Annotated in this window: 59 protein-coding genes and 8 tRNA genes (2 of these 67 running past the window's edge); 27 read left to right on the forward strand and 40 right to left on the reverse strand. The window is 50.2% G+C overall.

What is annotated here, in order from left to right:
* A protein-coding gene (locus CWI83_RS03300) for an alpha/beta hydrolase family protein (RefSeq protein ID WP_126825662.1) crosses the window boundary here: on the forward strand, window positions 1–830 show its 3' portion. It extends 43 nt beyond the left edge of the window; the window shows 830 of its 873 coding nt (coding positions 44–873); its start codon lies beyond the left edge, outside the window; it ends in the stop codon at window positions 828–830.
* Here the strand turns inward: CWI83_RS03300 and CWI83_RS03305 are convergent.
* Window positions 827–3,340: an ABC transporter permease gene (locus tag CWI83_RS03305; protein ID WP_126825665.1), complete on the reverse strand. Its 2,514-nt coding sequence runs from the start codon at window positions 3,338–3,340 to the stop codon at window positions 827–829. The two genes, CWI83_RS03300 and CWI83_RS03305, sit on opposite strands and share 4 nt — an antisense overlap.
* Entirely contained in the window at window positions 3,330–4,010 is a 681-nt protein-coding gene (locus CWI83_RS03310) for an ABC transporter ATP-binding protein (RefSeq protein WP_126825668.1), read from the reverse strand. The genes CWI83_RS03305 and CWI83_RS03310 overlap by 11 nt, the downstream gene beginning before the upstream one ends.
* 2 nt (window positions 4,011–4,012) lie before the next feature.
* Here CWI83_RS03310 and CWI83_RS03315 point away from each other — a divergent pair, with 2 nt between their 5' ends.
* The gene (locus tag CWI83_RS03315) at window positions 4,013–4,657 is read left to right on the forward strand and encodes an arylesterase (RefSeq protein WP_126825670.1); all 645 of its coding nucleotides are present in this window, start codon (window positions 4,013–4,015) and stop codon (window positions 4,655–4,657) included.
* A gap of 17 nt (window positions 4,658–4,674) precedes the next feature.
* Here the strand turns inward: CWI83_RS03315 and CWI83_RS03320 are convergent.
* From CWI83_RS03320 to gltX, 5 genes are all read right to left on the reverse strand, one after another.
* Window positions 4,675–4,750: transfer RNA gene (locus CWI83_RS03320), tRNA-Glu, on the reverse strand.
* Window positions 4,751–4,780: 30 nt separating this feature from the next.
* A tRNA-Glu gene (locus CWI83_RS03325) sits at window positions 4,781–4,856 on the reverse strand.
* A 32-nt stretch (window positions 4,857–4,888) separates the two neighbouring features.
* Window positions 4,889–4,964 (reverse strand) — tRNA-Glu (locus CWI83_RS03330).
* 57 nt (window positions 4,965–5,021) lie between these two features.
* Window positions 5,022–5,097, reverse strand: a tRNA-Ala gene (locus tag CWI83_RS03335).
* 154 nt (window positions 5,098–5,251) lie between these two features.
* Window positions 5,252–6,667: a glutamate--tRNA ligase gene (gltX, locus tag CWI83_RS03340; protein WP_126825673.1), complete on the reverse strand. Its 1,416-nt coding sequence runs from the start codon at window positions 6,665–6,667 to the stop codon at window positions 5,252–5,254.
* A gap of 208 nt (window positions 6,668–6,875) precedes the next feature.
* Between gltX and CWI83_RS03345 the strand changes: the two genes are divergently transcribed.
* Both CWI83_RS03345 and CWI83_RS03350 read left to right on the forward strand, forming a co-directional pair.
* A tRNA-Val gene (locus CWI83_RS03345) sits at window positions 6,876–6,951 on the forward strand.
* Window positions 6,952–6,976: 25 nt separating this feature from the next.
* A tRNA-Val gene (locus tag CWI83_RS03350) sits at window positions 6,977–7,052 on the forward strand.
* Window positions 7,053–7,065: 13 nt separating this feature from the next.
* Here the strand turns inward: CWI83_RS03350 and CWI83_RS03355 are convergent.
* From CWI83_RS03355 to CWI83_RS03365, 3 genes are read right to left on the reverse strand one after another with little or no spacing between them, the layout of a single operon-like run.
* A complete protein-coding gene (locus CWI83_RS03355; protein WP_126825676.1) occupies window positions 7,066–7,563 on the reverse strand; it encodes a DUF2919 family protein in 498 nt (165 codons plus the stop codon).
* Window positions 7,564–7,567: 4 nt separating this feature from the next.
* Window positions 7,568–9,589 (reverse strand): excinuclease ABC subunit UvrB, encoded by a 2,022-nt coding sequence (gene uvrB, locus CWI83_RS03360; RefSeq protein WP_126825679.1) that lies wholly within the window; start codon window positions 9,587–9,589, stop codon window positions 7,568–7,570.
* Window positions 9,590–9,600: 11 nt separating this feature from the next.
* Entirely contained in the window at window positions 9,601–10,953 is a 1,353-nt protein-coding gene (locus CWI83_RS03365; RefSeq protein ID WP_126825682.1) for an MATE family efflux transporter, read from the reverse strand.
* 180 nt (window positions 10,954–11,133) lie between these two features.
* On the opposite strand from CWI83_RS03365, the gene CWI83_RS03370 reads away from it, so the two are divergent.
* The 13 genes from CWI83_RS03370 (at window position 11,134) to CWI83_RS03430 (ending at window position 20,513) form a co-directional block, all read left to right on the forward strand.
* Complete coding sequence (locus CWI83_RS03370) at window positions 11,134–12,318, forward strand: pyridoxal phosphate-dependent aminotransferase (protein ID WP_126825685.1); 1,185 nt, start codon at window positions 11,134–11,136, stop codon at window positions 12,316–12,318.
* A gap of 523 nt (window positions 12,319–12,841) precedes the next feature.
* A tRNA-Asn gene (locus tag CWI83_RS03375) sits at window positions 12,842–12,918 on the forward strand.
* Between the two features lie 28 nt (window positions 12,919–12,946).
* Window positions 12,947–13,023 (forward strand) — tRNA-Asn (locus tag CWI83_RS03380).
* Window positions 13,024–13,133: 110 nt separating this feature from the next.
* The gene (gene rsxA, locus CWI83_RS03385) at window positions 13,134–13,718 is read left to right on the forward strand and encodes an electron transport complex subunit RsxA (protein ID WP_126825687.1); all 585 of its coding nucleotides are present in this window, start codon (window positions 13,134–13,136) and stop codon (window positions 13,716–13,718) included.
* Entirely contained in the window at window positions 13,715–14,272 is a 558-nt protein-coding gene (rsxB, locus tag CWI83_RS03390; protein WP_126825690.1) for an electron transport complex subunit RsxB, read from the forward strand. The genes rsxA and rsxB overlap by 4 nt, the downstream gene beginning before the upstream one ends.
* Before the next feature lie 16 nt (window positions 14,273–14,288).
* Window positions 14,289–15,872 carry an electron transport complex subunit RsxC gene (gene rsxC / locus CWI83_RS03395; RefSeq protein WP_126825692.1) on the forward strand — a complete coding sequence of 528 codons (1,584 nt, stop codon included), beginning with the start codon at window positions 14,289–14,291 and terminating at the stop codon, window positions 15,870–15,872.
* On the forward strand, window positions 15,869–16,930 hold the full coding sequence (gene rsxD / locus CWI83_RS03400) for an electron transport complex subunit RsxD (protein WP_126825694.1): 1,062 nt from the start codon (window positions 15,869–15,871) through the stop codon (window positions 16,928–16,930). Before rsxC ends, rsxD begins: the two co-directional genes overlap by 4 nt.
* Complete coding sequence (gene rsxG / locus CWI83_RS03405) at window positions 16,927–17,562, forward strand: electron transport complex subunit RsxG (protein WP_126825697.1); 636 nt, start codon at window positions 16,927–16,929, stop codon at window positions 17,560–17,562. The genes rsxD and rsxG overlap by 4 nt, the downstream gene beginning before the upstream one ends.
* The gene (locus CWI83_RS03410; RefSeq protein WP_126825700.1) at window positions 17,559–18,248 is read left to right on the forward strand and encodes an electron transport complex subunit E; all 690 of its coding nucleotides are present in this window, start codon (window positions 17,559–17,561) and stop codon (window positions 18,246–18,248) included. The genes rsxG and CWI83_RS03410 overlap by 4 nt, the downstream gene beginning before the upstream one ends.
* 3 nt (window positions 18,249–18,251) lie before the next feature.
* Window positions 18,252–18,896, forward strand: coding sequence for an endonuclease III (gene nth, locus CWI83_RS03415; protein WP_126825703.1), 645 nt, complete (start codon window positions 18,252–18,254; stop codon window positions 18,894–18,896).
* The gene (gene gloA, locus CWI83_RS03420; RefSeq protein WP_126825706.1) at window positions 18,896–19,294 is read left to right on the forward strand and encodes a lactoylglutathione lyase; all 399 of its coding nucleotides are present in this window, start codon (window positions 18,896–18,898) and stop codon (window positions 19,292–19,294) included. The genes nth and gloA overlap by 1 nt, the downstream gene beginning before the upstream one ends.
* The gene (rnt, locus tag CWI83_RS03425; RefSeq protein WP_126825709.1) at window positions 19,291–19,935 is read left to right on the forward strand and encodes a ribonuclease T; all 645 of its coding nucleotides are present in this window, start codon (window positions 19,291–19,293) and stop codon (window positions 19,933–19,935) included. The genes gloA and rnt overlap by 4 nt, the downstream gene beginning before the upstream one ends.
* A complete protein-coding gene (locus CWI83_RS03430) occupies window positions 19,932–20,513 on the forward strand; it encodes a DUF2238 domain-containing protein (RefSeq protein ID WP_126825712.1) in 582 nt (193 codons plus the stop codon). The genes rnt and CWI83_RS03430 overlap by 4 nt, the downstream gene beginning before the upstream one ends.
* 338 nt (window positions 20,514–20,851) lie before the next feature.
* On the opposite strand, the gene CWI83_RS03440 is transcribed toward CWI83_RS03430, so the two are convergent.
* Both CWI83_RS03440 and CWI83_RS03445 read right to left on the reverse strand, forming a co-directional pair.
* The gene (locus tag CWI83_RS03440) at window positions 20,852–21,457 is read right to left on the reverse strand and encodes a peroxiredoxin (RefSeq protein ID WP_126825718.1); all 606 of its coding nucleotides are present in this window, start codon (window positions 21,455–21,457) and stop codon (window positions 20,852–20,854) included.
* Between the two features lie 50 nt (window positions 21,458–21,507).
* Window positions 21,508–21,846 (reverse strand): Grx4 family monothiol glutaredoxin, encoded by a 339-nt coding sequence (locus CWI83_RS03445; protein WP_126825721.1) that lies wholly within the window; start codon window positions 21,844–21,846, stop codon window positions 21,508–21,510.
* Between the two features lie 176 nt (window positions 21,847–22,022).
* Here CWI83_RS03445 and CWI83_RS03450 point away from each other — a divergent pair, with 176 nt between their 5' ends.
* Complete coding sequence (locus tag CWI83_RS03450; RefSeq protein ID WP_126825724.1) at window positions 22,023–22,604, forward strand: superoxide dismutase; 582 nt, start codon at window positions 22,023–22,025, stop codon at window positions 22,602–22,604.
* A 45-nt stretch (window positions 22,605–22,649) separates the two neighbouring features.
* Here CWI83_RS03450 and fadR read toward each other — a convergent pair whose 3' ends face one another.
* A complete protein-coding gene (gene fadR / locus CWI83_RS03455) occupies window positions 22,650–23,360 on the reverse strand; it encodes a fatty acid metabolism transcriptional regulator FadR (protein WP_126825727.1) in 711 nt (236 codons plus the stop codon).
* Between the two features lie 182 nt (window positions 23,361–23,542).
* Between fadR and dsbB the strand changes: the two genes are divergently transcribed.
* On the forward strand, window positions 23,543–24,061 hold the full coding sequence (gene dsbB / locus CWI83_RS03460; RefSeq protein WP_126825729.1) for a disulfide bond formation protein DsbB: 519 nt from the start codon (window positions 23,543–23,545) through the stop codon (window positions 24,059–24,061).
* Here the strand turns inward: dsbB and CWI83_RS03465 are convergent.
* From CWI83_RS03465 to CWI83_RS03510, 10 genes are all read right to left on the reverse strand, one after another.
* Window positions 24,058–24,525: a YcgN family cysteine cluster protein gene (locus CWI83_RS03465; protein WP_126825731.1), complete on the reverse strand. Its 468-nt coding sequence runs from the start codon at window positions 24,523–24,525 to the stop codon at window positions 24,058–24,060. The genes dsbB and CWI83_RS03465 overlap by 4 nt on opposite strands.
* Window positions 24,518–25,156 (reverse strand): fumarylacetoacetate hydrolase family protein, encoded by a 639-nt coding sequence (locus CWI83_RS03470; RefSeq protein WP_126825734.1) that lies wholly within the window; start codon window positions 25,154–25,156, stop codon window positions 24,518–24,520. The genes CWI83_RS03465 and CWI83_RS03470 overlap by 8 nt, the downstream gene beginning before the upstream one ends.
* Window positions 25,157–26,146 carry a lytic murein transglycosylase gene (locus CWI83_RS03475; protein ID WP_126825736.1) on the reverse strand — a complete coding sequence of 330 codons (990 nt, stop codon included), beginning with the start codon at window positions 26,144–26,146 and terminating at the stop codon, window positions 25,157–25,159.
* Window positions 26,143–26,406, reverse strand: coding sequence for a YcgL domain-containing protein (locus CWI83_RS03480; RefSeq protein WP_126825739.1), 264 nt, complete (start codon window positions 26,404–26,406; stop codon window positions 26,143–26,145). Before CWI83_RS03480 ends, CWI83_RS03475 begins: the two co-directional genes overlap by 4 nt.
* A gap of 6 nt (window positions 26,407–26,412) precedes the next feature.
* Entirely contained in the window at window positions 26,413–27,552 is a 1,140-nt protein-coding gene (rnd, locus tag CWI83_RS03485; protein ID WP_126825741.1) for a ribonuclease D, read from the reverse strand.
* 12 nt (window positions 27,553–27,564) lie between these two features.
* Window positions 27,565–29,244, reverse strand: coding sequence for a long-chain-fatty-acid--CoA ligase FadD (gene fadD / locus CWI83_RS03490; protein WP_126826069.1), 1,680 nt, complete (start codon window positions 29,242–29,244; stop codon window positions 27,565–27,567).
* A 78-nt stretch (window positions 29,245–29,322) separates the two neighbouring features.
* The gene (locus CWI83_RS03495; RefSeq protein ID WP_126825743.1) at window positions 29,323–30,222 is read right to left on the reverse strand and encodes an alpha/beta fold hydrolase; all 900 of its coding nucleotides are present in this window, start codon (window positions 30,220–30,222) and stop codon (window positions 29,323–29,325) included.
* Window positions 30,209–30,775 carry a Slp family lipoprotein gene (locus CWI83_RS03500; protein ID WP_126825745.1) on the reverse strand — a complete coding sequence of 189 codons (567 nt, stop codon included), beginning with the start codon at window positions 30,773–30,775 and terminating at the stop codon, window positions 30,209–30,211. Before CWI83_RS03500 ends, CWI83_RS03495 begins: the two co-directional genes overlap by 14 nt.
* 29 nt (window positions 30,776–30,804) lie before the next feature.
* A complete protein-coding gene (gene tsaB / locus CWI83_RS03505) occupies window positions 30,805–31,506 on the reverse strand; it encodes a tRNA (adenosine(37)-N6)-threonylcarbamoyltransferase complex dimerization subunit type 1 TsaB (protein WP_126825747.1) in 702 nt (233 codons plus the stop codon).
* 18 nt (window positions 31,507–31,524) lie between these two features.
* Window positions 31,525–33,444 (reverse strand): DNA repair helicase YoaA, encoded by a 1,920-nt coding sequence (locus tag CWI83_RS03510; RefSeq protein ID WP_126825749.1) that lies wholly within the window; start codon window positions 33,442–33,444, stop codon window positions 31,525–31,527.
* Window positions 33,445–33,794: 350 nt separating this feature from the next.
* On the opposite strand from CWI83_RS03510, the gene hisG reads away from it, so the two are divergent.
* From hisG to hisIE, 8 genes are read left to right on the forward strand one after another with little or no spacing between them, the layout of a single operon-like run.
* Entirely contained in the window at window positions 33,795–34,703 is a 909-nt protein-coding gene (gene hisG, locus CWI83_RS03515) for an ATP phosphoribosyltransferase (protein WP_126825751.1), read from the forward strand.
* Between the two features lie 14 nt (window positions 34,704–34,717).
* Window positions 34,718–36,016, forward strand: coding sequence for a histidinol dehydrogenase (gene hisD / locus CWI83_RS03520; RefSeq protein ID WP_198677235.1), 1,299 nt, complete (start codon window positions 34,718–34,720; stop codon window positions 36,014–36,016).
* Complete coding sequence (hisC, locus tag CWI83_RS03525) at window positions 36,013–37,089, forward strand: histidinol-phosphate transaminase (RefSeq protein WP_126825753.1); 1,077 nt, start codon at window positions 36,013–36,015, stop codon at window positions 37,087–37,089. Before hisD ends, hisC begins: the two co-directional genes overlap by 4 nt.
* Window positions 37,086–38,162, forward strand: a complete 1,077-nt coding sequence (gene hisB, locus CWI83_RS03530) for a bifunctional histidinol-phosphatase/imidazoleglycerol-phosphate dehydratase HisB (RefSeq protein WP_126825756.1) — start codon at window positions 37,086–37,088, stop codon at window positions 38,160–38,162. Before hisC ends, hisB begins: the two co-directional genes overlap by 4 nt.
* Entirely contained in the window at window positions 38,159–38,752 is a 594-nt protein-coding gene (gene hisH / locus CWI83_RS03535; protein ID WP_126825759.1) for an imidazole glycerol phosphate synthase subunit HisH, read from the forward strand. Before hisB ends, hisH begins: the two co-directional genes overlap by 4 nt.
* A complete protein-coding gene (gene hisA, locus CWI83_RS03540) occupies window positions 38,752–39,489 on the forward strand; it encodes a 1-(5-phosphoribosyl)-5-[(5-phosphoribosylamino)methylideneamino]imidazole-4-carboxamide isomerase (protein WP_126825761.1) in 738 nt (245 codons plus the stop codon). Before hisH ends, hisA begins: the two co-directional genes overlap by 1 nt.
* Complete coding sequence (hisF, locus tag CWI83_RS03545; protein WP_126825764.1) at window positions 39,471–40,244, forward strand: imidazole glycerol phosphate synthase subunit HisF; 774 nt, start codon at window positions 39,471–39,473, stop codon at window positions 40,242–40,244. Before hisA ends, hisF begins: the two co-directional genes overlap by 19 nt.
* Window positions 40,245–40,255: 11 nt before the next feature.
* Window positions 40,256–40,891 (forward strand): bifunctional phosphoribosyl-AMP cyclohydrolase/phosphoribosyl-ATP diphosphatase HisIE, encoded by a 636-nt coding sequence (hisIE, locus tag CWI83_RS03550; RefSeq protein WP_126825766.1) that lies wholly within the window; start codon window positions 40,256–40,258, stop codon window positions 40,889–40,891.
* Here hisIE and CWI83_RS03555 read toward each other — a convergent pair.
* The 17 genes from CWI83_RS03555 to CWI83_RS03630 all read right to left on the reverse strand — a co-directional run.
* On the reverse strand, window positions 40,830–42,236 hold the full coding sequence (locus CWI83_RS03555) for an MATE family efflux transporter (protein ID WP_126825769.1): 1,407 nt from the start codon (window positions 42,234–42,236) through the stop codon (window positions 40,830–40,832). The two genes, hisIE and CWI83_RS03555, sit on opposite strands and share 62 nt — an antisense overlap.
* Window positions 42,237–42,255: 19 nt before the next feature.
* Window positions 42,256–43,449 (reverse strand): aminotransferase class V-fold PLP-dependent enzyme, encoded by a 1,194-nt coding sequence (locus tag CWI83_RS03560; RefSeq protein WP_126825771.1) that lies wholly within the window; start codon window positions 43,447–43,449, stop codon window positions 42,256–42,258.
* Complete coding sequence (locus CWI83_RS03565; RefSeq protein ID WP_126825774.1) at window positions 43,446–44,243, reverse strand: alpha/beta fold hydrolase; 798 nt, start codon at window positions 44,241–44,243, stop codon at window positions 43,446–43,448. The genes CWI83_RS03560 and CWI83_RS03565 overlap by 4 nt, the downstream gene beginning before the upstream one ends.
* An 8-nt stretch (window positions 44,244–44,251) precedes the next feature.
* On the reverse strand, window positions 44,252–44,674 hold the full coding sequence (locus CWI83_RS03570; RefSeq protein WP_198677236.1) for an MAPEG family protein: 423 nt from the start codon (window positions 44,672–44,674) through the stop codon (window positions 44,252–44,254).
* Between the two features lie 61 nt (window positions 44,675–44,735).
* Complete coding sequence (gene adk, locus CWI83_RS03575) at window positions 44,736–45,380, reverse strand: adenylate kinase (RefSeq protein WP_126825777.1); 645 nt, start codon at window positions 45,378–45,380, stop codon at window positions 44,736–44,738.
* A gap of 135 nt (window positions 45,381–45,515) precedes the next feature.
* On the reverse strand, window positions 45,516–47,420 hold the full coding sequence (htpG, locus tag CWI83_RS03580; RefSeq protein WP_126825780.1) for a molecular chaperone HtpG: 1,905 nt from the start codon (window positions 47,418–47,420) through the stop codon (window positions 45,516–45,518).
* Between the two features lie 71 nt (window positions 47,421–47,491).
* Window positions 47,492–48,106 carry a recombination mediator RecR gene (recR, locus tag CWI83_RS03585; RefSeq protein WP_126825783.1) on the reverse strand — a complete coding sequence of 205 codons (615 nt, stop codon included), beginning with the start codon at window positions 48,104–48,106 and terminating at the stop codon, window positions 47,492–47,494.
* 20 nt (window positions 48,107–48,126) lie between these two features.
* The gene (locus tag CWI83_RS03590) at window positions 48,127–48,456 is read right to left on the reverse strand and encodes a YbaB/EbfC family nucleoid-associated protein (protein WP_126825786.1); all 330 of its coding nucleotides are present in this window, start codon (window positions 48,454–48,456) and stop codon (window positions 48,127–48,129) included.
* A 9-nt stretch (window positions 48,457–48,465) separates the two neighbouring features.
* On the reverse strand, window positions 48,466–50,409 hold the full coding sequence (dnaX, locus tag CWI83_RS03595; protein WP_126825789.1) for a DNA polymerase III subunit gamma/tau: 1,944 nt from the start codon (window positions 50,407–50,409) through the stop codon (window positions 48,466–48,468).
* A 66-nt stretch (window positions 50,410–50,475) separates the two neighbouring features.
* Entirely contained in the window at window positions 50,476–50,877 is a 402-nt protein-coding gene (locus tag CWI83_RS03600) for a response regulator (RefSeq protein WP_126825792.1), read from the reverse strand.
* Window positions 50,878–50,892: 15 nt separating this feature from the next.
* Window positions 50,893–51,060, reverse strand: coding sequence for a hypothetical protein (locus CWI83_RS10560; protein WP_157980356.1), 168 nt, complete (start codon window positions 51,058–51,060; stop codon window positions 50,893–50,895).
* Between the two features lie 106 nt (window positions 51,061–51,166).
* Window positions 51,167–52,456 (reverse strand): tetratricopeptide repeat protein, encoded by a 1,290-nt coding sequence (locus tag CWI83_RS03605; RefSeq protein WP_126825795.1) that lies wholly within the window; start codon window positions 52,454–52,456, stop codon window positions 51,167–51,169.
* A 2-nt stretch (window positions 52,457–52,458) separates the two neighbouring features.
* The gene (locus CWI83_RS03610; protein ID WP_126825798.1) at window positions 52,459–53,064 is read right to left on the reverse strand and encodes an energy transducer TonB; all 606 of its coding nucleotides are present in this window, start codon (window positions 53,062–53,064) and stop codon (window positions 52,459–52,461) included.
* A 1-nt stretch (window position 53,065) separates the two neighbouring features.
* Window positions 53,066–53,470 (reverse strand): ExbD/TolR family protein, encoded by a 405-nt coding sequence (locus tag CWI83_RS03615; RefSeq protein ID WP_126825800.1) that lies wholly within the window; start codon window positions 53,468–53,470, stop codon window positions 53,066–53,068.
* A 12-nt stretch (window positions 53,471–53,482) separates the two neighbouring features.
* A complete protein-coding gene (locus CWI83_RS03620; RefSeq protein WP_126825803.1) occupies window positions 53,483–54,007 on the reverse strand; it encodes a MotA/TolQ/ExbB proton channel family protein in 525 nt (174 codons plus the stop codon).
* A gap of 4 nt (window positions 54,008–54,011) precedes the next feature.
* Window positions 54,012–55,376 carry a MotA/TolQ/ExbB proton channel family protein gene (locus CWI83_RS03625; RefSeq protein WP_126825805.1) on the reverse strand — a complete coding sequence of 455 codons (1,365 nt, stop codon included), beginning with the start codon at window positions 55,374–55,376 and terminating at the stop codon, window positions 54,012–54,014.
* On the reverse strand, window positions 55,373–55,513 hold the 3' portion of the coding sequence (locus CWI83_RS03630) for a DUF3450 domain-containing protein (RefSeq protein WP_126825807.1). It continues 642 nt past the right edge of the window; 141 of the gene's 783 nt are visible here — the last part of the coding sequence; its start codon lies beyond the right edge, outside the window; it ends in the stop codon at window positions 55,373–55,375. Before CWI83_RS03630 ends, CWI83_RS03625 begins: the two co-directional genes overlap by 4 nt.

Raw genomic sequence — 55,513 nt, forward strand, 5'->3', positions numbered from 1 at the left:
TCACCCTGCGCCATTACCATGGCAGCCGTGAGCGTGGCGAGACTCCCAAAAAGACACTGATTTTGGGCCCTGCCCTTGGAGTTCCGCAACGTTTTTATCAAACCTTCTGTGGCTGGTTAGTCAGCGCCGGCTATCAAGTGGTCAGTTTTGATTATTATGGCATTGGTGACTCTCGCCATGGCTCCTTACGTCGACAAGACACCGGCGTGCTGCAATGGGGCGAACTTGATGCACAAGCGGTGATCGATTGGACCGAGCGCCACTGTCAAAGCTCCAAGCTAGTTTGGTTTGCTCATAGCGTCAGTGGCCAATTGTTTGGCTTTATTCCGCGTACCGATGCAATTGCCGAGGTAATTACCATTGCCACTGGCAGTGGCTACTGGCGCGAGAACACCCCGGCGCTAAAACCCAAAGCATGGGTATTATGGAATATCCTGGTGCCGGTTTTAGTCCCGCTGTTTGGCTATTTCCCCGGTCAACGCGTTGGAATTGTCGGAGATATCCCGAAAACAGCAATGTGGCAATGGCGCCGCTGGTGTTTGCACCAGGACTATATCTTAGGGGTTGAAGATGACCACATTCGCGCACGTTTTGCTGCAGTCAAACAACCGTTACAGTCGGTGCATATTGCTGATGATGAGATGCTCACTGAGCGCAATGTTGCGCAAGTTCACGACTTTTATGTGAATGCTAAGCAGCAGCGGATGATCTACCACGCCCAGCAATTTGGGCTCGAACGCTTGGGCCATTTTGATATCTTTCGGCAAAGTAAAACGGGGAAGGTTTGGTCGCAACTCTACCTTCCCCTACTTGAGCAGCATCCGCTTTAAGCAAGCCCTCGAATCAACTGTGCCGTATTGCGGCGAATCAATTGTGCACAGGCGAGACGGCCCATCACACCGACCACAATCGCACCTGCTGCGGGGCCAAGCAGCCAGAAACGCCAGTGAATCGAGGCACTCATGTCAAACACCTGGACTTGTAGGATATAGAGCGCGGCTTCCATCGCCAGAGTCGCGATCAGGCCGCTAATTGCTCCAAGAATGACAAACTCATAGGTTACACTGCGCGATAACAGGGCTGCAGGTGCGCCTAACGTTCTGAGAATAACCAGTTCTTTCTCGCGCTCCTCCATTGATGCTTGCACCTGTGCTAACAGCACCAAGATGCCAGCAATCAGCACCAACACCAAAACGAAGCCGATAGCCAGGCTGACCTGGCTTATCACTTCTCGCAATTGCATCATGATGGCATCAAGGTCAATTAACGAGACTTGTGGATAGGGCCGGAACAACTCAAACAACTCGTTTTTACGCTCTGCTTCTAGGCGGAAGCTAGAGATGTAAGTCGCTGGAAAATCCGCCAAGGTCTGCGAGTTAAAGATCATATAGAAGTTCGGTTGTAATGAGCCCCACTCGACTTCGCGAATACTGGTCACTGGTGTAGTAAATACGTTCCCACCAATATTAAACTCCAGCACATCGCCCACATTGAGCCGCATCCGCTCGGCGACCTCACTCTCAATCGAGACCTGCGGTCCAGTTTGTGCATCAAACCAAGCGCCTTCGATGACCGTGTTATTGGGTGGCAAGCTGTCACGCCAAGTCAGCGACAACTCACGTCCGAAGCCTTCACGACGTTCTTGGGTTTGCGCTTGCGCCGACTGATCATCTTCTTTGGTGACCTCATCAATCACCGGTACCCCATTCACCGCGGTCATACGACCCGGTACGATCGGATAAAGATCCGTCGAGACAATATCGCGTTCAGTAAAGTCTTGCTGTAACGAGTCGACATCGCCTGGCGCAATGTTAATCACGAAATAATTCGGCGCATCATCCGGCAGCTGTGCTTGCCAATCAGCTAATAAATCATCTCGCAATGCGAGCACCAACAGCAGCAGCATAATCGCCGTGGTGAAACTTAACATCTGCACTGAGTTGGCTTGGGCGCGCCGTTGTAGTCCGGCCATCGCCAACCGCCATGCACTCCCTGCTTGCATCCCAGCCTGGCGACTGGCACGAATAAATAAGCGTCCTACCGTCAACAGCACCACGGCGGCAATCGCACCGCCAACAAATAATGCCAGCGACAGTAACCATTGCTGGGAATATAACAATAACAAGGCAAAAATGGTTCCACCTGACGCCAACCAATGCAGCCAGCGCAGTGAGTCAGTGCCAGTTAATTGTCGGTTTAATACCCGCAACGGTGGGATCTGTACTAACCTCAACAATGGATAGAGGGTAAACATCACGGCGCTTACCAAGCCCGTGCCGCCCGCCAATACATAAGGTTGCCAGCCCGCTTGCGGCAGTGTCGTACCGAGGTATTCGGCAACAAAGTAAATCACTGCAGCTTGTAATAGCCAACCGAGTGCCATCCCCACGGCAATACTAAATAAGGTCAGTAGCAACAGGTGAGTCACGAACACTGCTTGGATCTGCGGCTTGCTCGCCCCTAAGGTTTTGAAAATGGCGACTACATCGTAATTCCGTTGACAGTAGCGCTGCGCTGCGACCGCCACCGCCGTCGCTGCCAATACCACCCCTAACAGGCTCGCCAACAACATGAAACGCTCAGCTCGGCGCAAGCTCCGCGCGAGCGGTGAGTCGCCATCCTCAACACTGCGCCAACTGTGCGTCGCATCACTCAGTTGCGGCAATAACCAATCCTGATAGCGTTGCAGATCATCACTTTCACCAGCGTACAAGATGTTGTAGCGCACGCGCGAACCCTGCTGAATAAGCCCGGTTTCAGCCAACTCTTGATAGCGAATCAGCACGTTCGGACTATCGGTAAAGACCGAAAAACCAACGTCAGGTTCATAGCTCAGTACTTGCGTGACCGTAAATTGCTTGTTACCGACCTCAATGGCATCCCCAAGTTGTAAATCGAGCTCTTGGAACAAAGCTGCCGCGACCCAAGCCTCGCCCGCGCCGGGCAGACCTTCAGCGATACGGTCTTGACCAAAGGGCTGCTCGGCAATGCGCAATTCCCCGCGCAAAGGATAGCCCTCTGACACGGCTTTTACATCGATAAGCGCCAACTGGTCCTGGGCAAACGCCATCGAGTTAAAGACCACCCGATGGGCATATTGTAGATTCTCTTGCTGCGCTTGTTGCAACCATTCGGTTGGCACCTCGCGTCGTGACGAGAGCACGCGATCAGCCGCCAGAAATTCGGCACTGCGCGCGGTTAACCCAGCTTGCAAGCGCTCGGTGAACACACTTAAGCTCAATACTGCGGTGACCGACAGCACAATCGCTGCAGCCATAATGGTGAGTTCACCGCGTTTTAGCTCCTGCTTTAATAAGCGCCAAGAAATTCTACGCCACATCGCGTGTTTCCTCGGTCAATTGGCCACCATCCATGCGCAACACGCGCTGACAGCGCTGCGCCAGCTCGGCATCATGAGTCACCATAACTAACGTGGTTCCCGATGCTTGATTCATCTCAAACAGTAAATCTTCAACTTTGTTCCCAGTCACTGAGTCAAGATTTCCGGTTGGCTCATCGGCGAACAAGATTTTTGGCGTTCCGACAAAAGCCCGAGCGATCGCAACCCGCTGCTGTTCTCCGCCTGACAACTGATTCGGGTAATGCTGGAGTCGTTCTGCCAAACCAACCTTAGCGAGTAACTCGCGCGCTTGTTGCTCAGCATCTTTGCGCCCTGCCAATTCAGCTGGCAACATCACGTTTTCCAGCGCCGTTAAACTTGGAATAAGCAAAAACGATTGGAAGATAAAACCAACCTTATCAGCGCGAAGTTTCGCCCGCTGCTCTTCATCCAAATCGCTCAATTTAACGTTATCTATAATAACGTCGCCCGAACTGGCTAAATCAAGGCCTGCGAGCAGGCTCAGTAAGGTCGATTTACCTGAACCTGAGGCGCCAACAATAGCGACGGTTTCGCCAGCTGCGATTTGCAAGTCAATCGGCTGAAGAATGTGTAGAATACCCTCAGAGGTATTCACTTGTTTCTGTAATTGAGTGGTTTGAATAAGCATTTATGAAAAACTTCCTAGTCAAAAGTGTGCTCACAGTAGCATGGATATGGGTTCTTATTGTAGGTATACGTCCAGTTGCCGCAAATGTCTCACTCGTCGTTCTCGGTGATAGCTTGAGTGCGGGTTACGGCATGGCACAATCGGAATCTTGGGTCGGAGTTTTGCAGCAACGCTGGCAGCAATCCCACCCCGACATTACCCTTATCAACGCCAGTATTAGCGGTGATACGACTCAAGGCGCACTGAACCGTTTAGCCGGGGTACTCGAGACCCATCAACCAGATTATGTTTTCGTCGAACTTGGCGGAAATGATGGCTTGCGCGGTTTCAATCCTGCAACAATTCAAGCTAACTTGCTGGAAATAATCGATAAAGCGCAGGCAGCAGGTGCCCAAGTTGCGCTCAGTCAAATCCGTATCCCACCCAATTATGGTCCACGCTATAACGCCATGTTTGCTGAGCTATATCCAGCCACTGCAGCCCAAGCAGAGATCCCGTTACTGCCATTCTTTATGGAGCAAATCATTGTTGATGAGAGCTTGATGCAAAACGATGGTATTCATCCAAATCGCGACGCACAGCCGCTGATTGCAGATATTATGGAACCGAAATTGCTAGCTTGGCTTGGTCGTTCTGAAGAAGAGTAAATACGAGCAAAGAAATGTGGCGTCCCCTAGGGGATTCGAACCCCTGTTACCGCCGTGAAAGGGCGGTGTCCTAGGCCTCTAGACGAAGGGGACCCCGGACATTTTGTGCAAGCGTATGCGAGTTGGCGTCCCCTAGGGGATTCGAACCCCTGTTACCGCCGTGAAAGGGCGGTGTCCTAGGCCTCTAGACGAAGGGGACGCATATTGCATCGCTTACCGCAGTAGAAGAAGTGGCGTCCCCTAGGGGATTCGAACCCCTGTTACCGCCGTGAAAGGGCGGTGTCCTAGGCCTCTAGACGAAGGGGACGCAATCTTCTATTACGTAACTGTCAGGTTTTCACCGTACTGCACTGTTGCATCGAATTGGTGGAGCTAAGCGGGATCGAACCGCTGACCTCTTGCATGCCATGCAAGCGCTCTCCCAGCTGAGCTATAGCCCCACACTTGTGAAGCACACTGTCAGTACCCTGATAGCGGGGCGAATTCTATGGTAACTCAGTGACAGTCGTCAACCTTTTTTTGGCGAAACCCGCTTGTTTGCTCCATTTTTATACAAGCTGTTTAAAGCCTCACCAATTTTACTCCGGCCAGCGCTTATCCTTGCGCGTTAGCTTCCCGCTCAGCGATGAAGTCTAATGCCATTTGAATCCGCGCCAGCGCTTTGGCTTGCGGAATTTGCGCCAAGGTCAGATCCAGTGAAGGCGAGTTGCCGCCGCCGGTTACCGCCACCCGCAAAGGCATCCCTACTTTACCCATGCCCACCTCTAATTGCTCGGCGGTAGCGTGAATCACGGCTTGGATTGCATCAGCTTGCCATGTTTCCAACGCTGCTAAACGCTGCTGCACAACTTCAAGCGGCTCACGGGCGACTCCACGCAAATGTTTCTTCGCAGCGCCCGCTTCAAAGTCAGTAAAGTCTTCATAGAAATAGCGACTCACTTCGACCATTTCTTTCAGCGTTTTCACTCGGTCTGCTTGTAACTCAATTAAAGTCTCAAGCGCTGGACCATTGGCAGGATCGAGTCCCTGCTCGGCAAAATGCCATTGCAGGTGCTCAGCCACTTCACTCGCTGGCAAGTTTTTCATGTAATGCTGATTCAACCAATTTAACTTCTCAGTATTAAACGCTGAGGCAGCTTTATTCACGTCATCAAGCTTGAATAAGGCAATCATCTCGTCGACTGAGAAAATCTCCTGATCACCATGCGACCAACCAAGACGGACTAGATAGTTCAGCACGGCTTGCGGTAAGTAACCGTCATCACGGTATTGCATCACACTCACGGCACCGTGGCGCTTCGAGAGCTTTTTGCCATCATCGCCAAGGATCATCGAAACATGGGCATATTCGGGCACCGGTGCACCTAAGGCTTGGAAAATATTAATCTGGCGTGGGGTGTTGTTGATATGGTCTTCACCACGGATCACATGGGTAATATTCATTTCCCAATCATCAATCACCACACAAAAATTATACGTCGGCGTGCCGTCGCTGCGAGCGATGATCAGATCGTCCAATTCAGTGTTAGCGAATTCAATCGGTCCACGGATATGGTCATCAAAGCGCACCACTCCGGTTTGCGGGTTGCGAAAACGGATGACGTAACTGTCACCTTTAGCATCTGGATTATCGCGACAATGACCATCGTAGCGAGGCTTTTCCCCACGGGCCATCTGCTCTTCGCGCATCTTTTCCAAACGCTCCTGCGAGCAATAACACTTATACGCTTTGTCTTCAGCGAGTAATTGGTCAATATAGGCCTGATAGCGATCAAACCGTTGAGTTTGATAGAACGGCCCTTGATCCCAATTCAAACCGAGCCACTGCATCCCCTCAAGAATGGCGTCAATCGCAGGCTGTGTTGAGCGTTCACGGTCGGTATCTTCTATCCGCAATACAAATTCACCGCCACTGGCTTTGGCTACTAACCAAGAATAAAGCGCTGTGCGCGCACCACCAACATGAAGATAGCCCGTTGGGCTTGGGGCAAATCGAGTGACCACAGACATAAGGTATGCATACTCCGCATCAATAATTCACAATAAGGGCATTAGTTTATCAAGTTCGAAGGCACACCGCATCAGCTGCGCTAATGTTTCTTGTGATTCCACCCTGCAGCACTTGGTGAAAAAGACAGCAATCGCATCAAACCTGAATAATTTCTATTGACAGCCCCTCACAGCACCCTATAATACCGCCCCGCAAAGCAGAGAAAACGGATGGTTAGCTCAGCTGGGAGAGCACCGCCCTTACAAGGCGGGGGTCACTGGTTCGAACCCAGTACCATCCACCATCTCGCTTTGTCATTTCCCCAGTGTGGATGGTTAGCTCAGCTGGGAGAGCACCGCCCTTACAAGGCGGGGGTCACTGGTTCGAACCCAGTACCATCCACCAATTTCTCTGCTGTTTAATTTCCGTTTTGATTGTTTTCAGATTGCTGACAAAGCAAGACCCAATAGCGTTTTAAATGGCGCGAATGCAATAACAGCCAAACACTGCAACACCAAGCAAATATTAGCCCTGCTTTAATCATCGAAAAACTCGGCCAATGGCTACTCACAATACTCAATAACAGCCACCCATCGAGAATAAGTGCAGTCCATAATAGTAAGGGCGCCGCCCGCGGTGCGCGTAACCACCAGCCAGCTAATTCTGCTTTGGATTGCAAGCGCAATGACCAAGCCCAAACGATTAAAGCAGGCAGACCGACAACCAAGGTCAGCGCGAATTGCTCAGTGCTCGCATAGAAAAACTGCAACAAACGACTGCGATCCTGGCTAAACGTGAGCGACACAATCCAAGCCAGATAACCGCGTAATAAAAACACTAGAATAAAGCTCAAGCTCTTTGGCGTTTTTACTTTGCCGTCAGTTGTAAGATAGCGCTCATCGCCCTGCTCTAGCATCAGCTCAGCCCTGTAACTTCAGTTGTTCGCGTAGCTGAGCAACCTGATCTCTGAGCTCGGCAGCCTTCTCAAACTCAAGATCTTGAGCTGCGGCGTACATGGCTTTTTCTGTTTGCTCAAGCTCCGCAACCAAGCTTTTCGTGTCTTTGCGCTGAATCTGATAGCCAACTTTCGGCTCGGCGGCCTCTGCACGTCCTTTACCTTTGCGGTTCGCGCGGCTGGAGCCAAGGTCCATAACGTCGGTAATCTTCTTATTCAAGCCCTGTGGAGTGATGCCATGCTCCTCGTTAAACGCAATTTGCTTAGCGCGGCGACGTTCTGTTTCATCGATGGCACGCTGCATCGAACCTGTGATTCGATCGGCATATAAAATTGCTTTGCCGTTTACGTTCCGAGCTGCGCGACCAATGGTCTGAATCAAAGACCGGTCAGAACGCAAGAAGCCCTCTTTATCCGCATCAAGAATGGCGACTAAACTGACTTCGGGCATGTCTAAACCTTCCCTTAAGAGGTTGATACCCACCAATACGTCAAACTCGCCTAAGCGCAGGTCACGAATGATTTCCATCCGCTCAACAGTATCGATATCGGAGTGAAGGTAGCGCACCCGCACCCCATGTTCATCCAAGTAATCGCTTAAATCTTCGGCCATTTTCTTGGTTAAGGTGGTCGCGAGCACACGCTCATTTCGCTCGACCCGTAACCGCACTTCCGACATTAAATCATCCACCTGACTGCCGACTGGACGAATCTCTATTTCAGGGTCGACCAAACCGGTCGGTCGGACGACCTGCTCGACGACTTCACCGGCAGACTTTTCCAACTCATAGCGACCTGGCGTTGCCGACACATAAATAGCCTGCGGCATAATCGCCTCAAACTCTTCAAATTTAAGTGGTCGGTTATCCAGCGCTGACGGTAATCGGAAGCCATAATTCACTAAGTTTTCTTTGCGCGAGCGGTCACCTTTATACATGGCCCCCACCTGCGATACCGTCACATGAGACTCATCAATAATCATCAACGCATCGTCAGGCAGATAATCTAGTAGCGTTGGCGGTGGTTCACCCGGAGCTCGCCCAGATAAATAACGTGAATAGTTTTCAATCCCCGAGCAGTACCCCAGCTCAAGCATCATCTCGATATCAAATTGCGTGCGCTGTGAGATCCGTTGTTCTTCGAGTAATTTATTGTTAGCCAGCAGCTCTTCGCGTCTTAACTTCAGCTCTTCTTTGATCGAATCGACCGCTTTTAAGAGCGTTTCGCGCGGGGTGACATAGTGAGTTTTAGGGTAAATCGTTGCCCGAGCGACATCGGCTTGGGTGACCTGGCCGGTGAGCGGTTCGAAAAAGCTAATTCGATCAATTTCATTGTCAAACAGCTCGACTCGCACCGCCAGTTGCTCTGATTCTGCCGGAAAAATATCAATGACTTCACCCCGCACGCGGTAGGTTGCGCGCTCAAATGCGGCATCGTTACGGGTATACTGGAGTTGCGCAAGCCGGCGCAAGATATCGCGTTGATCGATAATATCCCCGCGTCTCAAATGCAGCATCATGCTCATATAGGCATCAGGATCACCCAAACCATAAATACATGACACCGATGCCACCAACACGACATCCCGGCGCTCTAACAAAGCTTTGGTTGCCGACAAACGCATTTGCTCAATGTGCTCGTTGATCGATGCGTCTTTCTCAATGAAGGTATCGGTGGTGGGCACATAAGCTTCGGGTTGATAGTAATCGTAGTAAGAAACAAAGTACTCCACCGCATTATTGGGGAAGAACTCTTTCATCTCGCCATATAGTTGCGCTGCCAAGGTTTTATTGTGAGCAAGGATCAAGGTGGGCCGTTGGAGTTTCTCAATCACGTTGGCCATAGTGAAGGTCTTTCCCGACCCCGTCACCCCCAACAAGGTTTGTTGCGCGATCCCCGCTTCGAGATTATCCACCAATTGCTCAATCGCCCGGGGTTGATCTCCGGCCGGTTGATAATCTGACTTTAATTCAAATGCGCGCGCCATAAACTCCTCGACTAGCTCGTTTGGGCCTGAAGTAAACGTTGTTGGAACCAAAAGTATGCAAATACCGCGGTTAAACAGTTTGCGATCACCCCTCCCCAGAACAACCCCGGAATATCAGCAAGTACCGCACCAAGATAACTTAATGGCACAAACATCACGAATAACCGAATAATGCTCAAACTCAATGCCGCGAGCGGTTGATGTAGGGCGTTAAAACTCGAGTTAGAGAGGATAATAATGCCCTGCACACCATACCCAAGTGGCATGATGTATAAGAATAAACGGATGATTCGCGCGACTTCTGGATCGTCCGTAAAAGCAGCAGCAATCCATGGTGAGAAGGCAATCAGAATGATATAAATCGCTAATTGCACCACAATGATGCTCTGCAGTGCAGTTTTATAAGCAGCGGCCACGCGGTCAAACGCGTGGGCACCAAAATTCTGACTAATCAGAGGCGGCAGCGACATGGACAGTGCCAACACCACCACACTCGCCAACGATTCTAACCGAGTGCCGACGCCAAAGGCCGCCACAGCAGGTGCGCCATAGCCGGCGATGATTGCGGTGACCACTCCCATCGCAATTGGGGTGAGCATATTTGCCCCGGCCGCGGGCAGACCAATACTTAAAATTCGTTGCGCTGAACTGACAAAGCGGGCCCCAGTTGGCGCTCGAAAACTGATTAATTGCTTGTAGCGCAAATACCAAAGAACGAGCCAAACACCTATCGCCCAGGAAATCACACTGGCCAACGCAGCGCCTTGAATACCGAGTGCGGGGATAGGGCCGAGCCCGAAAATTAAAATAGGGTCAAGAATCGCATTCATCAGCCCACCAGAGGCCATGATCAACGAGGGTGTGCGCGTATCGCCATTGGCTCGCAGCACCGCATTACCGACCATCGGCATCACCAATAACACCGCGCCCAAATACCAAAGTTCCATGTAGTCGCGGATATAAGGCAGCAAATGAGGTTGTGCTTGGAGGGCATGAAACACGGGATCTATGGTGAAATAACCGACCAATGCTAACAAACCAACCAAGATCGCGGCGACGGCAAGTGCGACCATCCCATCAAATTGCGCTTGCTCGGTTTCCGCACCGCCACGCTTGCGCGCGATCACCGCACTGGTGCCGATACCAAGCCCAATACTTAAGCTCACGACCGTGAAAGTAACCGGAAAGGTAAAGCTAACCGCAGCAAGCGGATCGGTGCCGAGCATACCGATAAAAAAGGTATCGACCACATTAAACGAAATCAGCGTCAGCACCCCAATGATCACCGGCCACGTAAGACGCCAGAGCGTTTGTGGGATCGGCTCATGCAGTAATGATGATGGTGCTGATGTAGTACGACTCATGAATTGCGTTTCCTAACCGAATTGATGCGCAACAAGACGCCTCAAATTTGCGCCAGAAAATTGCGCCAAACAGTGTAGCGGAATCTCTGCTGTGATGCTACGCAAACGCATTGCCAACATAGACAAGTTATGCCGCAAACCGTATCATTGGATCATTCGTTTTAAGGAAAGGATCGCACCGTGAAATACCCTTTGTCTGACCGCATCAATGCAATTCAACCATCTCCCACTCTGGCTGTCTCGCAAAAGGCTGCCGAACTTCGTGCAGCGGGTCACGATGTGATCGGTCTTGGGGTTGGCGAACCCGATTTTGATACGCCCGAGTTTGTCAAAGTTGCCGCCAAGGCAGCGATTGACGCAGGCCACACTAAATATACTGCAGTCGACGGTATTCCAGAGCTCAAGCAAGCCATCATTGCCAAATTACAGCGCGACAACCAACTCAGTTACGCAGCCAACGAAATATTGGTCTCCGCAGGCGGTAAACACAGCATCTTTAACTTACTGAGTGTCTGGCTTAATCCCGGCGATGAAGTCATTATTCCGGCTCCCTACTGGGTCTCGTATCCAGATATGACGCGCTTGGTTGGAGCGACTCCAGTCATTGTCTCAGCAGGTTTTGAGCAAAACTACAAAATCAATGCTGCGCAGCTTGCGGCGGCGATTACTCCAAAAACCAAATTGCTGTTCCTTAATAGTCCATCGAATCCTACCGGTGTCGCATACAGCGCCGCCGAACTTGCTGAACTGGCTGAAGTGCTACGTGCCCATCCGCAGGTCCTGGTTGCTACCGACGATATGTATGAACACATTTTGTGGAGTCAGGAGTCTTTCCATAACATCGCTATGGTCGCCCCCGACCTAAAAGATCGAATTGTGGTGTTATCAGGGGTATCAAAAGCTTATGCGATGACTGGCTGGCGGATTGGCTATGCTGCAGGGCCTGCACCGCTCATTGCGGCGATGAAGAAAATGCAATCACAAACCACCTCGAACCCAACCAGCATTAGCCAATATGCGGCAACAGCGGCCTTAAACGGTGACCAATCTTGTATTGGCGAGATGGTTCAAGCCTTTAAAGCTCGTCATGATTACTTAGTCGATGCGGTCAATCAAATTCCAGGCATGAAGTGTATCGCGGGCGATGGCACCTTCTATTGCTTCGCTAATGTCGAAGGACTCATGCAAGCCAAACACTGTGATTCTGACGTCGCCTTGTGTGAACTTATTCTTACTGAAGCAAAAGTCGCGTTAGTCCCTGGTTCTGCATTTGGCGCACCGGGTCATTGTCGTTTTTCTTTTGCCACCGATTTAGACACTCTTAAAGCTGCGGTGAGTCGTATTTCTGAATTTGCCCGCGCTTAACTTCAGTTGAAACGTCCCAACCCACTATCTGGGTTGGGATTTCCTCATTTTATGCACGATTTTGGTGCAATTTTCGCTTTAGAAAAATAAGAAATACACAAGTATGACAATATCGTCATAAAGCCGATGAATTTTCCTAAAAAAATCTACCTGCATTTCATCGCATTTTTATAAATTACTGATTTTTAATTACTTTATTTTTATGAGCTAATATTTGAGCAACCGCTTCAATCGCCCAAAAAGCGCGATTTTACGCGTATCTCACAGAGTCATTCACAGGGTTATCCACAGATTTAGTGGATAAGATCGTCTAGCCCACAAAAAATGGGAAGTTCGCAGATTTGTGGATAAAAATAGCGGTCATTGACTATGATCAACCTCATAGTTTTCGCAAAAATAATTTCTTGACTTCACGCTACCGCCCACGGTTGTTGATAAAACGTCCAAACGCACATTTTTGCGCATCTCAACTATTGACAGCGCGCGCTGTCGCCATTAACATTCGCTCCCGTTGTGAAGCTGTTCCCCAGTAGCTCAGTTGGTTAGAGCGGTGGACTGTTAATCCATGTGTCGTTGGTTCGAATCCAACCTGGGGAGCCACTCCCTGCCTCACAGCGCCAATCTCGATTCCCCAGTAGCTCAGTTGGTTAGAGCGGTGGACTGTTAATCCATGTGTCGTTGGTTCGAATCCAACCTGGGGAGCCACCTTCTGCAAGACCCCGAAAAAAGCCAAAAACCTTACCATTCCTCGGTTGTTTCATCCGCCTAAAGGTACGATAATACTCCTATCGATTAATGCCGAATGAGAGCGAAGCATGGGTGATTACCTGCTGCTGTTGGTTGCAACAGTACTGGTCAACAATTTTGTTTTGGTGAAATTCCTCGGATTGTGCCCATTTATGGGGGTCTCGAGTAAGTTAGAGACGGCAATCGGAATGTCGGCTGCGACCACCTTCGTGCTCACACTCGCTTCAGTCTGCAGCTACTTAGTCAACCAATATATCCTCGAGCCGCTAAATCTTGGTGCGTTACAGACGCTGAGTTTTATTTTGGTTATCGCGGTGGTGGTGCAATTTACGGAAATGGTCGTGCACAAAACCAGTCCGACTTTGTACCGTTTGCTCGGTATTTTCCTGCCCCTGATTACCACAAACTGTGCGGTGCTTGGGGTCGCGCTACTGAATATCAACGAACAGCATAATTTCATCGAGTCGATCATCTATGGGCTCGGCGCTGCACTGGGCTTTTCACTGGTGTTGATTCTATTTTCTGCGCTGCGTGAGCGGTTAGCCGCCGCTGATGTGCCCGTTTCCTTCCGTGGTGCAGCGATTGCGATGATTACTGCCGGCTTGATGTCGCTGGCATTCATGGGCTTTAGCGGTTTGGTGACAACAGCATGAGTTTGGTGACCGGACTCCTCGTTTTCGCGGGCTTAGCGCTTATCTTTGGGCTGATCCTCGGCTTCGCTGCAGTGCGCTTTAAAGTTGAGAGTGATCCTATTGTCGATCAAATCGACGCAATTCTGCCGCAAACACAGTGCGGTCAATGTGGTTATCCAGGCTGTCGGCCTTATGCTGAGGCAATCGCCAACGGCGATGAAATCAATAAATGCCCACCCGGTGGTGAAGCCACAATTAAAAAATTAGCAGACTTGATGGGGGTTGAAGCCAAGCCTCTCGATAGCGCGCATGGTGAAGAAAGTGTGAAAAAAGTTGCGGTCATTCGCGAAGACGAATGCATCGGCTGCACCAAGTGTATTCAAGCGTGTCCTGTCGATGCAATTTTAGGTGCCGCCAAGCAAATGCATACGGTCATCGCCCACGAATGCACCGGCTGTGATTTATGTGTCGAGCCCTGCCCTGTCGATTGCATCGACATGGTTCCGGTCACCCCAAAAACTGAAACCTGGCAGTGGGATTTACAACAAATTCCCGTCAAAGTAGTGGAGTCGTAAGCCTGTGAGTGACGCAATGAAAACTAGCCTCACCCATCAGTTATGGACATTCCCAGGTGGGATTCATCCACCTGAGCGTAAAGATTTGTCCAATCAGGTTGCAATTGCAACACTGCCACTCAGCTCAGTGTATCGAGTTCCGATAAAACAACACTCAGGCGCCGCTGGCCCCATCATCGTCAGTCCGGGTGACAAAGTATTAAGAGGCCAACCGTTAACCGCTGCAGAGTTGCCAGGACAACTCCCTGTGCATGCGCCGACCTCAGGCACCATCGCTAAAATCGGACCTGGACGCGTTGCCCACCCGTCAGGTTTACCGGATACTTTGATCGAAATTAACGCAGACGGTGCGGATCAGCGGCAAACGCTCGAGCCAATTGGCGATTATCAGGCATTTAGCGCCGCCGACTTAATTACCCGCATCACCGCCGCAGGAATTGCTGGGCTCGGTGGTGCAGGTTTTCCGACGGCGCAAAAATTAAATCAACAGCGTCCGCTTGAAGCGCTGATTATCAATGGGGTCGAATGCGAACCCTACATCACAGCTGACGATCGTTTAATGCGCGAGCATGCCCTCGATATTTGCCGTGGGACCATGATTTTGCTGCATATTGTCAACTGTGAGCGAGCTATCTTGGCGATTGAAGATAACAAGCCCGAGGCTGTGGCCAGTTTTACCGCGGTGCTGAATGAGTTTCCAGCCATCGAATTACGGGTAATTCCAACCAAATACCCATCTGGTGGTGAGAAGCAGCTTATTCAAATTTTAACCGGACGCCAAGTTCCAAGTCGTGGCTTACCTATTGACCTTGGTTTCTTGATGCAAAACGTCGGCACTGCTTATGCCGTTGCACGCGCAGTAGAGCATGGCGAAGTTCTTGATCAACGGGTCGTAACCGTCACCGGTGAAAACGTTGACAAACCAGGTAATTATTGGGTTCGACTCGGCACTCCGGTAGCGGATCTCCTTGCCCATACAGGCTTCCGCGCTGAGCCTCAACAACGAGTGATTATGGGCGGCCCCATGATGGGCTTCACCCTCCCCGATTTAACCGTACCGATCGTCAAAATAAGTAACTGCGTGCTGGTCCCAAGTACCCAAGAACTTGAACCAGCGCAGACTGAGATGCCGTGTATCCGTTGTGGTGCCTGTGCCGATGTTTGTCCTGCACAATTGCTGCCCCAACAATTACAGTGGCTGGCGAAAGCAAAAGATTATGACGGGCTTGAGCAGCAGAACTTATTCGATTGTATTGAGTGTGGTGCCTGTGCCTACGTTTGCCCCAGTGAAATTCCACTGGTGCACTACTATCGCAAAGCCAAAGCTGAAGTGCGCACTATTGCCCGCGAAAAGGCCCAAGCTGAAGTCGCACGGCAACGCTTTGAAGCGCGTAAAGAGCGTCTCGAGCGCGAAAAGCAAGAACGCTTAGAGCGCCACCGACAAGCAGCTGAAGCGCGTAAGAAGGCACAAGCAGAGGCCCAACAGCAAGGCGCCCCGAATCCACAAGATGCGGTGCAGGCCGCCATCGCTCGGGCAAAAGCCCGCAAAGCTGCACTGGCAGCTGCCAAAGCTAAACAAGAGGACGATTCATCCGCATGACATTTAAGTTAGCTGCCTCGCCCCATACCCATCAAAAGCGCTCGACTCAACAAGTCATGCGTTGGGTCTATCTGTGCATGATTCCCGGCATTATTTTGCACCACTACTTCTTTGGTGCCGGCGTATGGTTACAAATGCTGTTGGCACTTATCGTCGGGCTTAGCGCTGAAGCTATCGCAGTTAAGCTTCGTGGCCGCTCAATTCGCACGGTTTGGCGCGACCATACCACTGTGGTCACCGCATTACTGTTAGCGGTAAGTATTCCCAGTTTAGCGCCATGGTGGGTGATCAGTATTGGCATGATCTTCGCCATTGTCGTCGTCAAGCAAGTGTATGGTGGGGTTGGCCAGAACCTATTTAATCCTGCCATGGCGGGTTATGTGGTGCTGCTGATTTCCTTCCCAGTACAAATGAGCAGTTGGCCGCTGGCAACTGAACTGGCCCAGCAACGAGTTGATTTAAGTACCGCTGCCAGCCTCATTTTTAGCGGCTATACTCCAGCTGGCTACAGCCTTGAGCAATTGCGCATGGGAGTCGATGGACTAACCATGGCGACTCCGCTCGATGCCCTACGGAACGGTCTCACTGCGCAATTTACCACACCAGAAATTTTTGCCAGCCAGGCCATTTTTGGTGCAGTCGGTGGAATCGGCTGGGGTTGGTTAAATCTCGCTTGGCTTGCTGGTGGGTTAATCTTAGTGCAGCAACGTATCATCAGTTGGCATATCCCAGTTGGCGTCCTACTTGGCCTCGCGGTGCCTGCGGCTATTTTTCAGTTGTTTAATCCAGATACGTCGATCCCAGTCTCCATTCATTTGCTCAGCGGTGCCACCATGTTGGGGGCGTTCTTTATTGCTACCGACCCGGTGAGTGCGGCAACTTCGAATCGCGGTCGACTCTGGTTTGGGCTGTTAATTGGAGTGCTGGTATTTATCATTCGTAGTTTCGGTGGCTATCCAGATGGCATGGCATTTGCGGTGCTATTGGCGAATATGTGTGTGCCGATCATTGATAAATATACGCAACCCATTGCCTATGGACATGGAGGTAAATCATGAAGATAGTCGAGAGTATGCGTAAAAACGGCGCGATATTAACGCTATTTGCAGTGATCTCCACCCTTTTGGTGCTTACTACTGCACGCCTGACCGAAGCTCCTATTGCGCGTCAACAAGAAGCGCATGTGCTCCGTGTCCTAAACGAGTTAATTCCCCCTACCCAGCACGATAATGATTTATTTCAAAGTTGTACCTTGGTTGAGTCAGCAGACTTTTCGGCGCCACGTAAAGTGTATCGTGCATTCCTTGCTGACCAGCCGCAAGCTGTTGCGCTTGAGGTGGTCGCGCCAAATGGCTATAGCGGCGCTATCGAATTATTGGTGGCTGTGGCGGTAACCGGTGAAGTACTTGGTGTACGCACCATCTCCCACAATGAAACCCCTGGTTTGGGCGATAAAATTGAATTGCGCAAAAGCGATTGGGTTCGTTCATTCGAAGGGCTACAGGTCAACTCTGAGGATGATCCACGCTGGGCAGTAAAACGCGACGGTGGCATCTTTGACCAATTCACTGGCGCCACCATTACGCCGCGAGCCGTGGTCCAAGCCGTAAAGCGCGCAGCCCTAGTCGCGCAGCGTGAAGCGGATAACTGGTATCAATTGCCCGCCAACTGTATGGAGCAAGCACCATGAACGAGTACAAAGAACTCACTTGGCAAGGCTTATGGGAGAACAATCCCGCACTGGTGCAGCTATTAGGCTTATGTCCGCTGCTCGCGGTGACTTCCACAGTAACCAATGCCTTAGGATTAGGGCTCGCCACTTTGTTGGTGCTGGTCGGTTCGAATGTGACCGTATCCCTAGTTCGTGACTATGTTCCGAAAGAAATTCGTATTCCGATTTTCGTTATGGTGATCGCGACTTTTGTGACGATGATTCAACTGCTCCTCAAGGCCTACTTGTTCAGCTTGGATCAAGCTTTGGGTATTTTTATTCCACTGATTGTCACCAATTGCGCGATTATCGGTCGAGCAGAAGCTTACGCATCCAAAAACCCATGGCGCCAATCTGCGTTTGATGGGGTGATGATGGGGCTTGGATTTACCCTTGTCTTGGTCTTGCTTGGTGCGATTCGCGAGGTGCTCGGCAATGGCACTCTCTTCAGCGGAGCCGAATTATTGCTGGGTGATTGGGCACAGAGCCTTAGTTTGACTCTGTTTGCGGTCGAGCATCCATTATTGGTCGCGATCCTGCCCCCAGGTGCCTTTATCGTAATGGGCTTTATTATTGCCGCTAAAAATAAAATTGACGCCGTGCGCCAAGCGCGCGCCGTTAAACCAGAGAAAACCGTCACCCGTGCACGGGTAACGGCACAATAAATTATGAATAAACAAAAGCGTATTGAAATTTTAACGCGGCTGCGTGCCAATAACCCGAACCCAACCACTGAGCTGGAATACAACTCTACCTTTGAGTTATTGATTGCCGTGTTGTTATCGGCGCAGGCCACCGACGTCGGCGTCAACAAAGCAACGCGGAAGTTATTTCCGGTAGCTAACACACCGCAAGCGATGCTGGATCTCGGGGTGGATGGGGTTAAACACTACATCAAAACCATTGGTCTATTTAACTCAAAGGCCGAAAATGTGATCAAAACCTGCCAAATCCTTGTTGATCAATACGGCGGTGAAGTCCCCGAAGACCGCGCCGCACTTGAATCACTGCCGGGGGTTGGTCGCAAAACGGCAAATGTCGTGCTCAATACCGCCTTTGGTTGGCCAACCATTGCCGTTGATACTCATATTTTTCGGGTCTCTAATCGAACCAAGTTAGCGGTCGGTAAAAACGTTGATAAGGTTGAAGAAAAGCTACTCAAAGTCGTCCCTGCAGAATTTAAAGTCGATGTGCATCATTGGCTTATTTTACATGGTCGCTATACCTGTGTTGCCCGCAAACCTCGTTGTGGCAGTTGTATTATTGAAGACCTATGCGAATATAAAGACAAAACCGAAATTGAGGAGGCTTGATGCAATTCCTTCATACCATGTTACGCGTTGGTGATATGCAACGCTCGATTGATTTTTATACCCAAGTGCTGGGCATGAAATTACTCCGCACCGCTGACAACGAAGCTTACCGTTACTCGCTTGCCTTTGTCGGCTATGGTGCAGAAACCGACCATACCGTGTTGGAGCTGACCTATAACTGGGATACCGACAGCTACGACCATGGCGACGCATTCGGCCATATCGCTATTGGCGTTGATGACATTTATGCGACCTGTGACCGCATCAAAGCGGCAGGTGCCGAAGTCTATCGCGAGCCCGGTCCGGTGAAAGGCGGTAAAACCGTGATTGCCTTTGTCCGCGATCCGGATGGCTATGCCATTGAACTGATCGAGCTTAGCTCAAAGCGTGACTTATGAGTGACGAGCAAAGCGCAGAGTTAATGCAACAACGCTTTCGCGGCTATATGCCCGTGGTGATCGATGTCGAAACCGCTGGCTTTAACGCAAACACAGATGCCTTGTTGGAGCTCGCGGCCGTTACTCTGCGCTTTACTGAAGACGAAGAGTTAGTTGCCGATCAGCAGTTTCACTATCATATTGAGCCGTTTCCTGAAGCGAATATCGAGCAGGCAGCAATTGAGTTTAATGGCATCGACCCTTACTCACCGTTACGTGGGGCAGTTGCTGAAGCGGAGGCCTTAAAAGACTTGTTCAAAGGTCTTCGCAAAGCGCAAAAGCAAGCGAACTGCCAGCGCTGTATTTTAGTCGGCCACAATGCCACCTTTGACCATGGTTTTGTCATGGCCGCGGCGGAACGCGCCAATCTAAAGCGTAACCCCTTCCATCCGTTTGTCACCTTCGATACCGCGAGCCTAGCTGCGCTCACGGTAGGTCAGACGGTGTTAGCTAAGGCCTGCCAAGCGGCTGCAATCGAATTTGACCAAAAGCAAGCCCATTCTGCTTTGTACGACACTGAGCGTACCGCAGAACTGTTTTGTTGGATGGTTAACCGCTACCGCCAACTCGGTGGCTGGCCATTAACCAAGGACGGCGTATGAAACTGAATTTTCCCATTGTGCTCGCCATCGCTATAGCAGTTCTCATGGTGTGGTCCGTGATTAACCCGGCGATGATGGATGTGTGGATTGCGGAAATGACACCAGTGATACTGATTTTTGCGTTGCTGGTGGTCAGTTACCGTAAATTCCAGTTCAGTAACACGGCCTATGCCTTGATGTCTGTTTGGCTCATCATGCACACCATAGGCGCCCACTATACTTTTGCCGAAGTCCCGTTCGATTGGTTCACCCAATGGTGGGGCGGCGAGCGCAATCACTATGATCGCATCGCCCACTTCTCGGTCGGCTTTTATGCCTATGCAGCTGCTGAACTTTTGCTAAGAAAACAATGGGCCAAACCGGTCACAGCGATGTTCTTCGGCCTATTCATGGTGATGAGCGTCGCCGCAGCATATGAGATCATTGAATGGCAATTTGCGGTCATCGCCGGCGGCGATGCGGGTATCGAGTTCCTCGGTTCACAAGGTGATATCTGGGATGCGCAAAAGGATATGTTGGCGGATACGCTTGGAGCAATTGCGGCGTTGCTTCTGTTCTGGCTAAAGCAGCGGAAATAGTTGTTCGTTGTTCGTTGTTCGTTGTTCGTTGTTCGTTGTTCGTTATTCGTTATTCGTTGTTCGTTGTTCGTTGTTCGTTATTCGTTATTCGTTAGAACGAACAGTGCGAAGCACGTACGAACAGCGAAGCGCACGAACAGCGAAGCGCACGAACAGCAAAGCGTACGAACAGCAAAGCGTACGAACAGCAAAGCGTACGAACAGCAAAGCGCACGAACAGCGAAGCGCACGAACAGCGAAGCGCACGAACAGCAAAGCGCACGAACAGCGAAGCGCACGAACAACGATAAAAAAGGGAGCCGAAGCTCCCTTTTATCCCATCCCTACAACAGGGAAAATTATAGCTTACCCGAGTTCTTAGAAAGGTAATCAGCCACACCTTTAGTGTCCGCTTTCATCCCTTCATCACCCTCTTTCCAGCCAGCCGGACATACTTCACCGTGCTCCTGGTGGAAGTTGAGCGCGTCAACCATGCGCAACATTTCGTCAATGTTACGGCCAAGTGGCAAGTCATTTACGACTTGGTGACGAACCATACCTTCTTCGTCAATCAAGAAAGAGGCACGGAATGCAACGCCAGCTTCTGGGTGTTCAACATCATAGGCACGGCAGATGCTGTGCTTAACGTCAGCAACCAAAGAGTATTTCACTTCACCGATGCCGCCATTTTCAACCGCAGTGTTACGCCAAGCGTTGTGGCTGAATTGTGAATCGATTGAAACACCGATAACTTCTACGCCACGCTTTTTGAACTCTTCTAAGCGGTGGTCAAATGCAATCAGCTCAGATGGACAAACAAAAGTGAAGTCGAGTGGATAAAAGAAAACCACTGCTTTTTTACCTTTGATTTGCTCATGAAGGTTGAAGTTTTCAACAATTTCACCTGTGCCAAGTACAGCTGCAGCAGTGAAATTAGGTGCCTTACGGCCTACTAATACACCCATTTTCAGTCTCCGTTTTTAAGTTTGTGGTTCAACACATAAAAAATTTCAGATTATTCACTGTCGGTTTGCGGATTCCGTTCAGCAGTCTCTTTGATGAGTTCTTGTAGCTCACCTTTTTGGTACATTTCCATAATAATGTCACAGCCGCCAATTAGTTCACCCTCAACCCATAATTGTGGGAAAGTTGGCCAATCAGCATATTTCGGAAGCTCCGCACGGATATCAGGATTTTGCAAAATATCGACGTACGCGAAAGGCTGCCCACATGCCATCAATGCTTGCGATGCTTGCGATGAAAACCCGCAGCTTGGCAATTTAGGTGAACCTTTCATATATAAAAGAATTGGATGTTCAGCAATTTGCTGTTTAATCTTCTCTACGGTTTCCATGCTTACCTCTCGATTTGGACGCGCAGATTTTAGCAAATATTTTCTTGCTTTGCCGCCCTTGAAAAAATCTTTTCCGACCTTATTTCCGTATATAGTGACAGCAAAATCTGAATTCAATGGTAGACTATTACCATTGGCTTAATTTATTTCTCAAAACAAAAAAATGGAGTGTCCACATGGCTTTTGAATTACCCCCTCTTCCATACGAGAAAAATGCTTTAGAACCACATATCTCTGCTGAAACACTTGAGTACCACTACGGCAAGCACCACGCGACCTATGTTACCAAGCTCAACGATGCCGTTGCCGGCACCGACATGGAGAGCATGTCACTTGAAGATGTCATCAAAAATTCAAGTGGTGGTGTCTTCAACAATGCAGCACAAGTCTGGAACCACACCTTCTATTGGCACTGCCTAAGCCCAAATGGCGGCGGTGAACCAACGGGTGCAGTTGCTGACGCAATCAATGCAAAATTCGGCTCATTTGCACAGTTTAAAGAAGAATTCAGTGCACAAGCTGCGGCGAACTTCGGTTCAGGTTGGACTTGGCTGGTAAAAACTGCTGCTGGCGGCGTTGAGATTGTGAATACCAGCAATGCTGCAACCCCGTTAACTGATGACTCAGTAACGCCAATTCTAACTGTAGACGTTTGGGAGCACGCTTATTACATCGACTACCGTAATGCGCGTCCAAACTACTTGAACGCATTCTGGAATCTCGTTAACTGGGATTTTGTCGCGAAAAACTTCGGTTAATCGCCATCCTGAAATTAAAAACGCCGGCAACTTGCCGGCGTTTTTTTATTCTATTAAATCAGCGGGAATGTCACCGCGTAAGCTCTGCCAAATTTTTCCTGACTCGTAACCGTACTGACGCACTAAGTTAGCGGCCTCACCCTGTTCTCCTTGTTCGGCAATTGCCAGTAACTCGGCATAATACTTGCGCGCTAGTGCGCGCGCTTCCGAATTGGAAAAATAAAACTTACCAATGCGCGAATATAAGCCTTTAAAGCCATTTAAGATCAGCACATAAATCGGGTTACCCGAGGCCATTGCGAGATCGTGATTAAGGCGATAGTCATACTCGGCAAAGGCTTCTGCATCGTCACTCAATTCCGCCGCTTGTGCCAATAGCGCTTTCGCTTCCGCAGGTTTATTACGGACCGCCGCACGAATATAGATGGCGCTGATATTGGTGCGTGCCGATAGCAGTTGGTCAACCAACACCGGCATCCCATCTTCATCAAGGCGAGCCAAGGTTTCCAAGATGTTTAGCCCTGAAGTTTCCCAAAAGTTATTCACCTTGGTTGGCTTACCATGCTGAATGGTTAACCAGCCATCACGCGCCAAGCGTTGTAACACTTCGCGCAAGGTGGTGCGCGTAACTCCGATTAATTCCGATAGTTCGCGTTCTGCGGGAAGAATGGTACCGGGCGCAAAGTGCCCGTTCCAGATGGACTTGACGATGTACTCCTCGGCAAACCCAGCTGGACTCTGTGCCTTAATAATCATGAATGAACCTGCGTCTGAGATAATCGTACCTATGAGTTCTGTAATAGGTTATGAATAGCGACGATTTTAACAGTGTTTCCAATGGTCGGACAAGTTTTGTTGCACTGCACAAACGGTCTTTACTTTCAGCCGCCTTAATTGCACCATACTTGGGTCGATTCATTACCAAAAGCCTGATTAACATGACTCAACTTGCTCGTCTCTCTCGTCTGCGCTGGCCCTGGCTCATCTTGAGTATCTCAGCCTTTGGCTTAGTCGGATTCGCCTTGTACCTGCAACATGGTTTAGGGCTGGAGCCTTGTGTTAAATGTATTTATCAGCGTGTGGCCGTATTGACGATTGGGGTAGCAGGCTTAATTCCGCTCATAAATCCAGAACGCCCGGTGCTGCGCAGTGCGGGTTATCTACTATGGCTCATCGGTGCCGGCTGGGGGCTTATCATTGCTCATGAGCATTACAGCTTACAATATTCCGCGAATGCCTTTTTCATGGTCTGCGATACCTTCCCTAACTTCCCAAGTTACTTGCCTCTCCATGAATGGTTACCGGGCTTATTTGGAGCACCAGGCTTATGTGGAGACATTGATTGGCAATTTTTAGGCTGGAGCATGCCGGCTTGGATGCGGGTTATTTTTAGTCTCTACTTAGTGATAGGGTTAGTGGTGCTGGTTAGCTCACTGTGGGTGTATCGCCGCGTTTAATCGCAATCGGCAAGTGGCCAGGTGACGATCGCAGCCGTCGTCACTTGCGCCTCAGTTTCGCTCACCACCCGCCCAGCAACGCTCATTCCAGCTGCTTGCATCGGCTCCTGAGAACCATTATGCCGCAGCGGATGCCAACTCGGCAGCGAACGTCCATTTGCCAAGCGTCGATAGGCACACGAGTCCGGTAAATAATCGAGCTCCGCAACATTTTCAGGACGAATTACGACACACTCGGGAACCGATTTAAACCGCTGCCGATAGTCACTGCAACGGCCCGTTTGGCAGTCTAACAAACGACATGCAACATTGGTGTAATGGACGGTTTCAGCCGGGTCGTCCTCATCAATAAGTTTATGCAAGCAACATTTACCGCAGCCATCGCACAAAGATTCCCATTCGCTAGCGGTCATCTCACTGAGGCTTTTAACTTGCCAAAACGGCGCGTTTGCTAAGTTAGCCATAAACTTGTCCGGAGAAACTCCAATGCTGGTGCGCTTGGCTCAGCTCGGCACATACTTGATCGCCCGGCAATAAGGCCGCAACCCCGGCAGGAGTTCCGGTTAAAATAATATCACCGCGCTGCAAGCTAAATGCTTTACTGATATCACTGATGAGTTCAGCCATGGGAAACAGCATATCTTGGCTATTTCCTTGCTGCCGCAGTTGGCCATTCACCGCCAGCTGAAACCTCAGTGGCTGACTTAAATCGAGCTGTCTCCGCTCAATCCACTCACCCACTACGCAGGCACCGTCAAAAGCCTTCGCACGCTCCCACGGTTGGCCTTTGTTTTTCAGTTCCGCCTGCAAGTCTCGCAAGGTTAAATCAAGCGCTAAAGTGATTGCATCAACGTAATCGAGCGCAGTGTCCGCCTCAATTTGACGGCAATCACGAGCGATTCTTAACGCAATCTCAAGTTCATGATGGCAATCAGTGCGCCCAACTGGAAGCCGGATATCGCTAAACGAAGTCAGGCTTGATGGCGGCTTCATAAATAAAATCGGTCGTTCCGGTAGCGGATTATTCAGCTCACTGGCGTGGGCGGCATAATTGCGCCCCACACAAACAATTTTACTCGGTGCTACCGGCTGCATTTAACGTGGGAACCGAATGCGATCAGACAAATAGCCGACTGCCGCAACAAAATAATGCGACCGGTTCCAACGCATCAGGGCATCGTAATTGGCATAAGCAAGATAGACACGCCCCTTCTCATCATCAGGGATGACCACAGCAGCTTCGATATCATCACGCTGTGGCAAATCTGTGCCATCGAGACGACGGATGCCCAGTTGCTGCCATTCAGCGAGTGATTTTTTCACCTTTAAGCCAGCTAACTCTTGGTCAAAATCGACCGGCAATTGAACTTGACGTCCCCAGGTCACATCATCGCGCCAACCTACGCTTTTCAGATAATTTGCCGCTGAGGCAAACACGTCACCCAGTGAGCCCCAAATATCTTTGCGGCCATCGCCATCATAATCGACCGCATAGCTCATAAATGAACTCGGCATAAATTGGGTTTGCCCCATCGCACCAGCCCATGAACCTTTCATCTGGGCGACATCGATATGGCCCTCTTCGATAATCGTCAGCGCATGCCACAGCTGCTTTTTGAAAAATTCTTCACGACGCCCTTCATACGCCATAGTCGTTAACGCTGAAACCACGTCAAAGCCACCGGTGTAGCCACCAAAGTTGGTCTCGATGCCCCATAAAGCAACAATAAAGCGCGGTTGGACACCGTATTCAGCCCCGATTTTTTCTAATAATTCGCGGTGTTCATTGTAGAGTTCAATAGCTTTCTTTGATTTCCACTCAGGGACCGCACGGGGTAAATAGGTATCTAAGGTCAATTTGAATTCGGGTTGATTTTTATCTGCTTTAATTGACCGTTGATAAAACTTCGCCTCAGCAAAAGCTTTTTCGAGAGTCTCCTCAGAGTAACCCGCTGCGCGCGCCTCTTGCTTGATCTGATTCACATACTCAAAGAATCCTTGCTCCGACGGCAGCGCGGCCTCATCGGCCATACTGACCTGACTCAGACTCACCCAAACTATTGCCAACAATACCCGTTTAATCATGGTTTTAACTCCGTTTTCAGCAAACTTTCTTGCGCTGGTGGTAACTGTAAGTAGAACCCTGGTTGTTGCAAGTGCTGCAATAACTCAGTCGCACTTAAACGCGCTAACTTACGCTCGGCGGTTACCTTTATCACCATCACTTCTATAGGTTGACCAAAGCTTTGCCGCAAAGGTTCAGGGACCACTGAAAAATCAGCTGGATGAGGCAAATAAAGATAGGTATCTTGCTTTCTCGAACTACGATAAACGGCAACTAACATCGAAACTCAATTCTCTAATAACTCAGTCAGCGTTGCAGCAAGCAATTCGCCTCGCCAACTCGATAATAAATCAGGTTTCGGCAGGCGCTTACGCAGCGCCGGTGGGATTTGCCAAAACCAATGGATCACATCATTTATTTGGCGCCGCGAACCAATCAGCCCTACCCCAATATTAAGGGCCTCGGCCTGCGCATCAAGCACTTGTTTGATGGCTTTGTAAGCGGCTTTATAGCCACGCATATCCGTTAAGCGTTGCAGCTCCACCAAATCCGCCGAGGACTCGTGCTGAGCCGCTGCAATGAGTTCGAGAATCGCCTCACCAGCATAACGGATGGTCACCGGCGATAATTCACTAATGCTATGCAGATGCCTACGCTGCTGCGGCAGCTTGCGCGCCAGCTCCAGCAGACTATTATCCTTCGCCACAAAACTAAGTGGAATATCTTGCGCTTGAGCCCGCTCAAAACGCCATTTTAACAGCTTTTGCAAGGCCACCAGCTGAGGACCGCGACACTGCCAAGCGTTACCAAAAAACAAATACAGCAATTCACTCGGGGTCTGCTGCTGGCGTTTCGCCACTTGAAAATGCGTTTCGGCCAGAACCAACTCTCGCAGCTGAGGCTGCTGGTCAAGTTGTGCGGCAAGTTGCGGGTAGATTTGCTGCAAATAGGTCACATCTGCTGCGGCATAACGCAGTTGCTCTTCGCTGAGCGGGCGGGCCGTCCAATCGGTTCGGGATTGCGATTTATCGAGCACTGGCCCACCAAACCGCTCGACCAATGCCGCATACCCCAGCGCATCGCCCATACCGAGAAAGGCAGCGGCGATTTGGGTGTCAAACACATTGTTCGGAACAGTGCCCATTGCTTGACCGAGAATTTCATAATCCTCGCCACCGGCATGAATCACGACTCGAATACTTGGATTAGCCAGGAGTTGCCACAAGGGGCGTAAATCCGCTATCGCAAGCGGATCAACCAAAACGAGTTGATCATCCACCGCTATTTGGATTAAACCTAACTTGGCGAAATAAGTTCGTTGCCGAACAAACTCGGTATCTAAGGCGAGAAAAGAGGCCGAACCTGCGCGCTCACAAAAGCGTTCTAGTTCGGCCTGTTCAGTAAGTAAACTATAGGACTCAGTCATCAACGAAACAGCTTATGCCTCAGCCTTCTTGAGTTCCTCATCGCGCAATTCACGACGCAATATTTTACCCACGTTTGTTTTTGGCAGTTCATCTCTAAACTCGACAAACTTCGGCACTTTATAGGCGGTCAGATTCTCGCGTGCGTAGTCAATCAATTCACGCTCGCTTACACCACCGGCCTTGGCCACCACAAAAATCTTCACCGCTTCACCTGATGAATCATGTGGGACCCCAACCGCTGCGACTTCCAGTACTTTTGGATGTGCGGCGATAACATCTTCGATTTCATTCGGATAAACGTTAAAGCCTGAGACTAAAATCATATCTTTTTTACGGTCGACAATTTTAAAGAAGCCCTGCTCGTCCATCATGCCGATGTCGCCCGTGCAGAACCAATCGTCTTGCATCACTTTGGCCGTCTCTTCTGGGCGGTTTAAATAACCAACCATGACCTGCGGACCCCGTACTTGTAGTTCGCCTGCTTCACCAATACCCAGCACTTCACCACTATCCACATCGACCACTCGGACCTCGGTCGACGGCAATGGAATACCAATGGTGCCATTATAATGCTCGATATCCGTTGGGTTGGTCGTGACCACTGGTGAACACTCAGTGAGGCCATAGCCTTCGAGCAATCGTGACTTGGTCACTCGTTCCCACTGCTCGGCTACAGAGCGTTGCACCGCCATACCACCCCCCATGGCGATTTTGACGTTAGAAAAATCAAGATCTTTAAAACCCTCAGTGTTAAGCAAGCCATTGAACAGAGTGTTCACGCCCGAAATCATCGAGAATGGGTGCTTCGCGAGCTCTTTAACAAAAGCAGGCATATCGCGAGGATTGGTGATTAATACGTTACTGCCACCATGCTTAATAAAGGTCAGGCAGTTCACTGTCAGCGCAAAAATATGATACAGCGGGAGCGCAGTGATAATCGTTTCTTCACCATCGTTAACGAGTGGATTAAATACCGCAGATACCTGCTCTAGGTTTGCCACCATATTACGATGCGATAACATGCCCCCTTTGGCCAACCCTGTGGTGCCGCCGGTATATTGTAGAAATGCCAGGTCATCGCCACTGAGCTGCGGTCGACTGTAACTTGCCTGCTGGCCAATATTTAGAGCTTTGCGCATCGCGATGGTATTTTTCAGATGATAGCTTGGTACCATCTTTTTCACGTATTTGACCACTGCATTGACGATCCAGCGCTTCGGAGCATCGAGTAAATCACCAATACTCGTCACAACAACCTTTTCTAAATTGACATCGGCAATCACTTTTTCGAGCGTATGCGCAAAGTTATCAAGAATGACGATGGCTTTCGCATTCGAGTCAGAGAGCTGATGTTTCAATTCGCGCGGCGTATACAGCGGGTTGACATTCACGACCGTCATCCCTGCGCGCAAAATGCCAAATAACGCGACCGGATATTGCAGTAAGTTCGGCATCATCACGGCGACTGCATCGCCTTTTTGTAGGCCTATGGATTGCAGATAGGCAGCGAAGTTACGCGTCATCTTATCGAGCTGACTGTAACTCATTTGACAGTCCATATTGATGTAAGCAACACGATCGCTGTATTGCGCCATACTCTGCTCGAGAATATCTACGAGCGAGCTGTAACGGTCCGGGTCAATGGTTTCCGGGACTCCAGCTGGGTAACGTTTTAACCAGATCTTATCCACCACGGATGTGCTCCTGCTTTATTCTATTTGTTTAGACGACCGCAATAATGGCATATCCGACCAGTGTTGCCTAGTCGTTCAGGTGTTAATCATCCGTAGAAATAAGGCAATAATCGCATCCGGCTGCTCCATGTGCACATGATGCCCGCCATTGATGTCAACTTGTTGCAGCTGCGGCACCAAATGTCCCCACTGCGCCACCGCTTGGCGCAATTCTTGATGTCCTGAAGTCCCCAAGACCAAGGTGAATTGCGCTTCAATTGCTTGTAACAGGTCGGCAACTTGGGCATCGGTTAGGCGTGTCGGTGAAGCAACTCGGAGTAAACCATCGGCGCGGAAGCGATAGTCGTGCTCGGCTAACTTTTCGATCCCGCGGTCGACGAGTTGCGCCGCGATCTGCTCCGAGAAGTCGCCGGCTTTTGCGCGAGCTTGGATCCCCGCTGCAACAGTCGGATAATGCGGACGCCGTTTTTGCAGTTGCGCATCACGGCTCAAGAAACCTTTGCGCATCGTCGCTTGCGTTTGCTCGGGGCTCTGACTCAGCAGACCAAAGGCCTCAATTGCTAGCAATCGCGTCACGCGTTCGGGGTCGACAGCGGCAAAAATATTTGCCACAAACGCCCCCATTGAGTGCGCGATAATCTCTAACTGCTGCCAGTCTTGTTGGCGGGTTAAACTCCAAAGGTCATAGACGTATTCAATAAAAGGGTAAAAACTACCTTTTGGGCGTTTATCACTCAGCCCATGCCCGGCCCAATCAAGTGCGATCAGTTGGTGAGTTTTGACCAAATCAGAGGCTAAAAAAGCCTCAGCAAGGGGAAGAAAACTGTGCGCGTTATCAAGCCATCCATGCACACAAAGGAGTGGTCTGGCCGTAGCATCGCCCCACGCCAAACCACGCATTGTTCCCCACTCTAATTGATAACTAACGTTTCGAGCTGCGGCTTTGGTCTGCCGCCAACTCTCAGCCATTGTCATCTGACCCTTGTCGATCACCAACAGGAATCACTACGGGTGCCGGATACACAAACGGCCGCGTGAAATAATAATGGCGATACCAAAGTGAGCTATAGTCGACTTGGACAGGACGTTCTTTAATTTCTTTCCACAGATACATGTCGCTGACATTTAGAGTTGGGAATAGATAAGTATAGTCATCAATCTGACCTTCTTCAGGAGCACCTATCTCGCCCACAAAACTAATTGAGCGACCTTCTTTGTACACCACGGGGTCAACGAATTGATCGATCTTGGCACGAAAACGACCATCACTTTGATCGCTTACCATGGGGCGTGCCCAACTTTGTAGTGGGAAATTCACCACCTCGATCACCGTGCCATTTTCAGTGTTGCGAACCGCTGCGATAACCCCTCCCCAGCGGGCCTGCTCACCCTGCGCGGCTGCCCCACGCTCTAACGCCTCGGAATAATCCGTCAACACCGTTGTTTCAGTCACCTGCAACGGCTCTGGAATCGCACTACAGCCAATCAAGGCCAGACAAGCCGTTACGCTTAATAATAATTTTTTCATGTTACTACTCCTTTCCCAGCAAACTAACGCTATTCACGTCCAGGAAGCTTTTTCCAAGTCACTTCGTTGCGCACGTAAAGTGGCTCTAATTGTGCGGCTGTCAGCACCACCGCATGCTCGGCTTGACCAAGTTGCAACATATCGCGCGCCAATGGAAATTCCACTTCTGAGAGGACCTTAATCCCACCATTTGGCGCCAATATCTCACTGTAATCTCGCCAACCCGTACCACAGCCAACAGTGGCATCTGGCCACCAAGTTTGCGCATTTAATTCCGCCAATGCCGCCATCTGGGGCTCGATGGTACACTCTGCCAACCCGGCCCGATTTTGATAGCGGGCGATATATACCTCGCCCATCCGCGCATCAATGGCCGCCACCACAGCTTGCGCTTGCTCCAACCGCATGGCTTGTTGCGCTAGAGCCGCCAATGTTGTCACCGGAGTCAAGGGGATATCGTGACTATACGCCAACCCTTGCGCAACCGAGACGCCAATCCGCACTCCGGTAAAACTTCCTGGACCATGCCCTACTATGATGCGCTGAACTGCTGCAAGTGTGACATCGAATTCGGCCAGCAATTCCTCGACGAAAGGCAAAATCTTTTGCGAATGCTCACGGGGAGCCAAAATTGCTCGCTCAGCAATTTGGTTGCCAACCTGAAGGGCGACTGAACACATCTCGGTTGAGGTATCGAGTGCTAAAATAATTGGTTCAGCAGAACTTGCCATAGCAAAATGTCGCTCCTGTTATTGCGGTTCAAGGTGATCTAAAAATGCCAACGCTTGCTGTAAATCTCTACTTCGCGGCATCGCCGGTAAGCTCGCCAAAAACGTGCCACCATAGGGTTTCGTGACCAAGCGTTGGTCGCATACGATTAACACCCCACGATCATCTCGATCGCGAATTAGTCTCCCTGCGCCCTGTTTCAAACTAATCACAGCCTGCGGTAATTGTACCTGAGCAAACGGATCCAGACCACGCATCCGCGCATCTTCTACCCGCGCTTGTAACAATGGTTCGTCTGGCGCCGCAAAGGGTAACTTATCGATGATGACACAACGCAACGCATCACCCTGAACATCCACGCCCTCCCAAAACGAAGCTGTACCGAGTAACACCCCATTTCCAGCGGCGACAAATTGCTCGAGCAGCTCGCGCTTACTGGTCCTTCCTTGCACAAACAACTCCCGCTCGGTCAGCAATTCAAGCTGTGCTGCAACCCGCTGCAACATGCGATGGCTGGTGAATAACACAAAGGTTCCACCTGTTTGATTTACCGCAAGAACTTCGGTAATGACCTGCAGTAGCGCATCCGCCATCTGTGCTTCATGCGGTTGTGGCAGATAGCGCGGTACACACAGCAGCGCCTGCTGCGCGTAATCAAAAGGACTTTCTAAACAAAGCGTTTCCCACGCATCGATCCCCAGTTGTTGCACAAAATGAGAAAAATCAGTGCCCACCGCAAGCGTCGCTGAGGTAAAGATCCAACTACTCCCCGATGCTTTAAGATAACCGCCAAACTTGTCAGCTACATCGAGTGGGGTTTGATGCAGAGTGATATGGCGCGGTGTTGTTTCAAACCAAAAACTAAATCCGGTGCGCTCGGTATCCTGCAATTGTTGCCACTTGTGTAAGAAGTTACTCGCGCGCTCATAACCATTATCCAAATCCGTATGGCGTCCCAAGGCATTTTTTAAGACATCCACTAAAAACTTTAAATGTTCAGCGACCAGTTCCGCCGCCGCCACAACCTCGGGACGTTTACGATAATCACGCCAATTCCCACGTTGCGGATCCGCGGCAAAGACCAACCGCCAATCCCGCAAGCTACTCAATAGCTTATCTGCAGCTTTATCAAGTTGGCGTAGATCTTTTACTTCAGTCAAATAGAGCACTTTCAACTCTTGCGCCAGCTCTTGCAGTTGTCGACTCGATACCGCTTCACCAAAATATTGACTGGCAATATCAGGCAATTGATGTGCTTCATCAAAAATAACGCTGTCGACCGCAGGAATAAGCTCACCAAAGCCGGTGTCTTTGAGCGCCATATCGGCAAAAAACAGGTGGTGGTTTACAACAATGACATCCGCTTCTAGCGCGTTTTTGCGGGCTTTCACTAAGTAACACTGATCATAATCGGGGCAATCACGCCCCAAGCAATTATCCACCGTGCTGGTGATCTGTGGTAACACTTCTGCATCTTCTTGCAGAATATTAATCTCGCCAATATCACCATTGTCGGTGCGCTGCGCCCAACGTCGCACCTCTACCAATTGCTGCTGCAGGTGCGCGGATAGCTCACACCTGTGCGCAACGGCTTGCCCTAGCCGATGAATACACAAGTAATTGGCGCGCCCTTTCAACAAGGCCACCACTTTTTCCGGCGCAAGCGCATCGCGCAAGAGTGGGAGATCGCGGTGATAAAGCTGCTCTTGCAGGGCTTTGGTGCCGGTTGAAATGATCCCTTTGGCCCCACTTAATAGTAGTGGCGCCAGATACGCAAAAGTTTTACCGGTACCGGTTTGCGCCTCCACTACCAGCTGTTTGCGCTCGGCAATTGCGGTCGCGATCGCAGTCGCCATTTCAGTCTGCGCTGGGCGCGGTTGGAAGCGGGGTAATAATTTCGCTAAATGGCCATTTGGTTGAAACAACGAACCAATTTTCATGCTGGATTAAATGCCAAAAGAGTAAAACCATCACTTTACGGAGATTAATTCACAAGAGCAATCTTCTGTCTGTGCAAGAACGCTTAAATTAATGTACAACTTGATACATCTTTTTCAATAAAACCTATCTTTTAGGCGCTTTTGTTGTTGAACGGCCAATTCAAAATCTATACAATTCACCGCGTAAAACATTTCTTTAAGGATTCTGAATGTACGTTTTTGTTTGGCACCATCATCACATGACCTAGCCTGCAAATCATTTGCGAGGCTAGCATGGTTGTGGTTGCCTCGTTCGTACATTGTACCCCCGCGAGGTTAACCTTCCCGGGGGTTTTTTGTAGGAGAAATTCATGGTTGTAGAAAAGAGTTCAAAACGGCTAACCATTGCCATTCAAAAGTCAGGTCGGTTGAGTAAAGAGTCAATGAAACTGCTTGAAGCCTGCGGCTACAAGTTTAGTTTGCACGAAGCCCGACTGCTGGCACACTCGAGTAACCAACCCGTTGATTTACTCCGTGTTCGAGACGATGACATTCCGGGTTTGGTCATGGATGGCGTCGTTGATATTGGCATTATTGGTCAAAACGTATTAGAAGAAGTCCGATTAGAGCGTGCTGCAACACAAGTTAATAATGATTTTAGCGCGCTGCGCTCACTCGACTTTGGCGGCTGTCGTTTATCGCTTGCCGTTCCGAAAGAAGACGATTACCAGGGTGTGCAAGATTTAAATGGCAAACGTATTGCGACCACATACCCCTACTTGTTGCAGGATTATTTGCGCCGCCAAGGGGTCAATGCCAGTACCGCCATATTAACCGGAAGCGTCGAAGTCGCCCCCCGAGCAGGTCTTGCCGATGCAGTCTGTGATTTAGTCTCAACCGGTGCCACTTTAGAGGCTAACGGGCTGGTCGAGAAAGAGATCATCTTCACTTCGACGGCTCAATTAATTCAACGCCCGGAACCTTTATCTGCAGAAAAACAAGCGATTGTCGATCAATTACTGCCACGTATCGATGGCGTATTGATGGCAAAAGAGAGCAAGTACATCATGTTACACGCGCCAAAAGACCGGCTCGAACAGGTCGTTGCCCTGCTTCCAGGCGCCGAAAGACCGACTGTTCTTCCGCTCAGCCACACCGAAGAGCAAGTTGCGGTCCACGTGGTCAGTACTGAAAAACTGTTCTGGGAGACCATGGAAGAACTCAAAGCCATGGGTTGTAGTTCTATCCTAGTTTTACCTATCGAGAAAATGTTGGGTTAGGCGGCGAGGTCTACATGAATATTTATCAGTGGTCACAGCTAAATCAAGCACAGCAGCAAGGCATACTAGAGCGACCTGTGCAGGGTCAGTCGGCGCAATTGGAACGACAAGTTGCAGCCATCATCGAGCAAGTCCGCAGCCAAGGTGATGCCGCAGTGCTTGAGTTAACAGCCAAGTATGATGGGGTTGAGCTCGACTCGCTGCGTTACCCCTCTGCTGCCATAAAAGCCCGTGCGGCACAACTTGACGGCGCAACCAAAGCCGCCATCGATACCGCCTATGCGACCATCAAAACCTTTCACCAGGCGCAACAACCGCAACCGATTAGTATCGAAACTGCGCCAGGTGTTGTGTGCCAACAAAAGTTTCACCCACTGGATGCGGTTGGGCTCTATATCCCCGGCGGAACAGCCGTTCTGCCGTCAACGGCACTGATGCTTGGCGTGCCGGCACAACTCGCCGGTTGCCAGCGTAAAGTCCTGGTCAGTCCGCCTGATGCCGAGGGTCAATTAGCGCCAGCAATATGCTATGTCGCCAGCCTCTGTGAGATAGATGAAGTTTATTTGTGTGGCGGTGCGCAAGCGATTGCTGCGCTCGCTTACGGTACCGACTCGATTGCGCCAGTGCTTAAAATATTCGGGCCGGGTAATAGCTATGTCACCGCCGCAAAGCAATTCGTAGCGCAAGATCCGGCTGGATGTGCCATCGATATGCCAGCAGGACCTTCTGAACTATTGGTAATTGCAGATGAGAGCGCGCGTCCGGCCTACGTGGCAGCGGATTTGTTATCCCAAGCCGAACACGGCAGCGACTCGCAGGTTATTCTCGTCTCACCAAGTGCCACGCTGGTTGAGCAAGTCGCACAACAGGTCGAACAACAACTGGCTGAACTTCCGCGTCGGGGCATCGCCGCACAAGCATTGCAAGCGAGTGCACTCATTGTCACCGATGATCTCGCCCAAGCTTTAGCGATTAGCCAGAGCTATGCACCAGAGCACCTCTCGGTGCAACTTGATGATGCTGAACAAGTGCTACCCCAGTTAACCACGGCGGGTTCAATTTTTGTCGGTCACTACACCCCTGAATCAGGTGGTGACTATGCCACGGGGACCAACCATGTACTCCCAACTTATGGCTTTGCGCGTAATCACAACAGCCTCGGCTTGCTCGATTTCTATCGCCGCTACACCGTACAAAAAGCCAGTCGCGAAGGTCTTGAGGGGCTCGCTGCGGCCATTATCAACTTAGCCGAGACCGAATCATTGCGCGCTCACGCTCGAGCGGTTTCGATTCGTCTAGAGGATTCGCTATGAGTGACGTAACCAATGAATTAGTGCAACGCCTACAACGGCGTCACCTGGCACAGTTGACCCCCTATGCGTCAGCGCGGCGGAGCATGACGGGCGGTAGTATTTGGCTAAATGCTAATGAAGCGCCGTACACCCCAAGTGCTTCGAGCGAAAACCTTAACCGCTACCCGGATTTTCAGAATCCAGCCTTACTGCAAGGCTATGCCGATTATGCTGACGTTGAGGCAAATCAAGTTATTGCGTGTCGGGGTAGCGACGAAGCCATTGATTTGTTGATTCGAAGTTTTTGCGAGCCCGGCCAAGATGGTATCCTGATTTGTCCACCGACCTATGGCATGTATGCCATTTCGGCACAAACTCATGGCGCCGAAGTCGTGCAAATTCCACTGGTCGATACCGATGCCGGCGCCCTGCAACTCGACGAGGCTGCCATTATTGCTGCGCTGCCAGGGACAAAATTAATCTTCCTTTGCAATCCATCTAATCCACTGGGTAACGAATTAGAGCGAGCCGCTATCGAGAGGATTCTAGCGGCCACTCGTGAGCAATGTTTGGTGGTTGTAGACGAAGCCTATATTGAATATATCGGCGCTGCGAGTGTCATCGATTTACTCGCAAACAATCCGCACTTGGTTATTTTACGTACCTTATCGAAAGCTTTTGGCTTAGCCGCATTGCGTTGCGGTTTTGCCCTCGCAAACCCTGCCGTGATCGAGGTCTTGCGTAAAGTGATCGCGCCTTATCCACTGCCGCAACCGGTGGTCGATAAAGCGGTTCGGGCGCTCACGGAGCCGGCCCTTGCTGATATGAAAATACTGGTGCAACAAAGCTTAGTCTTACGCGAGCAACTTATCGACTGGCTTGCTCGCTGCGACTGGGTTAACTATGTATACCCAAGTGTCACCAACTTCGTGTTGGTGCAAGTTGACGATGCCGAGCAGCGTGTTCGCCAGTTCCAACAGGCTGGAATTCTGGTGCGCAATCAGTCAAGCCAACTCGGCTTAAATCAAGTGATTCGAATTAGTATTGGCAGTGCAACTGAACTGGCCGCAGTTAAAGAGGTGCTTGAAGCATGAACGGACAACGCATTTTATTCATTGATCGCGACGGCACCTTAGTCGAAGAGCCTCCCATCGATAAACAGTTGGATCGGCTCGATAAGTTCAAACTTGAACCGAACGTGATTCCGGTCTTGCGCGATCTCAGCGCTGCCGGCTATCGACTCGTGCTGGTCTCCAATCAAGATGGTTTAGGGACTGCGAGCTTTCCTCAAGCAGACTTTGATGCACCACAGCAACTGATGCTCGAGATCTTCGCTTCACAAGGCATTCAGTTTGATGACATTCTTATTTGTCCGCACTTTGCTGAGGATAACTGCAGTTGCCGCAAGCCAAAATTAGGTCTCGTCAAAGACTATTTGCAACAAGGCAAGATTGATTTTACTGACTCGTATGTCATTGGCGATCGGGAAACAGATGTCGAGTTAGCGCGGAATATGGCGCTCCCAAGTTTTCGCTATGACCGGCAAGACTGCAATTGGGATATGATTCGACACCAACTACTGGACCGTCCGCGCACTGCGACAGTGCAGCGCACGACCAGTGAGACCGATATTCGCATTGTGCTTGATCTCGACCAAACAGCGAAACCACAAATTAGTACCGGTATTGGATTTTTTGATCATATGCTTGAGCAGATTGCCACCCACGCTGGTTTTAGCCTAACGGTTGCCGTGCATGGCGATCTTCATATTGACGAGCACCACACCGTTGAGGACACCGCTTTAGCCCTTGGGCAAGCATTACGCTCGGCGCTCGGCGAGAAACGTGGCATCGGTCGGTTTGGCTTCGCCTTACCTATGGATGAGTGTCGGGCTGAGTGTTTATTGGACCTCAGTGGTCGCCCCTATCTGCAATTTAGTGCCGACTTCAGCGCCACCACAGTGGGACAAATGTCGACCCAAATGGTTGAGCACTTTTTCCGCTCACTCAGTGATGCCATGGCTGTTTCGTTGCACCTGTCGACTACTGAGGGCAATGCTCACCACCAAGTTGAGAGCTTGTTCAAAGTATTTGGGCGCGCCTTACGCCAAGCTATTAGCCGCACTGGCGAGACCAGTTCACCTTCGAGTAAGGGGATGTTGGCATGACCCAGTTGGTAATTGTTGATACGGCTTGCGCAAACTTAAGTTCAGTGCGCTTCGCCTGTGAGCGGTTAGGGGTTGAGCCGGTATTGAGCAACGACCCGGCGGTGATTAAAGCGGCAAGCCACGTTATTTTGCCAGGGGTTGGTACCGCCAAAGCAGCAATGCGTAATTTACATCAACTCGGTCTGGTCGAAACCTTGCAACAACTCACCCAACCCGTATTGGGGATTTGCCTTGGGATGCAATTGCTCGGGCGCTGGTCAGCCGAAGGTGAGGTCGAATGCTTAGGGGTTATTGATATGCAAACAGAGCGCCTTCAGGTGACTGACCTGCCGCTACCGCATATGGGCTGGAACACGCTCAATATTAGCCCTGAACACCCCTTGTTGCGCGACATTCCCGACTCAAGTTGGGTGTATTTTGTGCACAGCTACGCAGTTCCCGTTGGAACTTACACGATTGCTAGTTGCCAATATCAACAACCGTTTTCGGCCATTGTTCAGCACCAGAACTTTTACGGTGCGCAGTTTCATCCTGAGCGTTCTAGCCAAATTGGGGCGCAGCTTATTCAAAACTTTTTGGAGTTATCCTGATGTTAATTCCAGCGTTAGATCTTATTTCAGGGCAAGTGGTTCGGCTTCAGCAAGGTGACTTTGCCCGCCAAACAACATTTGCTAATGACCCGTTGCCATTGGTCAAAAGTTATCAAGACAGCGGTGCCCAATGGTTGCATTTGGTCGATCTTGATGGGGCTAAGGACCCCGCCCAGCGCCAGCTTAAGTTGATTGAAAAAATCACCGCCAGCACTTCGATGGCAGTTCAAGTGGGCGGCGGCATCCGCAGCAAGGCAGATCTTGAGCAGCTATTTGCGCATGGCGTCAAACGTGTGGTGATCGGTTCACTCGCCGTCAAACAGCCACAACTGGTGCAAGCTTGGCTGCATGAATTTGGTCCTGATGCGATTGTCCTCGCACTCGATGTTAACATTGCCGACGATGGCCAAGCTTACCTCGCTACCCACGGTTGGCGCGAAACCTCAGAGCAAACCCTTAATGCAACATTGGCCGAATTTAGCCAAGATGGGCTGCGTCATGTTCTGTGTACCGATATCGCTCGAGACGGTATGCTATCGGGCCCTAATGTCGATTTATATCGCCAACTTAAACAACAGTTTCCGCAGATCAAATTACAAGCATCGGGTGGCGTTTCTTCACTCGCTGACTTAACCGCTTTACAAGCCGTTAACTGCGATGCGGCAATCCTTGGCAAAGCGCTACTCACCGGGCAATTCACCCTAACGGAGGCACTGGCATGCTGGCCAAACGCATAATTCCTTGTTTGGATGTTCGCAATGGGGAAGTCGTTAAAGGTGTTCAATTTCGCAATCACGAAGTGATCGGTGCCATCGAACCCCTCGCAGAACGCTATGCTTTAGAAGGTGCGGATGAACTCGTCTTTTACGACATTACTGCTTCGGCAGATGCGCGCGTGGTGGATAAATCTTGGGTGGAGCGCGTCGCGCGCTTAATCGATATTCCGTTTACCGTTGCCGGCGGTATCAGTAGTTTGCAACAGGCCCAAGAAATCTTAGCTCTCGGCGCTGACAAAATCAGTGTCAACTCACCGGCTCTGCGAAATCCCGACCTCATCAACCAACTCGTTGACGAGTTCGGTCAGCAGTGCATCGTTATCGGCATTGATAGCTTCTACAACGCCGAAACTGGGCAATATGAAGTGTATCAATTCACTGGGGATGAAAGTCGCACCCAAAAAACTCAATGGCAAACCGCAGATTGGTTGGCTGAAGTAGTCGCACGAGGTGCTGGCGAAGTGGTGCTAAACTGTATGAACCAAGACGGCGTGCGCAAAGGCTACGATATTGAGCAGTTGGCAAGCCTGCGCCAAGCCTGCCCTATTCCATTGATTGCATCAGGTGGCGCCGGTGCGATTGAACACTTTGTCGAGGTATTTGACCGAGCTGATGTAGATGGTGCGCTGGCAGCCTCCGTCTTCCATAAGCAAATCATCGCCATTGCCGAGCTCAAGCAACAACTTGCTCAAGCTGGAATTCCAGTTCGTCAGTAACAAGGAACACTATGCGAATTACGTCTAACACTACCGAAATCGACTTTGCCAAAGCTAACGGTCTCGTCCCGGCGATTGTCCAACATGCGCGCAGCGGCGAAGTACTGATGCAAGGCTATATGAACCAGGATGCCCTTACTACGACCCTCACTGAAGGTCGTGTGACCTTTTTCAGTCGGAGCAAACAGCGACTCTGGCAAAAAGGTGAAAGCTCTGGCAATACTCTCTCGGTTGAGAGTGTTCATACCGATTGTGACCGCGACAGCATTTTGATTTTGGCACTCCCCGCAGGCCCCACCTGCCACTTAGGCAGTTCATCCTGCTTTAGTGCTGACGATCTCAGCCATTTACCCGAACTAGAGCGGCTCCAGCAGCGCATTCAAGCGCGCGCAAGTAGCCAAGAGAGCGGCAGTTATACCGCAAAGTTGTTGGCTCGCGGGAGCAAGCGCTGTGCTCAAAAAGTGGGTGAAGAAGGGGTTGAAGTGGCACTCGCAGCAGCTACCGAGAACGATCCCGAGTTACTGAATGAGAGTGCCGATTTACTCTACCATCTGCTGGTGACCTTAGAGTCTCGAGGTCAAAGCCTTAATCAAGTGCTGCAGGTGTTAGCTGAGCGGCGAACTGCTGCGTCACCCGCCGCCGAATAATTTTCAAGCGCCAAGTCAATAAAACGGCGGCGACACTCAAGCCAACAATAAACCCTATCCACATGCCGGCCGCACCGAGCGCCGGCATTAAGATGTCGGTTCGCGACAGCAAAATGCCCACCACTAAACCACAGGGCCAATAGGATAAGAAAGTGATCACCATCACTGCGCGGGTATCTTTGTAGCCGCGCAAGGTTCCAATGGCGATCGCTTGAAAGGTATCTGAAATCATAAAAATGACGGCTAAGCCCATCAGACTTGCGGCTAACTCAATGACCTCACGGTTATCTGTATATAAGGAGGCAAGCCAGGTCGCGCCAAACCACATACCGAGGCCATTGACGATGGCAAAGGCAACCCCGTAATAGTTGGCCAACCGATAACTCAGTTGTGCCCCATCGGGACGACCTGCGCCGAGCGCAAAGCCTACCCGAAGGGTTACCGCCATCGAGAGGCTTAAAGGAACCATATAAATCAATGAGGAAATATTCAGTGCAATTTGATGGCTTGCCACAATGGCTGCTCCAAGCGGAGCTATCACCAAGGCTGCCGCAGCAAATAAGCTCACCTCAAAAAACATTGAGACGGCGATTGGAAAGCCAATCCGAACCACGTAAAAGACATCATCCCAAACCGGCTTGTACCACTTACTAAACAAGCCAATCTCTTTGAAGCGACGGGTCAACAGCACATAGCCAAGCAAACCCAGCGCCATGACCCAGAGGACCAGTGCCGTGGCAATACCGCACCCTGCTCCACCGAAAGCGGGGATCGGACCGTAACCGTAGATAAAAATCGCATTCAGTGGAATATTGACCAGTAACCCAATAATCCCAATCACCAATGATGGCATGGTAAAACTTAAGCCCTCGCAAAAATTGCGCAGCACTAAGTAAAGAATGACCGCTGGGATACCGTAGGTAATAAAATCGAGATAAGCTAGCGTAATCGCTCGAAAATCATCCGCAACATCCATTTGCGTTAAAATCACGGGCGCAGCCTGAATCACTGCAAAACACAGCAACCCGCCTAACAGTGCGGCATAGAATCCTTGCTGCGTCATATTCGCAACTTGCGCGAGTTTATTGGCTCCATGAAAGTGCGAAATAATCGGCGCCAGAGCCAACGCTAGCCCCATAATAAGTAAAGTAGAAGGAATCCAGATACTGCCACCCACGGAAACTGCCGCAAGATCCGTTGCGCTCACTTGCCCAGCCATAATGGTATCCACCACGCTCATTAGCACTTGGGTGAGTTGCGCGATCAAAATGGGGCCCGTTAAGCGAGCTAAAATTTTACTCTCCCGCCACCAAGCTGACGCCGGTGCGACTGCGGCTGTTGACATTAAACTATCCTAAATTGCGTTATGCGAATAATTGCGTGGCTTGATCAAGGCAAGCGATAAAAGCCTCGATTTGTGCGCGGGTATTATACGCTCCTAGCGAAACTCTGACTACCGCTGGGACCGCAAGAGAAGTTAATAAGGGTTGCGCGCAATGATGACCTGCACGAACGTAGAAACCATGTTGGTCTAACCATGCGGCAAGGTCTGCCGAGTGAATATGACGATGATAAAAACTTAGAGTGGGAGTATGCAGCTGGCCACTGGGCAAGACTGCAATATCAGTGCACTGAGCGAGCGCTGTCGCCAATTCATGGCGCAACTGCTGTAATTCAGACTCTAACTGGGGTTGCTGTGATAACCAGTCGCAGGCCTCGGCAAAGGCAACAACAGCTGCTGTATTCGGTGTCCCTGCCTCGAATTTCTCGATTGTTTCAAGATAGTCAGCATGCTCACAGGTCACTCGGGTTACAATCCCGCCACCGCGACGCCACGGCGGCAACTGCTGCCATAATCGTGGCTTAACCGCGAGCGCCGCAGCACCGGCAACCCCATACATCTTATGGGCACTCCAAACCACGGCGTCAGCCACTTGGCAGAGCGGCGCGAGCGGCTTATGAGCGGCATATTGAGCGGCATCAATGATACTCACGGCACCTTGCTGATGAGCCGCGTGCAACAACTCATGCAGATTAAAAATAGTGCCACTGACATTACTCGCGGCGGTAACACTGACCACCTTAGTGCGTGGTCCAAGCAAATCTTCCCAAGCACCAAGCTCACCGGTGTCGGGTACGATCGGAATAAATCGTAGCTTTAATTGATAGTGCTGAGCTAGAGCCTGCCATGGTAATAAGTTCGCATGATGCTCAGCCATGCTCAGGAGAATTTCATCTCCGGCTTGCCAGTCGATGGGTAAGCTCCAGGCAAGATCGTTCAAGACCTGAGTAGTGGAGACCTGTAATGATAGGTTCTCCGCATCCACTCCAGCAAACTGAGCAAGGCGGCGCCGAGCGCACTCGAGCAGACTGGTTGCTTGCCGGCCAAGGCGGTGATTACTGCGATGCACATTCGCATGTTGACTCTGGTAATAATGATTCAGACGCACCAATACCGACTCTGGCACCTGGCAACTTGCGGCACTATCAAGATAGGTCGCAGTTGGGTGTGCGCGACACCATGGGAATTGCCCGGCGCGGTCAGTTAACTGACTCATGCAGCTGTACTCGTCAGAAAATTGAGAATCGCTTGATTCACCTGCGCGGCATGAGTGATCGGGCCCATATGCCCGGTTGGGAGAGTCTTAGCCGTCACCTCAGGGAGTGCACTCAAAAGCTTATCCGCAACGGCGTGCGCACTTTGACGGGTGTGCTCGCCCCTGAGTAACAAGCTTGGCACCTTGATATTACGGTAGTCATCAAGACCATAGGGCTCGCCCATCAGTGCCGAGAAATCATAGTTGACCTTATCCCCCTGAGCGATCATGAGCCCCTGCATCTTACTCGGTAAAGCAGCAAAGAACCCGTGAAAATTCCAATAATCGACAAAGCCTGCGGTCGCTTCGGCTTGGCTTAACGACGCCATATTCTCCGCAACTTGGTCAATTTCTTGGCGAGCGGCTTCCGTTGCCTCTAACAGATGAAAAGCAACCGGTTCGAACATCACCAAACGGGCGACCGCAAAGGGTTGCTCAAGCGCTAATTTAAGCGCGAGAGCGCCACCATAAGAATGACCGATCAAGGTTACCGGCTGGCGCACTTGCGCCTTCTCTAGCGCCTCTAATATGCGTGGTATTTCAGCTTCAAAGCGGAATGACTCGGGTGTTCCAGTAACTGCGGGTGCCGCGCCATAGCCAAGTAGGTCAACACTCAGTACCGCATAAGACTTGGCCAGTTCAGCAACCAAAGCACGCCATTGCCCCGCGCTACTTTGCGAACTGTGTAACAACAGCACGGGTGGCTTTGCGGCATCACCGGCAAAATACACTCCAGGTAATGACAGATCACGCATGCTCAACCTCAGCCACCCCACATTCTGGCAACGGCAAAGCCTATCAAATAGCCGGCACTAAACAGCAGGACTACGAAGGTAAGCAGCATGCCGACAAAACGTGGTACCGAGGTTCCTGCGCTTTGTTTTAAGCCAAGGGCATGGAGGATACGGCCGATAAAAAGCCCCGCCCCCAAGGCATGCAACAAGATAGGGTTGGCACCAACGAGTTCCATCATCAGTAACATCAGTAGCAGGAAAGGTACATATTCAGCAAAGTTACCGTGGATTCTGACCGCAATTGCGAGGGCTTTTGAGTCGCCGTGACCAATTCCAACGCGCTCACGCCGTCGCACCACAATCACTCCATATGCGAGCACGAGGTATAAAACTCCTAAGAGGCCAGCGTAAAATAAGCTTATAACTGGCATATTGATGGTATCAAATGACATCTGTTGTTCCTCAATAAAAAAGCCCACACGCGGTGGGCTTTGTAAACACTTGCGTGGCGTTCTAGGCGAGTAATTGTTTTAATTCCGCACTAATCAATTCAACGTCACGGTTCCCATCGATACGATGGAATTTAGTTTTGCCCTGCTCGGCTAGTTTACGATAATACGCAATCAAAGGCTCGGTTTGTTCATGATAAATTGCTAACCGCTTACGCACGGTTTCTTCTTTATCATCGGCTCGAATCACCAGTTCTTCACCGGTCACATCATCAACGCCTTCGACTTGCGGCGGGTTGTGCTCAATGTGGTAAACCCGACCTGAACCTGGATGCACCCGACGTCCAGCCATACGCGCTACGATCACCTCGTCAGCGACATCAAATTCGAGCACACAATCAATATCGATACCAGCTGCATGCATACCATCCGCTTGCGGAATGGTGCGTGGGAAACCATCGAGTAAGAAGCCGTTTGCACAATCTTCCGCGGCGACGCGCTCTTTCACTAATCCGATCATAATATCATCGGATACTAACTGCCCTGCATCCATCACGGCTTTCGCTTGTAAACCAAGCTCAGTACCCGCTTTAATTGCAGCACGTAACATGTCTCCAGTTGAGATCTGTGGGATTCCAAACGTCTTCATCAGGAACTGCGCCTGAGTACCTTTCCCTGCGCCCGGAGCGCCCAACAGGATAATGCGCATGAACAACCTCTTTTCAATTAATGGCGAAATAGCAAAAAGCAAATAAATAAGCCCGAACTTTACCGTGCATGTTCGGGCTTTACAAGTCCGAGCATTGCCAGACTTTAGTCTGACAGCTCAGTGATGGCGGTCAAGTTAGGCCGATTCAGTCAGCTCTAACATCATACTATTCAAGCGGGCGACAAATTGTGCCGGATCTTTGAGACTCCCACGCTCCGCTAATGTCGCTTGATCTAACAGTAGCTGCGCCCATTGTTCGAACCGCGCATCATCTTTCAAGGCAACCACGCGCTGTACCAGGGCATGCTGTGGGTTCAACTCAAAGATATACTTGGTTTCAGGCACTTTTTGTCCAGCAGCTTCCATCAGTTTGGCCATCTGCGTGCTCATATCATCATCATCAGTGACGATACAGGCCGGTGAATCGGTCAAACGATGCGTCACGCGGACATCTTTCACCCGCTCGCCAAGGGTTTCTTTAAAGCGCTTCACCTGCTTAGCAAAGTCTTTTTCGACCTTTTTCTGCTGTTTCTTGTCATCCTCATTATCAAGGTCGCCAAGATCAAGATCGCCACGCGTGACCGCCTGGAATGGCTTTTCTTTGTACTCACTTAAATGGCTCATCAGCCACTCATCGATGCGCTCAGACATCAGCAGTACTTCGATACCTTTCTTGCGGAAAATCTCGAGCGCAGGGTTGTTAGCGGCAGCTTCATAACTATCCGCAACGATGTAATAAATCTTGTTTTGCTGCTCTGGCATCCGCTCTAGGTAATGATCGAGGCTAACCGTAGCTGCGGCACTATCATTATGAGTTGAAGCAAAGCGCAATAAGCCGGCAATTTTCTCTTGATTAGCCGGGTCTTCCGCCGGACCTTCTTTCAAGACATTGCCAAAGGTGTCCCAAAATTCTTGATAGGTTTCAGGTTCATCTTTCGCCAGTTTGCTCAGCATGCTAAGCACTTTTTTGGTGCTACCGTTGCGCATTGCACGGGTAATTTTATTATCTTGCAAAATTTCACGTGAAACGTTCAATGGTAAGTCGTTCGAGTCCATTAAACCCTTCACAAAGCGCAAATAGCTTGGCATCAACTGTTTCGCATCATCCATGATGAACACACGTTTCACATACAGTTTAATGCCGCTTTGTTGTTCACGGTTCCACAAATCCCATGGCGCCCGTTTTGGAATATAAAGTAAGCTGGTGTATTCGTGGGTACCCTCGACTTTGTTGTGGCTCCACAATAATGGGTCCTCAAAATCATGGGCGACCGATTTATAAAACTCTTTGTACTCGTCGTCGCTGATATCAGCCTTTTCACGCGTCCACAGCGCTTGTCCTGAATTCACTGCTTCCCAGCTCTCTTGCTTTTGCTCTTCGTCATCGCTGACATTCGCTGGCATTTCAACTGGGATACTCAGGTGATCAGAATACTTGGTAATGATTCCGCGCAAGCGGAAGTTATCCAAAAACTCTTCGGCATCATCGCGTAAATGGAGAATGATATCGGTTCCACGTTTGGCCTTTTCGATTGAGGCAATGGTGAACTCGCCTTCTCCGGCAGAAACCCATTCGACCGCATCACTCGCATCAGCACCGGCGGCCCGAGTGCGAACCGTTACTTTATCGGCAACAATAAACGCTGAATAAAAGCCGACCCCGAATTGGCCAATCAGGCGGCTGTCTTTGGCTTGGTCACCAGAGAGTTTACTAAAGAATTCTGCTGTACCCGACTTGGCAATCGTGCCTAAGTGTTGCATCACTTCATCGCGGGTCATACCGATACCGTTATCACTAATCGTGATGGTTTTCGCATCTTTATCAGCAGCTACGCGAACCCGTAATTCACTATCGTTGGCAAGCAGGCTATCGTCGCTTAACGCCTTAAAGCGCAGCTTGTCTGCCGCATCAGAAGCATTCGAGACAAGCTCACGTAGGAATATTTCTTTATTGGAATACAGAGAATGGATCATCAAATGAAGCAACTGCTTCACTTCTGTTTGAAAGCCATGAGTTTCCATATGCTGGCTATCAGCCATAGTCTTATCTCCTCAACTGACCATTAAGTACTGCTACAATAAATGGGGTTAAGCTGGCTGAATTCAACTGCCTAGGAAGAATTTTTTAAGAAAGATTTGCGCCCACTAAACGCATGTCCAAGGGTGGCTTGGTCAACGTACTCAAGCTCTCCCCCAACTGGCACGCCGTGTGCAATTCTGGAAGTGACAATCTGATGTTGCTCGGCCAGCTCGGCAATGAAATGAGCCGTCGCCTCACCCTCGACGGTTGGATTAGTGGCGAGAATAACTTCTTGAATAGGCTCTTGCGCAAAGCGCTCGGCCAGCTTATCTAACCCAATATCCTCAGGCCCGATGCCATCAAGTGGGGACAGATGCCCCATCAAAACAAAATAGCAACCTTGGAACTGCCCTGTCTGCTCAATCGCGAGGACGTCGGCTGGGGTTTCAACAATACAAAGAAGCCCGGTATCACGGCGTTTAACTTGCGCACAAATGCTACATTCAGAGGTTTCGCTTAGGGTACGACAAACCTCACAGTGGCCAACTTTGGCCACCGCTTGCTGGAGCGCTTCCGCCAACTCGATGGCACCATCACGATTGCGTTCGAGCAATTGAAATGCCATCCGCTGCGCACTTTTTTGACCCACACTTGGCAGGATGCGTAACGCTTGAATTAACTGTTGAATCGCCGGGCTTAATTGCATGAATACAAATCCTAAAGGGCCTAAAACGGCATTTTCATACCCGGTGGCAGATTCATGCCAGCGGTGACTTCAGCCATTTTCTCTTTACTGGTTTGCTCAACTCGACGGACTGCATCATTAATCGCCGCGGCGACCAAGTCTTCGATCATTTCTGCATCGTCGTCGGCAAATAAGCTTGGATCAATAGTCACTCGACGTACGTTATGATTGCCCAACATGGTGACTTTCACCAAGCCTGCTCCGGCTTCACCGGTCACTTCCATTTTGGCGATTTCTTCTTGGGTCTTTTGCATGCGCTCTTGCATTTGCTGCGCCTGCTTCATCATATTCCCTAATCCACCTTTAAACATGATTTACCTCTATTGTGGTTTAACACTTGATTCAATTAACTCCGCCGCAAAGGCTTCTTGCAAAGCACGTGCGTTCGGATCTTCGGCTAACTGTTGCTGCGCCCAGCGGAGACGTTGCGCGGCAATAGCCTGTTGGATTTCATGAGGGGTTTGCCCCTGCGCGGCCTGTTCCGCTGACTGAACAACCACCTCAACTTGAGCGCCTAAACTTTCCAGTAGCGCTTGTTGTAACTGGGCAACGGTTGCATCACTGAGCAGTTGTGCCCAATGTTGCCGCAATTCGACTCGATAGCCTTCACCCTCTTTGACCAACACACTGTTGCGAGCAAGCTGCAAGGGTAATCCATGCAGGCCCAGATTCTCGATCAAAGCCGCCCAGCGATCAACTTCAGCGGCTGTTCTAACCTGTTGCGGAAATTCTTTAGGGGCCTGTTGCTGCGGTTCAGTCACAGTCGCAGCCAGCTCTGTTGCAGGCAGGTGCGCTGGGGCGGGTTCTGCTTTGGGCTCTGGTTCAGGTTCTGGTTTTGGTTGAGATTCTGGCTCGGGTTCAGGTTGAGCTAAAGCTGGCTCAGCTACTGCCGGCTTTTTTTTTTCTTGTAAAGCCGCGCGAGTTGCTAACAAAGCCTCAAGGCCCGATCCTGACGGCGCCGCCGTAGGTTCATTTACAGGAGGTTCTGGTTCTAGTTCTGGTTCTGGTTCTGGCTCTGGTTCTGGTTCTGGCTCTGGCTCTGGTTCTGGCTCTGGCTCTGGTTCTGGCTCCGGCTCCGACTCTGGCTGTGGCGCTGGTTCTGGCGCAGAATCAACCGCGGTGACTGCAGCGACCGCTGGCGCCGATGTATGCGTCATCTCTGGCAACTCGCCGACCTCAATTTGTGCAGGACGGAACGCCAGCAGCCTCAATAGGCACATTTCCACCCCGCTGCGAAGATCATTGGCATAGTTCAAATCGCGGCGGCCTTGGCTGAGAATGTCGTAATAGATATGGACGAGTTCAGCAGGTAATTGCTGTGCAAGGGCTTTATCCGCCGCAGTTAAACTAAGTGTTTCGGCACTTTGCGGTACTGCTTGGACAAGAGCAAGACGATGTAAATAGCGCTGTAATTCAACTAAAACAGCACTGATATCGGGTATTTGACCGGCGATATCCTCAACTAATTCTAGTAAGCGTGAACCCTCGCCTTTCACACAGGCATGGAGTAATTGCACCAGCTTCAGATCTGGCACATTACCAAGCATCTGTTCGACACTCGCCAGCGTGACCTTATGACCGCCCTGCGCAATGGCTTGATCAGTCAAGCTGAGCGCATCACGCAAACTTCCTCGAGCGGCTTGCGCAAGCAGAACTAACGCCTGGACATCATGTTCGATGCCTTCAGCTTTCAGCACATACGCTAAGTGTTGCTGAATATCCTGCTGTGTGAGTGCCTTGAGGTTAAATTGCAGACACCGTGACAATACCGTGATCGGTAACTTTTGCGGATCTGTTGTCGCTAATAAGAATTTAACGTGCTCGGGCGGCTCTTCCAAGGTTTTAAGCAGTGCATTAAAACTATGCCGTGACAGCATGTGGACTTCGTCAATCAAATACACTTTATAACGACCTTGGGTTGGTCGATACTGAACGTTATCTAAAAGCTCGCGGGTATCCTCGACCTTAGTGCGAGAAGCTGCGTCGATTTCGAGTAAATCAACGAACCGCCCCTCTTCAATCGCCTTACACGCAGCACACTCACCACAAGGCTCCGCCGTGAGCCCTTGCTCACAATTGAGTGACTTAGCGAAGATACGAGCGATAGTGGTTTTACCCACCCCACGGGTGCCGGTGAGTAAATAAGCGTGATGCAGACGATCGCTTTGTAGACCATTCACAAGCGGCTTCAACACATGCTGCTGCCCGACCACTTCGGAGAAGTTTCGGGGCCGCCATTTACGTGCTAAAACCTGATAACTCATGGACACTCTACATGTTGACTTGAATGCCTATACCTTACTGCAAAAAGTGCTTCGGGTATAGCCTGATTAGTTAGAAAGGGTGAGTTTGCCAAGCCCTTGAATGGTCCGGGCAAGATCGCTAAAAATTTCAAGAATCTGCTTTTCTTGCAATGGTTTAGCGAGACACAAGTCGGCTCCAGCTCGGCTTGCCAAAGGGGCAACCTGCTGAATATCTTGGGTTGTCATAAGAATTAAAGGAGCTTGCTGATAAGACTCATGTGAGCGTAAATTCTTGATTAAACTCACCCCATCCATGAGCGGCATCTTATGGTCAATCAAAACGGCATCAAAACGTTCCGCTTTTGCTTTACTCAGACCTTCTAAGCCATCTTTGGCAACGACTACCCGATAAGCGGTTCCAGCTAACATCTGCTGCAACATCCCTCGAGTCGCCGGATTATCCTCAACCAGCAAAAGCGCTAACGTCATACCTTTGACCAAACCTTATGAAAAGAACTTTACCCATGATAGAACCGCTGGAAGAGCCGGAACTGCAACGAATACAATCACTGCCAACCATCCCATGCCTGCACTTGCTGAACGATCAACATACTTCTCATTGTGCTGCGCCATGAATACGACCTCTTGTGGAGTTGATTTTGAGTCGCGCATGATACTCGATCACCCTGCCCTGAACAACCGCCGAAATGATGAAAATCAGGTTAAAAAAAACCCCGCAAAATGCGGGGTTTTAGCGATTTTCATCTTAATCAAACGCTTACAGGTTTACACCTTTGTTCGAAGCTTTGGTACGAATGTACTGCTCCCAACTTGATGCAGCGCGACGCGTATCAGGCAGACGTTTTGCCTCTAGTACATAGCGTAACGCATCAGCATATTTCTCTTGGTAGAAATAGGTCTCTGCTAGCGACATGTACACCGCACCTTTATCTTCGATACCGAATTCAAGCGCTTTCAAATACGCCTGCTCAGCATCGCGATAACGCTCAGCCCGGATGAAGCTTGTACCTTGACGACGGTATTGCATCGCGCGGTCATCATCTTCTTCCTCAAGCTTCGCTGCCTCACCAAAATAACGTGCAGCTTTTGCGAACTCTTTCGAGGCCTCAAAGTTGCTCGCGGCGTTTTGGTAGTTACGCGCAGTTTTCTCGATATCGCCACTGGCAAGATGCTTCACCATGGTTTCCGCAGCTTTGAACGGGATATCGTTGTTCGCGTACAACTGAACCAGCGCTTTGTATTGGCTTTCTTTATCGAAATAACCCGCTAAGTAAGCCAACTCCAGCGTTTGTAAAGCTTTGTCGACCCGCTCTTCGAGCAAGTACAACATGCCTAACTGGTTCCACCAAGTACGCTCGCCTGGCAACACCAACAAGCCAGCTTCGAGAACTTCAATCGCTTGTGCATACATTTTGCGCTCGTAATAAGACGCAACTTTCAGCACGTACGGGTTTTTGTCTGGCTCTTCAGCGTACTGAATCGCTAGATCCGCAGGGCGAATGATTTTGTCATATTGCTTGAGCTCGTAGTAAGCATTGGCAACACGCATTAGGACTTGTGGGTCGTATTCACCAGTGAACTGCAACCATTTACCGTAGTAATTCAGTGCTTCACTGTACTTTTCCATACCCAAGGCAAGGTCACCTGCAAGCTTCAATGAAGAAGCATGGTCCGACCAACCGAGAATGTCTGCGTCCGCGGCAATCTTGATTGAGCGAAACGCATCTTCCATCCGGTCTTGCGCTGCGTACAGGTTACCCAAGAAACGATTCAAGTAGGCCTTATCAAAGGTCTCACGAGGATCCGCTTCTTCCAGCTCTGCAATCGCCGCAACAATATCTTCTTCCTCACTATAGAGTTCGAAAGCGCGCATGATGCGACGACCGACGCGGTCACCGACCGCTTGGTTACGGCGGCTGTCCTTTTGCTTTTGGATGGTATCCGCTGACGGCAAGTTGTAGTTGATCTCCTGCGCACTGGCAGTCGAAATCATCAACCCAGCAACCAATAAAGCAGCACTTACAGATAATGATACAAATTTATTCATCATTATTGCTCCTCTAGGTTGAAGTCGAGCTGGACCGTCTGACCCGGCTGACGAACTGGCTTACCATCGACCATTTTTGGCTTGTATTTCCAGCGTAACAAGGCGCGACGTGCTTCTTGATCGAACACTCGACGAGGTTCTGAATCAAGCACTTCTACGTCTGTAACACCGCCGGTCTCATCAATCGTGAACCGCAACATTACCCAGCCGCTAATACCGTCTCGTGCTGCTTCTGGTGGGAAGCGAGGGTTAATCCGAACGATAGGCGTAGCTTCGCCATCGGCCATCATAGGGCCCGCACCAAGGTCAGTATTTACCCCACCGGTATCAACATCGAATTCAAATCCAACATTGAAGTCACTATCGGCATTATCAGGTTCTACCGGAGGTGTTTCCGGAGGCTGTGCCGGTGGTGGCGGTGGTGGCGGTGGCGTACGCCGACGCTGGTCAACATTAGACTCAGGCGGCTGCGACACAATCTCGATGGTCGCAGTCGGTGGAGGCGGCGCATTACGGCCATCGCCCCCACTGATCAAAAACGCCATAAACGCGAACAATAGGAACGTAGCAGCGGCACCCAATAGTATTGATACTATGAAGCGCAACATATTAATCGTCCTCTGCGGCTATCGAAATAGTAAGCTTGTTATTTGCTTCTTTGATCTGATCCATAACTTTCACGACAACACCATGTTTGGCTTCTTTGTCTGCCTGGATCACGACCATATCAGTTGGCTGTTCGGCCAATAGACGCTCGATGTTTGCAGCAACGCGCTCAACATCAACCATACGCTTGTCCATCCATACTTCGCCATTTCCACGAATCGCGATAAAGATGTTGGCAGAAGGCTTCTTCTGCGCCTGACTTGCTTCTGGCTTGTTCACGTCAATACCAGCTTCTTTAACGAAAGAGGTGGTAACGATGAAGAAGATCAACATGATGAATACGATGTCAAGCATCGGCGTCATATCGATCGCTGCATCTTCCTCTTCACGAAAACGTTTACGTGCCATAATTCTTCTCTCTTAATGATGTGGCAAACTATCGATCAGCTTGTCTTTTGCCCGACGAACCCGCGCCTCAAGACGCGAAGCGAAGAACATACCTGACAAGGCAGCAACCATTCCCGCCATAGTTGGGATTGTTGCCATCGAGATACCCGACGCCATCAAGCGTGGGTTACCCGTGCCCTGCACCGCCATGATTTCGAATACAGTAATCATACCTGTTACTGTACCGAGTAGTCCGATCAACGGACAGATAGCGACACAAGTCTTGATCAAGAAAATACGCGCATCTAGCTTTTGAGCTGCCTCAGAAACCCAAGCTTCACGGATTTTATGTGCGTACCATGAGGTGGTGTCTTCACGAGCGTCCCATCTAGCGATGATTTCTTTCTTCATCTTAGGGAACACACCCGTAAGGAACCAGTAACGCTCAACCATCAAAACCCACATGAGGAAGAGCGCCCCCATGACGATGTACAAGACATCGCCACCGGTACCCAAAAAATCCCTGATAGATTCCCAAAGCTCCACCAGGTAAAGCATAGGATTACTCCTTCTTCTCCGCGTGCGCAGCTACAATGCCGGCAGCTTGTTCGTCCAGAATATGGACGATGCTTTTCGCGCGACCCGCCACAACAGCGTGGACAAGAATCAATGGCAATGCAGCGATTAGACCAAGAGCGGTGGTAACCAACGCCATTGAGATGTCGCCTGCCATGATTTTCGGATCACCAGTACCAAAGAGAGTGATTGATTGGAAGGTACCAATCATACCCACAACAGTACCCAAGAGACCAAGCAATGGCGCGATTGCCGCCAAAATCTTGATAATGTTCACACCGCTGTCAATTTTCGGTGTTTCACGCAAGATTGCTTCGTCGAGTTTCAATTCAAGATTCTCAACATCCGCAGCTTTGTTCTCGTTGTAAACCTTCAAGATACGGCCCAGAGCGTTTTTGTCTGAAGGGTTCGCAGTGTTTTTCAACTGTGAACGGATCTTCGCGCCTTCAATACCCAGAGTAACGAACTTGTAGATTGCAATTAAGAAACCAACGATAAGTGCAACTGTGATGACGTAACCAACAGTACCACCTTGGTGATAGCGCTCTTCAAGGGTCGCTTTCTGAGTTGCTAAGCCCAAGATTTGGCCACGTGCCGGGTCAACAAATAAACCGGTGTAGCCGCTATCGATGCTTTCGAAATCTTCAACAGTCGCAAGTACGAAGCCTTCAGGCTGACGGCCAAGCGGTTGGATTTCTTCAGCAGTATCGTTGTAATTGAAGTATTCACCATTTGAAATCAAGTTGAATACACCGATACGCGTGACATCACGAGTTTCAGTAGAACCGTCCAACAAAGTTACATCAGTAGTGAAGGTAACGACCTTGCTTGACTCTTTCATTTCAGTCAGCAACGCGAACCATAATTCTTCAAGTTCTGCGATAGTTGGAAGTTCTTGCGCTGCAGCAAGGCTTTCCAATACATCTTCACGACCTGGGTACTGTGAACTTACGATTGAAGTTGCAATACGACCGATAGTGTCAGATGCAGAACCACGAACAACCCCGAACATCTCACCTAAAGTACCTTTAGCGTTGTCGAGTTCAGTTTCTTTGTTCGCTAATTTGATTTCGTTTTCAGCGAATTCACGCTGTAAACGCTCACCACGTGCTTTTTCGTCAGCAAGTTGCTTCTTCGCACGGTTCAACAAAGCTTGTTTGTCGGCGCGGTCAGAAAGGAACTCGGCTTCACGCTCAGCATTGATTTGCTGAGATGCGGCGCGGTTTTGTTTAACAATATCAAGGAGCTCATCAAGAGATTTTGCTTCTTGTTGTGCTTGAACAGCGAAGCTCGTGCCTGCTGTAAGCGTGAACGCTGCTGCGACCAGTACGGATTTCACTAGTTGTTTCATTCTGCACGCTCCGCTGCAAAGATTGGCAATTTAATGAGATCTGGTGCGGTTTGCTTACGCGCCATACGAATCGCTTTCGTTAGGTTGCTCAAATATGAGTCATCTAACGCTTCCCATTCGTTGGTCTCTTTGTTGTA

It is taken from the genome of Pseudidiomarina taiwanensis, assembly GCF_003987435.1.
GTDB lineage: Bacteria > Pseudomonadota > Gammaproteobacteria > Enterobacterales > Alteromonadaceae > Pseudidiomarina > Pseudidiomarina taiwanensis.

What these genes read in the sequence shown, in the direction of transcription:
- CWI83_RS03305 (WP_126825665.1), bottom strand. Translation starts at nt 3,340, where the DNA reads ATGTGGCGTAGAATTTCTTGGCGCTTATTAAAGCAGGAGCTAAAACGC.
- CWI83_RS03310 (WP_126825668.1), bottom strand. Translation starts at nt 4,010, where the DNA reads ATGCTTATTCAAACCACTCAATTACAGAAACAAGTGAATACCTCTGAG.
- CWI83_RS03315 (WP_126825670.1), top strand. Translation starts at nt 4,013, where the DNA reads ATGAAAAACTTCCTAGTCAAAAGTGTGCTCACAGTAGCATGGATATGG.
- gltX (WP_126825673.1), bottom strand. Translation starts at nt 6,667, where the DNA reads ATGTCTGTGGTCACTCGATTTGCCCCAAGCCCAACGGGCTATCTTCAT.
- CWI83_RS03355 (WP_126825676.1), bottom strand. Translation starts at nt 7,563, where the DNA reads ATGCTAGAGCAGGGCGATGAGCGCTATCTTACAACTGACGGCAAAGTA.
- uvrB (WP_126825679.1), bottom strand. Translation starts at nt 9,589, where the DNA reads ATGGCGCGCGCATTTGAATTAAAGTCAGATTATCAACCGGCCGGAGAT.
- CWI83_RS03365 (WP_126825682.1), bottom strand. Translation starts at nt 10,953, where the DNA reads ATGAGTCGTACTACATCAGCACCATCATCATTACTGCATGAGCCGATC.
- rsxA (WP_126825687.1), top strand. Translation starts at nt 13,134, where the DNA reads ATGGGTGATTACCTGCTGCTGTTGGTTGCAACAGTACTGGTCAACAAT.
- rsxB (WP_126825690.1), top strand. Translation starts at nt 13,715, where the DNA reads ATGAGTTTGGTGACCGGACTCCTCGTTTTCGCGGGCTTAGCGCTTATC.
- rsxC (WP_126825692.1), top strand. Translation starts at nt 14,289, where the DNA reads ATGAAAACTAGCCTCACCCATCAGTTATGGACATTCCCAGGTGGGATT.
- rsxD (WP_126825694.1), top strand. Translation starts at nt 15,869, where the DNA reads ATGACATTTAAGTTAGCTGCCTCGCCCCATACCCATCAAAAGCGCTCG.
- rsxG (WP_126825697.1), top strand. Translation starts at nt 16,927, where the DNA reads ATGAAGATAGTCGAGAGTATGCGTAAAAACGGCGCGATATTAACGCTA.
- CWI83_RS03410 (WP_126825700.1), top strand. Translation starts at nt 17,559, where the DNA reads ATGAACGAGTACAAAGAACTCACTTGGCAAGGCTTATGGGAGAACAAT.
- nth (WP_126825703.1), top strand. Translation starts at nt 18,252, where the DNA reads ATGAATAAACAAAAGCGTATTGAAATTTTAACGCGGCTGCGTGCCAAT.
- gloA (WP_126825706.1), top strand. Translation starts at nt 18,896, where the DNA reads ATGCAATTCCTTCATACCATGTTACGCGTTGGTGATATGCAACGCTCG.
- rnt (WP_126825709.1), top strand. Translation starts at nt 19,291, where the DNA reads ATGAGTGACGAGCAAAGCGCAGAGTTAATGCAACAACGCTTTCGCGGC.
- CWI83_RS03430 (WP_126825712.1), top strand. Translation starts at nt 19,932, where the DNA reads ATGAAACTGAATTTTCCCATTGTGCTCGCCATCGCTATAGCAGTTCTC.
- CWI83_RS03440 (WP_126825718.1), bottom strand. Translation starts at nt 21,457, where the DNA reads ATGGGTGTATTAGTAGGCCGTAAGGCACCTAATTTCACTGCTGCAGCT.
- CWI83_RS03445 (WP_126825721.1), bottom strand. Translation starts at nt 21,846, where the DNA reads ATGGAAACCGTAGAGAAGATTAAACAGCAAATTGCTGAACATCCAATT.
- CWI83_RS03450 (WP_126825724.1), top strand. Translation starts at nt 22,023, where the DNA reads ATGGCTTTTGAATTACCCCCTCTTCCATACGAGAAAAATGCTTTAGAA.
- fadR (WP_126825727.1), bottom strand. Translation starts at nt 23,360, where the DNA reads ATGATTATTAAGGCACAGAGTCCAGCTGGGTTTGCCGAGGAGTACATC.
- dsbB (WP_126825729.1), top strand. Translation starts at nt 23,543, where the DNA reads ATGACTCAACTTGCTCGTCTCTCTCGTCTGCGCTGGCCCTGGCTCATC.
- CWI83_RS03465 (WP_126825731.1), bottom strand. Translation starts at nt 24,525, where the DNA reads ATGGCTAACTTAGCAAACGCGCCGTTTTGGCAAGTTAAAAGCCTCAGT.
- CWI83_RS03470 (WP_126825734.1), bottom strand. Translation starts at nt 25,156, where the DNA reads ATGCAGCCGGTAGCACCGAGTAAAATTGTTTGTGTGGGGCGCAATTAT.
- CWI83_RS03475 (WP_126825736.1), bottom strand. Translation starts at nt 26,146, where the DNA reads ATGATTAAACGGGTATTGTTGGCAATAGTTTGGGTGAGTCTGAGTCAG.
- CWI83_RS03480 (WP_126825739.1), bottom strand. Translation starts at nt 26,406, where the DNA reads ATGTTAGTTGCCGTTTATCGTAGTTCGAGAAAGCAAGATACCTATCTT.
- rnd (WP_126825741.1), bottom strand. Translation starts at nt 27,552, where the DNA reads ATGACTGAGTCCTATAGTTTACTTACTGAACAGGCCGAACTAGAACGC.
- CWI83_RS03495 (WP_126825743.1), bottom strand. Translation starts at nt 30,222, where the DNA reads ATGACAATGGCTGAGAGTTGGCGGCAGACCAAAGCCGCAGCTCGAAAC.
- CWI83_RS03500 (WP_126825745.1), bottom strand. Translation starts at nt 30,775, where the DNA reads ATGAAAAAATTATTATTAAGCGTAACGGCTTGTCTGGCCTTGATTGGC.
- tsaB (WP_126825747.1), bottom strand. Translation starts at nt 31,506, where the DNA reads ATGGCAAGTTCTGCTGAACCAATTATTTTAGCACTCGATACCTCAACC.
- CWI83_RS03510 (WP_126825749.1), bottom strand. Translation starts at nt 33,444, where the DNA reads ATGAAAATTGGTTCGTTGTTTCAACCAAATGGCCATTTAGCGAAATTA.
- hisG (WP_126825751.1), top strand. Translation starts at nt 33,795, where the DNA reads ATGGTTGTAGAAAAGAGTTCAAAACGGCTAACCATTGCCATTCAAAAG.
- hisD (WP_198677235.1), top strand. Translation starts at nt 34,718, where the DNA reads ATGAATATTTATCAGTGGTCACAGCTAAATCAAGCACAGCAGCAAGGC.
- hisC (WP_126825753.1), top strand. Translation starts at nt 36,013, where the DNA reads ATGAGTGACGTAACCAATGAATTAGTGCAACGCCTACAACGGCGTCAC.
- hisB (WP_126825756.1), top strand. Translation starts at nt 37,086, where the DNA reads ATGAACGGACAACGCATTTTATTCATTGATCGCGACGGCACCTTAGTC.
- hisH (WP_126825759.1), top strand. Translation starts at nt 38,159, where the DNA reads ATGACCCAGTTGGTAATTGTTGATACGGCTTGCGCAAACTTAAGTTCA.
- hisA (WP_126825761.1), top strand. Translation starts at nt 38,752, where the DNA reads ATGTTAATTCCAGCGTTAGATCTTATTTCAGGGCAAGTGGTTCGGCTT.
- hisF (WP_126825764.1), top strand. Translation starts at nt 39,471, where the DNA reads ATGCTGGCCAAACGCATAATTCCTTGTTTGGATGTTCGCAATGGGGAA.
- hisIE (WP_126825766.1), top strand. Translation starts at nt 40,256, where the DNA reads ATGCGAATTACGTCTAACACTACCGAAATCGACTTTGCCAAAGCTAAC.
- CWI83_RS03555 (WP_126825769.1), bottom strand. Translation starts at nt 42,236, where the DNA reads ATGTCAACAGCCGCAGTCGCACCGGCGTCAGCTTGGTGGCGGGAGAGT.
- CWI83_RS03560 (WP_126825771.1), bottom strand. Translation starts at nt 43,449, where the DNA reads ATGAGTCAGTTAACTGACCGCGCCGGGCAATTCCCATGGTGTCGCGCA.
- CWI83_RS03565 (WP_126825774.1), bottom strand. Translation starts at nt 44,243, where the DNA reads ATGCGTGATCTGTCATTACCTGGAGTGTATTTTGCCGGTGATGCCGCA.
- CWI83_RS03570 (WP_198677236.1), bottom strand. Translation starts at nt 44,674, where the DNA reads ATGTCATTTGATACCATCAATATGCCAGTTATAAGCTTATTTTACGCT.
- adk (WP_126825777.1), bottom strand. Translation starts at nt 45,380, where the DNA reads ATGCGCATTATCCTGTTGGGCGCTCCGGGCGCAGGGAAAGGTACTCAG.
- htpG (WP_126825780.1), bottom strand. Translation starts at nt 47,420, where the DNA reads ATGGCTGATAGCCAGCATATGGAAACTCATGGCTTTCAAACAGAAGTG.
- recR (WP_126825783.1), bottom strand. Translation starts at nt 48,106, where the DNA reads ATGCAATTAAGCCCGGCGATTCAACAGTTAATTCAAGCGTTACGCATC.
- CWI83_RS03590 (WP_126825786.1), bottom strand. Translation starts at nt 48,456, where the DNA reads ATGTTTAAAGGTGGATTAGGGAATATGATGAAGCAGGCGCAGCAAATG.
- dnaX (WP_126825789.1), bottom strand. Translation starts at nt 50,409, where the DNA reads ATGAGTTATCAGGTTTTAGCACGTAAATGGCGGCCCCGAAACTTCTCC.
- CWI83_RS03600 (WP_126825792.1), bottom strand. Translation starts at nt 50,877, where the DNA reads ATGACGTTAGCGCTTTTGCTGGTTGAGGATAATCCGGCGACTCGAGGG.
- CWI83_RS10560 (WP_157980356.1), bottom strand. Translation starts at nt 51,060, where the DNA reads ATGCGCGACTCAAAATCAACTCCACAAGAGGTCGTATTCATGGCGCAG.
- CWI83_RS03605 (WP_126825795.1), bottom strand. Translation starts at nt 52,456, where the DNA reads ATGAATAAATTTGTATCATTATCTGTAAGTGCTGCTTTATTGGTTGCT.
- CWI83_RS03610 (WP_126825798.1), bottom strand. Translation starts at nt 53,064, where the DNA reads ATGTTGCGCTTCATAGTATCAATACTATTGGGTGCCGCTGCTACGTTC.
- CWI83_RS03615 (WP_126825800.1), bottom strand. Translation starts at nt 53,470, where the DNA reads ATGGCACGTAAACGTTTTCGTGAAGAGGAAGATGCAGCGATCGATATG.
- CWI83_RS03620 (WP_126825803.1), bottom strand. Translation starts at nt 54,007, where the DNA reads ATGCTTTACCTGGTGGAGCTTTGGGAATCTATCAGGGATTTTTTGGGT.
- CWI83_RS03625 (WP_126825805.1), bottom strand. Translation starts at nt 55,376, where the DNA reads ATGAAACAACTAGTGAAATCCGTACTGGTCGCAGCAGCGTTCACGCTT.